Below are 57149 nucleotides of genomic sequence, written 5' to 3'. Positions count from 1 at the left end.
TTGCGCAGGAACAACAGTTGTCCGTCCTGGCGCACCAGTGCTCCCGCGAGCGCGGTGCCGGTCTTAAGGTTGATGATGATGTTAGAGGCAATGAGACGGCGGTAGGGGCGCATGATGGGCTTCCTGTCAGACGTAGAAGACGCCGTCGGTGTGCTCGTAGGCAGAGACCTGGGTGTCATGGGGGCTGGTGAGGTAGCCGACGGCGGCGACGGCGGCGATGAGTGGGGAGGCGTCTTCCGGGGAAGCCTTGCGGTCGATGACTCGGGTGTCGCCGAGGGTTTTCCAAGTGGCGGATCCTGCGGCGACGTCAAGAACAGGCTGAGGTAGGTGCGCGAGTCCGCTCTCCGTCTGGGCTTTGACTTGCTTGTCATCCGTCTGGCTGGCCGTGACCAGGTCGAAGAATCGGCCGTACCAGGCGCCGAGGTCATCGCCCTGCCACCGGACGACGTTGACACCATCGAGAGCCTCAAGGTCCGGAATGATCGAGGAGACCGGTGAACCTTTGCCCTGCGCTACCACAGTGATAGGGGAATCGATGTTAGCTCGCGCCTTGAACCAGTCCACTGTGAACTCGGTGCGTGGCAGGCGGGCCGCGATCTCAACTTGAGGGACGCCCCCGTTGTTGATGCCAGCAGCAGCGATATAGGAGGATGATCGATCCCAGGACACGTCCAGGCCGTAAACGATGGGCTGGTCCGGAGGAATGAACGTGTCTGTGCGCGTTCCTGCCTCCCAAGCCCCTTCAGGGAACGGAGGCTTGCGAGAAGAAGACAACCACTGGCACTGAACCTCGGTCATGAACTCAGCAGGCGGGTCCGTCGCCGCTGCCGCCGCGATGGTCTCCTCACGGATTCCGATCGATCCATCTGAGCGGCGGTGCCCCATAGAGGGGTTGGACAGTCCCCAGGTGTCACGATCCCACCGAGACGCTCCTGGAGGCGTAGACCACTCAAAAAGTCCTAGGGACTGGCCCAGCGCAGTCTCTTCACCGTCCTCGTCAGGTTCCTGAGGAACCGGTGTCGAGGCGTCGGAGAAGACTCCATCTGGGTCGCCTAGAGCCAGATGACCTAAGCGTCGCAGGTGACGCAGGACCACTGAGGCGTGGTCGCCAGCATTGGAGAGCGCCAGCACCATGCCCGAGTCCTGAGCCATGATCGTCTTCGACACCGCAGACCAGGAGGCGAAGTCGCCGTGTTCTCTGAGCTCATCAAGCACGACCAGCTGCACATGTTTGCCGCGTCCGCCTCGGCGAGTAGTGGCCTTGACCCGGTAGGTCGCGCCGTTCCATAGCGTCAGGCCCTTCTGGCCAGACCCGAGAGAGATTCTGCGAACCTCGTCGCCCAACTCGTCACAAAAGTCTGGGTCATCCTCATGCTCGGCTGGGTCAACCATCTTGACCGCCTCAGCCCAGAGTGCCTCAGAGGTCTCAAGGTCTTGAGCTGTGCCCAACACTGCCCAGCCTTTGGTGAACATGAAGAACAGGATGATCACCATGGCCACCGTAGACTTACCGTTCTGCCTGGCCACAAGCACCACCGCTGTGCGGAACCGCAGACGACCGTCGTCCAGGAGCTCAAGCAGATGGATGCAAAGCCACTTCTGCCAAGGCAGGAGGCTAATCCCCAGGACCTCGGCGAACTCCACACATGCAAACCCCAGTGATGTCTGAGGAGTAAGAGGGCGCAGAGGGGGCGTGTAGACCCTAGGGGCCTCGTTACCCTGCCGCACCCGTTATACCTCCTCGGATCGCCTGTAGCCTTCCGGCGCCGCGACGCTTGGGACGCCTCTCGACTTCAGGAACAGACGCCGGCGTGATCCGCAAGTCCGCGCATCCCCGCAGATACGCCGGGATCGCCCCAAAGGACGCCTTGCGCAACTCCTCAACACCGGCACGCTGCGCCTCATCAATCAGCCAAGCCAAAGTCTTGACCGCCTCGCAAGCTCCTCGGAACTGAGCATCCTTGAGATGCTCAGCAGCACTGATAGACGCCGTCGTAGCGTCATACATCGTCCCTCGACGCCGTTTCGGGGGGTGCGGACGAGCAAATTCTGTCCCCCACCGACGCACTTGCTCCTGCGCATCTCGAGCCGCCGCGAGCGCCGGGTTCTTGACCACTTGGCCCCGGTCATCCACCACTGTGAGGCCTTTGTCGGTGATCGCCTGGTGGGCTGCACGCAGAGTGGCCACAGCCAAGCAGAACGCCTCCAGGCGCATGGCGTCCAGTAACTCAGGGCGAGGATGGGCTGTGACGACCGAAGTCCAGACGCTGGCGGCGTCCTCAGCGAGATGAGCTGGAGGCAGGAGGCTGGCCATCAGTACAGACCTCCATATCCTGACGCTTGATCTGCTGGATGACGTGACGCAGGGTCCGCATGGAGCCGCGCCATCCGACCTGATAGGCGATGCCTGGAGCCTTCATGCGGGGATTGCGGGCGATGACCTGGCGAATCTGGGCCCCAATGTCGCCATCCACGAGCCGAGCGCGCTGATAGGTCACAGGGGCTGCAGGGTCCAGCGCCCTACGGACGGTGGCGGAGGTGGCACCGACAGACTGAGCAATTTCAGCCACCGACAGGCCGGCGGAGGCGGCTTCTCTGATTGCCACCCGATCGAACATTACTCCTCTACTTTCGTTGCCATTCCAACAAAAAGCGGGGATAGGGGGTCGTTTTCCCTGTGGGGAGAAGGAGCACTGCCGGCGGACAGCTCCGCTAACCCCGCCGCAGGGATTTGCACCCCCTCCCTCAGGGGGTCACCAGCGGCGCGACATCAGTCCGAGGCTAGGGCCGGCATCTGTGGCTCCGGCCTGCTTGTTGCACAGCTCGTGCTCAGGCTGCAAGTTGGCCGGGTCCAGCCGCTCGTCAGGATGGTCACGCCATGACAGCCGGTGGCCGACCTGGAAGGATCGCGGGTCACCGGGAGGCGCGGCGTAGTCGATCGGCTGCCCGCAGCGGGCACACGGCTGAAGTCGAGCCTGCCGCATCTTCCTGCGCAGGCTGCGCAGCCTGCGATGCCCGCGAGACTGAACCACAGAGTCCCCCTAAGCTCACGCCATGAACAATACAGATGGGCGGCGGCTCCGATCTTGGGAACGCGCCATGGAATGGCCTCTGGCCTCCGCAGCCTTGGTGTTCCTAGCGACCTACACCTGGGAGGTTCTCGCCGATCTTAGAGGAGAGGCCCGAGACAGCGTCGAGTTGATCCTCAGCGGAATCTGGGTGCTATTCACCGCCGACTACCTTATTCGGCTGTGGCTTGCTCCTGACCGCAAGGAATGGGCGCTAGGACATTTGCCAGAGGCAGCTGCCGTGATCTTGCCGATGCTGCGTCCGCTGCGTCTCCTCAGGTTGGTGACACTCATCGGCATCCTGCAAAGGAAGGCTGGCGCGGCGTTGCAAGGACGCATAGCGCTCTACACGGCAGCGAACGTCTCGCTTCTAGCATTCGTTGCCGCACTTGCTGCCCTTGATGCTGAACGGCACGCTCCCCACGCCACCATCACGTCATTTGGCGACGCCCTGTGGTGGGCAATCACAACCATCACGACTGTCGGCTATGGCGATCTTTCTCCAGTGACGACAGGCGGGCGGCTGGTAGCTGTGCTCCTGATGATCGGTGGAGTGGCGTTAATCGGCGTGGTCACCGCGACCCTCGCCTCTTGGATCGTCGCACTGGTCACCGAGGAGAACGACGAACAGGAAGCTGCCACCCGGATGCAGGTTGAGGAGCTGCGCGTGGAGGTGACGCGCCTGGCAAAACTAGTTGAGACACTCAGCCAGTCAGCAGACCCAAAACAGCCCTGAGCGGGGGCACACGCGTGCCACTGGCAGCAATGATGCAATTCATGCCCCAGGCCTGTCCAGCCCCGGCCTCTTAGCGGCGTGTCGGCCGCGTTTCCAGCCAGCAAGATGCGCGGCCGCCTCGATTTCCAAAACGTCCGGCCAGGCGACCCACACCTGCCGGCCAACCCTCCGATGCCGCACCATCTGCCGACGCCACCAGGACTGCAAAGTCCTGTACCCCAGGCCTGGGACCAGCTCGAGGCACTGCGTCGCGGTGACCCATTCGGTGCCTTCAGCGTCTGTCAAGATCACTGGCTGTGCTCCTGCCTGGCCGCAAGCACGGCCAGAGTGCGAGTAGTAGCCCAGTCCTCCTCAGCGAGCACCAGACCACAAGCAGCCTGGCAGCAGCGCACCGTCTCCTGCGCACCCTGCACCGCAGGCGGAGTCACCACCAAAGACCGCTGCCCACAACGGGGACAACGCACCGTCGTCACCCGCCGCTCCGGCTCAACGATAGGCCACCGAGCCCACGCCCTAGCCGACGCCGGCCCAAGATCCCCGAGCAGGTCACCAGCCCACGCCTGAGCCGAGACCCACTCCAAGTGAGGATCAAGCCACCCAACCAGTCGCCTGGTGCTGCCACGATCCAACGGGCCGAGCACCTCAGCAAGCCCAAACCGAGTCATGCGAGACACCTGCGGCACCTGACCCGCACCAGGGCACTCCTGAGCGACCTCAGCGCACCAGGTCGCCAACATCGCATGCAAGTCATCCGCCACAGCAAGAGCTTCCGCATAGAGCCCATGCTCACCTGGACGAGCCGCACGGCCACCATCACCGCGCCCCAGCGGACACGACACCGACGGCTCAGACATGTCAATCAGATGCTCCACAAGAGTCGGCAACGTCCGCACCAGAGACTGCAGTCGCCCCCAGCACCAAGAGCACAAGCACCCGTACTCAGCCTGGCGAGGCAAACAACCACGACACTCAACCACCTGACCACCGCGATCAAACGCACTGCCATCACAGTCGGTCAAATGCGAACCCCTGACGGTGCACCCACTCACGCATTCAGCCACCAGCTGCTCCCTCCTGTGCCTGTCTGTGCTTGGTCTTCTTGGCTCGGCGTCGGCGTCTTCGAGGAAGGCAATGCCCGTCAAGGTCTTCTGAGTGCCCAGCCATGTCATGCCCAGCCATGCCATGCCTTGCCATGCCATGCCATGCCAGGGCGCGTGCGCCCGTGAGAGCGGGCGCGCGTGGACGCGTGCGCCCGTGCGCGGCCGCACGCGCACGCGTGAGGGCGGGCGCGAGCAGCGTGAGCTGCTCCTCGGTCAGTGGTTGGCCGGTTTCGGCGGCTAGGGCGGCCACACCCAGGTCGTCTGGCAGCGGGGCACCAAGGGCGGTTTCCAGTGCTGCGAGAAGGGCTCCAGGGGCGCCACGAAGAGCCTGAACTCCCTGAGTCACCTGGGCATGCAGGTCTTCAATTGCGTGCCTTTCAGGGGCTGTTTCTGACCCTAAAAAGGGCAGACTTCTCCCTGGGCACCTCGGGGCAGGTTTTTGTCTGCCAGGCGGCTCCAAGGGGCGGCTAGCAGCCGCGGACGGTACCACCAGCTCAGGCGGGCTCTCCTGACAGGCAGACGCGGGCGGCCCTGCGTACCCCGTCGGGTGCGAGCCAGTCCCCTGCTCCCGTTCTGCGGACCCCGTCGGGTGCGAACTGGGAGTGTCTGCCAGCAGCAACCCATCTGGGTCCAGTGGCCACCGCTGCGGGTCCAGGAGTGAGCGCAGCCGCCCTGCGACCTCCGAGGAAGGCGAGCTTGCTACGCGCGCTTCTATCGCCGCACGGTGAGCACTAGTCAGATGGGCTGTGAGCCCGGCCTGGGCCGGGGTACGGTTCCCCTTGCTCCGGTTGCACTTGCGGTGCGTGATAGCAAGGTTCAGTGCTCCCAGAGCATCCGGGAGTAGGTGGTCCACCTCAGCGCCAAGGTCACCCTTGGTGACCTCGCGCGTAACTTCGCGCCGACAGTAGACGCACAGCGCGTGACCGGGCGAGTCGGGCAGTTGATCACGCTGCCACACCTCGGCCTTGAGACGAGGATCATTCCGCTCGGTCTGCAGTGCCCGAGCAGCCTTCTCCTCATCTCCGCTTCTTTTGTGCACGGCTCGCCAGTCATGAAAGACCCACGAGTCGGCAGGTGTGGGGTCGCAGCGGCCAGACGGGCAAACATGATGCTCGTCATGCCACAAGCCGACCCCGACCAGGACCTGCGCCAGGCGCAGAGCCACATCCTGGTCCGGAATCAGGGACAACAGGTCCCACCTCGCCAGGACGCCATCGCCGTACCCCGCTTTGATGCGAGATCCCGCCATGAGCCACAAGAGGCTCGCACCCCATGCGTCAGCATCACCGGCCGCACCGCGACGCATCAACTCCACGAACTTGAGGTTCTGGAACAACTGATCGTCGATCAAGAAATAGGACACGTAACCTCCTCTCGAGCTAGACGGACATGGACGACGGAAATTGGGGTGCTTGGGTATCTGGTGGAGAGCGCCCTGCTGCCAGGCAAACATAAATGCAATCCCACACTTGCAATGTCATACAAGACTGGGCTAGACTTGATGTCGCGAAGAGGACAGCAGTGATCAAGACCCTCCGCAAGGCGGCAAAAGCCCGTGGCTTAGACATGGAGGTCACAGAGCTGACTCGCCACACTGCGGTCAGGGTAGGGAATGTGTCTCGCACCCTGGGGCGCCACAACGAAGTCGACGAGGTCACCGTCGGCCAGTTCTTCGACCAATTCGCTGAGGTTCTCGGCGGGAAAGGATGGTGGAGATGACCAAGACATTCACCGTGACAGCGCAGAGAGGTAAGGGTGACTGGTGGGTCCTGGAAGTCCCTGAAGTCGGAGCTGTCTCCCAGGTAAAACGCCTGGACCAGGCCGCTGAAGAGATGAGAGAGGCTGTGGCCTACCTGTCTGGACTGGAGGCAGCCCAAGTGAACCTGCAAGTGATCCCCGTCCTCCCCGACGCATACCAGCGGCATGCTCTCGCCGCCGCTGAGGCGCGTAAGGCGGCTGCCGAAGCTACCAGCCTCGCCGCCGCTGAGGCTCGCACCGCTGCACGAGCACTGCGAGAAGCAGGGCTCACTCTGCGCGATGTCGGAACCATCATGGGCGTGTCTCACCAAAGAGCAGCCCAGCTCGCAGGCTAACCAACAGGCAGTCTGCGCTGCATCCCAGTATGGCAATGCTGGCATTACAGGGTCGCGTCCCAGATCCACAGGAGCGCGGCCGCCAGCACACTCAAAACCAGAGCAGCTAGGCCGACGGCGATCGTCATGCCAAGCGCGCGGCCGAGCCTCTCAGCGGCAGAATGGGACCTTCTCATAACAAAACTCCTCGTGCGGTGATGGTGAGGCGGGTAGGAGATGAGCTCAGAAAGGGGGCTCGTCTGGGAAGGGTCCACCCCAAGCTGCCTCTTCAGGGGCCCAGCCGTACCCCTGCCCCGGCGCCGTCGCGGGCGCGGCGGGCACGGGTTGCGGCTCACCCTGCGCAGGCGTGGGCGTGCCGGAGCCCTGGAAACCACCCACCTGGCCGCCCGAGTGGCCTTGCCCGCCGGGGGCGCTGGCGCGTGGGGTGCGGGTGACCTCAGCCTTGGCGTAGCGCAGCGAGGGGCCGACCTCGTCCACCAGCAGCTCGTAAACCGTGCGGCTGGCGCCCTCACGGGTCTGATAGGAACGCTGGGTCAGACGGCCCTGCACGATCACGCGCATACCCTTCTTCAAGGATGAGCACAGGCCTCGCCGTCGTCCCACTGGTTCGTCTGGCGGTTGAAGGACCTGGGCGTGGAGGCCACACGGAAGTTAGCGACGGCCGCCCCATTAGGGGTGAAGCGCACCTCCGGGTCCGCCACCAAGTTGCCGACAACGGTGATGATCGGCTCCCCACTCATCGGGCACCCTCCCCGGTCGCGGCGTAGTCGCGCAGCCTCCCCAGGTCAAAAACCCGGAAGGTGAACGTGGTCGTCGCCCTCCCGAACATGCGCTCAGAGCGGCGCTCCATGTCCGCATGCAAGTGCGGGCCCTCCAAATGGCGGGAATCGTCATCAGGCAGCAGGCCAGCATCCACAAAGCCGTCGATCAGAGGCTTGATGGTCGGCATGAAGTTGTGCGCATCCCGACGCCCCCGGGTGCTGAAAGCCAAGAACACCTCAATCCGGGCGCGCTCCAGGTGCGGAGCCACATTGCCAGTACGACGGGCCTCAGCCCAGCCCAAGCGCCGCAATTCCTTGGCCCGCGACGCCGTCGCCCACCGGTGACGGCGCCCGTTGAGGGACAGGACGTCACTGGCAAGCATCGTGAGCTCGCAAGTCCAAGCGGGAGTGCAACTCATCGCGCACCTCCGACCGAAGCGAGGCTGGACCTGCTGACAACCTGGGACGCCTGCTCCGGATGCAGGCGCTTCAGATGGGCCAGGGCGATAGGCTCATCAAACGTCCTAGGGGCAGCAATCTGCTCCCGGGCTCCTGGACACCAATCCGTCCCGACAAAGCCAGCAGCGTCAGTGCTGCCGAATTGACCACCCACGACCAAGAACGAGTGCCCAGTCGTCACGCGCAGAGGCCAGGAGCCAAGCGCGCGGGCCGTGGTCGCCCACCGTCCGACCACAGGCGGCGTCAGGTTCACAGTCGCGCTACCAGCCAGCGGCAGCGCCGCAGCAATGAGGATATCCTCAGCGACATCAGGCACCACGAGCCCCTCCTCTAGCCACGAGAGTGCGGGCACTCGCAGCGCACGGCCATCGAGGAGACCCGAGACGTCGGTGACCCACAAGCGACCCGACCATCCCAACGACAGCAATTGCTCATCCAGGCTCGTGGGCTTAGACGCAGCCAAGATCAGCTTCGCGACGGAGGCACTGAGCAAAACATCTAGCACAGGCTCAGAAGAGGCCCTAGTGTCCCTGATCGGCATCGAGGCCGCCACGGAGCCCCCACCGCTCGCGAGAGTCGTCACCAGGCCGAAGCGCGAGTCAATCACCAGACGGATGGCTTTTTGCGCCTCCTGGCAGTCGCCCGTGCCAACGTGCGGCAGCATAGCCGCCAGGGCCTGGCGCAGAGCATGACCAGACACGACAACTTCCAGGTCGCGTGAATCGAACGGGCTCATTTTGACTTCTCCTGTCTCGAGGCGGAGTGAGGGGCAGAAACGCCAGGCACGTGCACCAGGCGCAGGGCATAAGTCAGAGCGAGCTCGTCCGCACGGCGGACCCGCAGCACCGGAGGCAGACTCGGGACGGGGATTTGTTGCCAGGCAGTCACCTCAGAAGTCCCCAGACGCTTATGCGTGCGCGCGAACCAGCCGTCCTGACGCCACTGCCTGCCCACGTGGCGGCCAGCCCTGCACTCGACAACACTGCCCGCAGGCAGCAGATCCAGCTCCACCGCACTGAGCGGGCGAGCCAGGCTATACATCCCACGGATTCGGATCGCCATGTCCGGAGTTAGGCAGACGTCGCGGAACCCGGCCGGGGGCGGCGGATCAGCCACCAGCAAATGCGCCACCGTGTCCGCCAGGTCCACCAGCACCAGGGATGAGCAATCAATCAAGCACGAGCGCGCCGAATTGATCGTCTCTACGACATCATCTCGACTGCTGGACACCGTGGACACCACCACCGGACACACCCGCGCCACAGACGAATGCGCCGGACCGCCGCTGGTCGGCCGCATCGTCACAGTCACCTCAACCTCGACACGGTCACTCATGACGCCGCCTTCATCTGGCGGCGGGCCGCACGGGCAGCAGAGCTTTGTCGCTGCCACTGCCTCCGCGGCAACGGCCTGGTCCGAGGATCATCCAAGTCAGCGTCCTCCGCCCAGCCCAGAGGTGGTACCCACCCGTTAACGAGAGCCGCGCCACGCGCAGCCTGAGATCCACCACCAGGGACAGGCACCCAAGAAGCCTGCGCATAGAACTGCGCGATCGCGCGGGCAGTCGTTGAACGGATCAATGACTGCTTCAACAGCACCTTGGAGACCGCCTTTTGATGCACGCCCAGGCGAGCCGCCATGGCGCGCTGCGACCAGCCTAAGGCGCTCAGCGCCTGCAACCGCCTGCGCGACCCAAGCGCTGGCACAAACCGGTAACCGCCCACAACATGAGGGCCAGACGTCGGCTGGACCGCCAGCAGACGCTGCGCCTCCCCCCGCTTACAAACAGTGCAGCGGCAGCGGCAGTTCCTGTATGCGCCTGACGTGCCATGGACGTGTGGCCGCTGGTGAGTGCACCCCTCCACAAGATCACGACCCTGATCGCTCATGCCGCGTCACCACCGTCAGGCAGCTCAGCCAGCCACTGATCCACGATCTCCTGCTCAACCTCCGAAAGCGTGTACCCCGCTTTCTCCAGCGTCTTCAGGTACTCGCCGGTCTCCTCCACGCGGCTGTTGCCACACCTGATGGCCACCTCGAGGCGCGCGCACACCAGGGCGAACATCAGCCGATCTGTGCGCTTTGGGGTGGACACCCAGCGGCGCCAGGTCGCCGAAGGCACCCACTTCTCAACTTCTTGAGCCAAGGGGCGGCTGATGTAGAACGACGCGCACCTTTCCAAGAGCCAGTCTGTCACCCAACGCCATGCCGGGGCAGGCATAGGCGCCGACCCCCGAAGCCAACCACCAAGCCACTCTTGACGCACCCGGGTGGCAGCCTCGATCGCGGCTTCGCGACGCTCCTTGGCCTGGCGGCGCTCAAGAAGCTCCTGACGCTGCTCATCAGACAGGCGATGCTCACTGCGATGCGGGAACCGGAAACGGTGCCCAGATGTCTTCGGATCCATGCACCACTCGCTGGTGTCCACGCAAGACCAGATGCGATCGAATCGCACCACCAGCACTCGGTGCTCGCACGAAGCATGATCCTGCGCGCTCATGCACCCATGGGCGGTACCCTCGAGGCTCTCCAAGCTAGCCCACTGCTGCTCCCAGCCAGGAAACTTTTCATCGAGTTCGATCCCGGAGGCGACCCGCTGCCCCTCAGCTGTCAGGCGCTCCACCTCCTGACGGACCGCCCTAGCGTGCTCCACATCAAGCGCCGCCATCTTCAGGGTGTGCGCCGCAAGCTGTGGGGTTTTGCGGAGCGCTTCGATCAGCTCTTGGGTGTCACAGTGCCAATCCGGGTCATCGACGATCCGGACGACCTCAGCCGCCATCACAAGATCCAGCGCACCGTCCTCCAGCGCGGGACGCACAATCGTGGCTGCGCTGGAATCCCGCACAGCCTTAGCCTGCGCGACCTCCTTCGCGCTGGTCCCCAGTGCCCGGAGCCGATCCGACCGCAAAGACATGCCAGCCAGAAGCACTAGTTGCTCGGCGCGTTCAGCGCCGGTCAGGCCCCGACTGTTCTCGTTGAGCTCCATCTGCACCAGGCGCAGCTGATCCGCCTCCATCTGAGAGACCACCCTCGCGGGCACACTCCCTCGGTCTACCGCACGAGCCGCGGCAAGGCGACGATGCCCATCAACAAGCACCAACCCAGTCAGTGTGACCACCACCAGGACCGGCAGCAGCACACCACTGTGCCGCACAGACGCCTCGAGCTGGCCCATGTCCGGCAAAGCGCGGCGCACATTCGAGCCATCATCAATGGCATCCGTGTCGACCTGCACCATGTCACCAGGACGCAGATCAGAAACATCATCACCCGTGCGCACGCGCCGCACCTCAGCGACCCCACCCGGGAGCTGCACTACCTTCGCACCCATCTCAGGCAGCCTCATAGATCGCACTCAGCGTCTAGCTGCCCGGACGTCACCTCTTGGTCCTCCACCGACAGCAGCAACACAACACCACCCAAGATGAGAGCCACCCCTAGGACCGCCCACGACGTGAGCAAGACCGGAGGCTTCACCGGGTCAAACCAAACCCAGCTCACCACACCGTTAATCGCGGCACACGCGATGGCCGCAAGACACAGGACGATCCCCAAGCGCGCCCTGAGGGGCATCGCGTGGCCGGCCTGACGGGCCTCGATGTGCCGAGGCTGGCGCATCTGCACCCGAAGCGAGACCTGACGCAGGCCATGGTCCAAAGCGCTTAGTGCAGGACGCCGGGGGGCGATGTGACGCCCCCGACGACGCACAGGCGATGTAGAATTGGTTGCAGGCATTGGTTTCTCCTTTGTCTCCGCCCCTGCGTAAGTGATTGGACGTCGCGCAGGGGCACTTTTCTTCTGAAGTCGGTTGCGGTCAGACACGGCTCTCACGCCACATCAACCACTGATCAAGATCTGCAGGCCGCACCACTCGCAGCCGAGAATTAGCAGGGTCATCACCCGCAGGGATCGACGGCAGCTCACCCGTCGCAAGCGCCCGATTGACATGGTGACGCGGGATCCCAGTCAGCTCCACCACGCGAGACACGGACAACGCCCGCACCGGCTCCGCCACAACAGCCTTGCGCAGCAGCCCCTCAAGATCGCGCAGGCGCGCGTCCAAACTTTCAAGCGTCGCAGCCATCAGCGGACACCCCCACCAGGCTCGTCCAGCCACCGCAAGCCACCATCAGGCCGAGCCGCGCCCCTAGTCGGTGTCCGGTCGGGCGTGGCGGAGTCACAGACCACGCCCGACCGGCACCCGCACCTACACGCGCTCCCCACGCGTGCGGGCGCCTCCTCGGTAGGCTCCGAAGGGCAAACACTCGACGACGCCGGGTCCCCACCCGTGCCGTCACCACCTACCGAGGAGGAGTCACTATGGGGGGCCGCACCGAATACAGAGTCGTTACCTTCTGCACCACACCCGAGCACATCTTCGGCGCCGGTATCCCCGGAACCGCAGCCGCATCCACTGTGGACTTTGCGGGCTCCGTACCCGACCTCGCTGAAAACATGGACGGCTGGGAGGCCGTCAGCCACCAGGTCATCCCCGCTGAGGACAGAGTCTTCCTGTCCATCCTGCTGAGAACGAGCCTTGACGTCCCCGACACGCTCACCGGGGATGCCTCTAGTGGTGGTGGCCTCGCGCAGCCATAGGCCGCCATCGTCACCACGGACAACCGAGAGGCGGGTCTCTGTGACCTCCGTAGGGCGAATAACTGTGTGAGAAACCCGCAGCGGTCTCAGAGTCACAGCATCCGTGGGCGCGCACACCATCACGCCCCCTCCCGAGCAGAGTCCGCGAGCGCGGGAGCGGCAGCTGCATCCGGGCTGGCGCCCTCAGCACGAGCGACCAAGCTGGAGGCGCTGACCCCGAGCGCAGCAGCGATTGCGACAACCTCGGGAACCGTGAAGACGCTGTGTCCATTGATCTTGGTGGAAAGCGTCTGCCGGGCGATCCCAGCAGCTGCGGCTAGGTCTGCGAGGGGGATGCCCTGCTCCTGCGCTAGGGCCTTAATCTCAGATGCGATGGTCACTGTAGATTCCGTCCGATTCTGACTATTGTCCGAAAACTCGGACGCAAGCGCTATCATCGTCCGTAACAGCGGACATGTCAAGCAGAGATTTGCCCGCGCGTCCGTTTCGTCGGACACTGTTGCGTGTGGGTATACGCAAGATTCCAATCGACGATGTCGAGCAGGCTGTCGTCTCGGCGCTGAAGACCCACGCCCAAGATCAGGGACTGTCATTACGGTCTCTGGCGGATGCAACCGGGCTAGGCAAGTCTCGCCTGGGCGATCTCTTCAACGGCCTCACTTCCTGCACGATGACCGATCTGGAAAGGCTGTGCTCGGCTCTCGGGCTGAGACCGTCTTCTGTGCTGTCTGAGGCTGAGGGTGTGGTGGCTGCTCGTGTTCGTGAGGAGGAGCGTGAGCGGCTGCTGGCTGGTCTGGCGGCTGGGGTGCCGGTGGAGTCCCTGGGTCTAGCGGCCAAGCGGGACCTGTCCTGGGCGCGTGAGGCCGCGGAGCGGTCCGGGTGGCGCGAGGACCTGGGCGAGGAGCCCCAGGCAGGCCCGGCAGAGGAGGGCTGAGGCGTGGGGCGTAAGGAAAGGGCTCACCAGCCTGCGGGGGCGATAGACGTGCAGACGATGGGGTACCTGCTCAGTGAGGACTCCAGGGCGCGGACGGTGGGTGGCCTGTCCTGGGCGTCCCGCAAGCACAGGGACGTACGCGGCTGCGTCGACGTATGTCACTGGGTGCGTACTGCTCCAGGACGGGCTGCTGATGATGCAGTACAACGCTCCGCGCCCGTGGCAGGTCAGCCTCGCCTACCTCGGTATCCGCGACGGGGTCAGGACGCCCCCGATACGCCGGGTCTGCGTCCACGGCAACGGGCACGGCCTCGGGCGCGCCACTCATGTGCACACCTACCAGCAGGACGGAAGAGAGCTTTGCGCGCCGGTCGATGACACCTTCCCGCAGTGCCCTATATCCCCTAGCGTGTCCAACGAGGAGCGGTGCATGATGTTCATGGCGTTTGCCCGGCTGTGCCACGTAGACACCAGCGGGCTGGCATGGGTAGACCCGCCAGAGGGAACGAGGTGAGCGAGATGGACCCAAAGACACTCTCCAGCCTCTACTTCAGCGCCATGGACGAGGGCTTTGAGGTGGTCGAGACCTCCGAGGGGTTCGCCGTGTGGATGCCGGCCTACTACTCCGACGGAGACGGTGTCATCCTCTCGGTACGCCCAGCCCCCGGAGGCTGGTACGTCACCGATGACGGGCAGACCTTCTCCCACCTGGCCGGCCTGGGCGCTGCTGTCAGCGGCCCCGCCTTCACTACGGCGTGGGACACTATCGCGCGCCCAGCGGGCGCGTTCGTGCCAGGAGACAAGGACCCCATGGGGAGCTGCCAGGACGCAGAGATCCTCGCCTGGGCCACCGACGAGACGATCGGCCAGGTGCTGCGCGACATCTCGCACGCGGCGCTGCGCGCCGAAGGGCTCGCCTACACCCGCGAGCCCCGCACGGGAGGGCGTCCGTTCTCCATGCTCGTGCGAGACCGCGCCCGACGCCTGCTGACAGACCGCGCCTTTTCCTCGCGCGGTCTGGAGGCTGGAGACGGCAGCCTCCGGCTCACCTCCGGACGCACCAAGAAGGTCACCGAGACCATCACCCGCCACGGCAGCGTCGTCGCCGCCGTACAGGCCATGGGCGGAAAGACCCGCGAGACCCGCGAGCAGGCTCACGAGCACTGCTACACGATCTTCAGCCAGTCCGACCTGCCCATCGGCAACAGGCTCGCAGTCGTCAACGACGCCTGCGCCTGGGACGCTGGCGTGCTGCGCGAGGCCGAGCAGGTAGCCAACCTCGTACGTATCAACGACCTGGACGACCTGGAGCCCGCGCTTCTTCACCTAGCAGACCAGTTCAACGTCGTCGCCTGACCCGCACGCCCCAGCCTCGCAATACGATTGCCAGGTGACCCGTCCCGGCCTGGAGGCCCTGCTGCTCGAGTGCGCCACCATGGGCGTGGCCGTGGACTGGGCGCGCCTGCCGCAGGGACTGGCGGGCTGCTACCACCACGGCGCGCGCACAATCGTCCTGGACCACCGGCTGGAGGAGTGGCAGGCCGTCCCCGTACTCATGCACGAGACGGCCCACGCCGCCGCCGGGCACGACGGGCACCAGGCCCGCTGGGTGGAGGCCCGCATAGACCGGGCCGTGGCCACCACCCTCATAGACACCGCGTCCTACCGGCGCGCCGAGGCCCTGGCCGGCCCCCACCTAGGCGCGCTCGCCATGGAGCTGGAGGTTCCCATCTGGGTGATCCAGGCCTACCGGACGACGCTACGCACGATGCGATAGTAGGGCCGCCAGTGGTGCGAATCCTCCTGGCAGACTAATGTGCAGACCAGCCGCAATCCCCAGCGGCCACACTCCCCAACACATAGCCAGACCACCCCTGCCCGCGAGCGCAAGGGCTGGCCTGCGCTAGGAAGGCACTGCGATGATGGAGCCACTCACACCACCACCAGGTAGCCGCTGGAAGGGGCGCCGCCGCAAGCTTTGGGGCTATGTCCTCGCGGCGCTCGGCACTATCAGCGTCGTCGGAGGTCTTTTCGACCGATCGGGAAACGATCCAATCCCCGGAGGCCTGATGTGTGCTGCTGTGGGGGTCGGACTCATCTGGTGGGGGCGGCATCTGGAGTCGCAGAGGATCCCTATTCCGAACAAGCCTCAGGCTCCCGCTAAGCCCGCCCACGCGGCCGTGAACACTGGGCCGACCGTCATATGGAACATCAGCGAGCTACTGATGCGCGGCGACATGGATTTCGTGAGCGGAGGCAAGGTCAAGCTCTACACCATGGAGCAACATGAGCAGGCGGTCTACGAGCTCATCTCAGGTGCCGGGATGATGGCCGCTAGCCCGCTCGGAGAGCAGGTCGGCGCATTGGCTACCCTCGCCGACGTCGTGCCTGAGTCGACCAACAGCTACGACGCAGACGCCGTCGCCATCAAGGTCGGCGGAGCGACTGTCGCCTATCTGTCGCTGGGATGGAAGGGTGAGGCACACAACATGCTGAGACGTACTCAGGGGCGCCTTGTCCTGCCTGTAGTGCTGAGGTGGTGGGGTCACCGTGGCGCACACACCTGGGCGCTAGCGACACTACAGGAAGCAGAGGACTATGCGGCCTGGCTGCGCAAGAAGGACCGAGGGGCCTAGGCGAACCGCACCAGTCAAGATAAACGCGACGCCTAACTCCCCGCGAGTGCGGTCTCGACGCTGGTCAGGGCTCGCTCCTGGAACGCCAAGGAAGGGCGTTGATAGTGGGAGGTGGTCGCGGCCTGGGTGTGGCCGAGGATCTCCATGATGAGGCGCTGAGGCGCTCCCTCCTCTAGGAGGCGGGTCGCGACTGAAGCGCGGGCCGAGTGTAGGCGCACGTGCGGCAGGCCAGCGGCCCGCAGGCCTGCGGTCCACTCACCCCAATCCACGCGAGGATCGATAGGTGCACCAGGTGCGGCCTCAAACACGAAGCGGACCGGGCGCGTCTGAGCCAGGTGGGTGCGCAGAGCGTCGGCGAGCGTGGCAGGCAGGGCCACGTGGCGCCACGAGCCCACGGTTTTAGGGCGCAGCAGCCACAGGCCACCGTGGACACGCTCTGCCTCCAAGTGCTCCGGGACCGGGGCGTGCCGCTCTGGGCAATCTGCGCCACGCACGCGGCCGCAAGCGTGCTGCCGCCCCGTGTCAGTGGCGCCGCAGCCGTGGGCCCAGGTGACGCGCTTAACCTCCCACGCCAGCTCCACCGACGGCGTGGGAGCGTCGAGGTGCAGATGATCCAGAGTGATGCCGAGCACCTCCCCTTGGCGGGCCCCCAGCGTGAACGCCACGAGGCGGCGCACATAGTCCGGCTGATCCAGGCGGGAGCGCAGGTAGGTGTGGACCTGCTCCGCAGACAGCATCGGGGCTGGAGCCTGACGCAGGGGCGGCGGGGACACGAAGCGAGCCGGATTGCGCAGGATCAGGCCCTCACGCTCAGCGGCCGCCAGGCACGCGGCCAGTGCCCGGTGGACCCGGGACACGGTCGCGGCCGAGCGGCCCGCGCCAGCCACCGCCCGATGGACCTGGCGCACGTCTGTAGTGTCGAGCTGGTCTAGGCGCCGCCGCCCGATCGTCGGGATCACGTAGAGCCGCATTGAGCCCTCATAGTCGCGGGTAGTGGCGGGCTTGCGGCGAGGCGCGACGTCGCGCTCAAGCCAGGTGCGTGCCCACTGAGACATCATCAAAGAAGAGGCCGCGTGGACTCCTGGGGTCGCGAGCGAGGCTTGGGCTTGGCGGAGTTTGCGGATGACGTCAGCGCGGGTGCGGGCGCGGATGTACTTCCGCTTGGTTTTGCCGGTGGTGGGGTCTGGGGGGAGTGTCAGGGCGGCGGTCCAGCGGCCCTGAGAGTCTTTGTAGATGCTGCCCTCGCCGTTGCCGCGTCTGGCCATGGTGTCCTCCTGTCGTGAGGTGAGGTGCAGCAGCAAGTGCAGCAGTCCGTGTCACGTAATGGAGGATATAGGGCGATTTAGGGTGTAGCCAAGGCTTGGGCGCGGGAGCGATTTTCGCTTGGCAGTGCGCCGGAATGGCACGATTCGCGTGGTGCCCCCACCCGGACTCGAACCGGGAACCTGCGGATTAGAAGGCCGATGCTCTATCCATTGAGCTATGGAGGCGTGGCTGAGAGGCTTGGTGACCTCAGACCCCGGACAGCCTACGGCAATTCAGCCAGAACGCTGGGACTGCCGGTATTGTCTGGCTTGTGCCGTGGCGGCGCTCGGCGTCCGTCAGCTGTTGCGAAAGGACCGTTGTGCCTTCCTCCGCCCTTGCCGTGAGACTGCTCTCCTCCCCCGGCGCTATGGCGCCCACCACCTTCCGGAACGCCTTCACAGTGGGTCGCCTAGACCAATGCGATGTGGTGGTGCAGGCCCCGATTGTCTCCCGCCGCCATCTGGAGGTATCCCCCACAGCTGAGGGCTGGCGCGTCAACTGTCTGAGCAGCAACGGCATGCTGGTTGATGGGCAGCGTGCTCAAAGCACACTCATTACGCAGGGCACCCGGATCCAGCTGGGTGACGCCTCCGGTCCGGTGTTGGTGCTGACGCCGGTGGGTTATGAGGCTTCCGGCGCTTCTGCCCCCTCTGCGCCATCTGCAGCCACCACCTACGGCACCGCTGGTGTTGCCCCCCAGCAGCCAGCGCAGACCGGCTACCCGCAGGCTGGTGCGCCGAGCCCCACCCCCCAGGCCTCCGCGCCGCAGAGCCCGGCCGCTCCCCAGCAGGCAGCACAGACCGGCTACCCGCAGGCTGCTTACACCCAGGGCCAGAGCACCGGGCCTGCCAGATCAGGCCCGGTCTCCGCTGCTCCCGTTGCGGCCAGCACCGCCCAGGGCGGCACGCGGCGCACCACTTTGCAGGCCTTCCGCATCACGTCCTCGGGCACGATTGGTCGTGCGGCTGACAACACGCTGGTGCTCAAGGACGATCCGCTGGTCTCCGCGCACCATGCCCGCATTGACCTGACGCAGCAGGGCATCGTGGTCACGGACCTGGGCTCCACCAATGGCGTATGGGTTGGTAACCAGCGCATGCGTTCAGTGCTGGTGGATCGACCGCTGGTCATGGCAATGGGCGCCACGCTGATCGCGATCAACCCCGACGGCGTATGCCAGGTGCAAACGGCCATCGAGGGTGAGGAGGGTCTGGTTGCCAAGGACCTGGTCTTTACAGTGGATCACGGCAAGCGGCTGTTGGATCAGATTTCCTTCTCCTTGCCCGGTGGTGAGCTGTTGGCCGTGGTGGGTCCCTCGGGTGCTGGTAAGTCCACGTTGCTTAAGGCCCTTACCGGTGAACAGAAGGCTCAAAGTGGTCAGGTGCTGTTCAACGGCTTCGACGTTTATGAGCAGTACGCCGTCATGCGCAATTCCATCGGTGTGGTGCCGCAGAACGACGTCGTCCACTCGGCGCTGACCGTACGCCAGACCCTCCATTACGCTGCTGAGCTGCGCCTGGCTGCTGACTTGACCAAAGCCGAGCGGGCCCAGCGGATCCGGGAGGTCCTGGAGGATCTGGACCTGACCGAGCATGTGGACAAGCGTGTCAAGAAGCTCTCAGGTGGTCAGCGCAAGCGCGTATCCACTGCAATTGAGCTGCTAACCAAACCCAAGCTGCTGTTCCTGGACGAGCCGACCTCAGGCCTGGACCCCCAGCTGGACCGCGACGTCATGGACCTGCTGGCCACGCTGGCACACGGCACCCGCCCGGGGGACACGGGCCGCACCGTCATGGTGGTGACCCACAACGAGAACCACATCGACCGTGCAGACAAGGTGCTGATCCTGGCTGCCGGAGGTAAGCCGGTGTACTTCGGTTCTCCACGCGAGGTAATCCCCTACTTCCGGGCCCGCCACGCCGAGCTGGCTCGCGCCGGGCAGCTGCTGCTGCACGCCCCCAAGGGCGGTTTTGCCGACCCGGGCGTGATCGACGGCTACGCGGATGTGTACGCCCTGATCCGCAACCACACGGAGCCGCTGCGTGGGCACCTGGAGCAGGCAGTGCCTTCCACCCGGCGCGGCGCCACCCAGGCGCAGTCGGCCTCCCGGCCCGCGCCTACTTCCGCCCCACGTAAGCAGGCAGCTCTGCGGCAGATTTCCACCCTGGTGCGCCGCCATTTGCGGATCATTGCAGCGGACCCGTCATACCTGGCTTTCATGCTGGTGTTGCCCTTGGTCATGGGACTGTTGACTAAGGCCATCAAGGGTGACTCTGGCTTCGGCATACCGGTGTATGCGGCGCCAACTCCGGATAATCCTTGCCCGCGGATTTCCACGCAGGCACTGGAGTTGCTGGTCATCATGATTACGGGTGGTGCGTTTGCGGGCATGTCCGTGACGATCCGTGAACTGATCGGCGAGCGGGACGTGTTCTTGCGGGAGAAAGCCGTGGGCTTGCGTTCTGGGGCCTATATGTTTGGCAAGGCCTTGGTGCTGGCCCTGATCGTCACGGTCCAGACAGCATTGATGGCTGGCACCGCCCTAGCTCTTAACGATGCCCCCGACGCCGCAATACTGCTTGGCTCCCCCGGTTTGGAACTCGCGGTGGCCTGCTGGGCCGTGGCTTTTGTTTCGGGTCTGTTGGGCCTGGCGATATCGTCCTTTGTGTCGTCCTCTGAGCAGGTAATGCCGGTGTTGGTGGTCTCGATCATGGGCCAGTTGGTGCTTTCGGGTGGCTTGATCCCGGTGGCTGGGCGGGCTGTGTTTGAACAGCTTTCTTGGCTGATGCCCGCGCGTTGGGGTTACGCCATGGCTGGGGCGACGGTGGAACTCAACAAGATCGTGCCGCACCGCCATGATGCCCTGTGGGAGCACAGCAGTGGGCAGTGGCTGTGGGATCTGGGAATGCTCGCCTTGGTTGGCTGTGCCAGCCTTTGCTTGTGTTTCGTGGGGCTGGCTCGCCGAGGTCAGCGCTGAGGCTTCAGCCTGGCGGCATTCCGGCGGTCCTGGCGACTGCTTGGGCGCTGCGGGGCTAGACTCGCGCAGCGTGAGCCGACAAATGACCACCTCAGATCCACTGGTGTGGATCGACTGCGAGATGACGGGCCTCGACCTTGAGGCGGATGCCCTAGTGGAGGTGGCCGTAGTCGTGACCGACTACGAGTTGCGCCCCTTAGCCAAGGGCCTTGACGTGCTGATTAAGCCGCCCGCCAAGGCGCTTGAGCAGATGGGGGACTACGTGCGGCAGATGCACACCTCCTCGGGGTTGCTTAAGGAGCTGGAGGGGGGCCTGAGCCTGGAGGAGGCCACCAAGGTGGTGCTCGACTACCTCAAGGAGTTGGTGCCTACGCCGCGCACCGCTCAGCTGGCGGGCAACTCTGTGGGCACGGATAAGGCTTTCCTGGCTCGGGATATGCCGGAGTTGATTGACCACCTGCACTACCGGGTGGTGGATGTCTCTTCTGTGAAGGAATTGGCTAAGCGCTGGTATCCGCGCAGCTTCTTCCACTCCCCCGAGAAGCGCGGTGGGCACCGGGCGCTGGCGGACATTCTGGAGTCCATTGACGAGCTGCGCTACTACCGGGAGGTGCTGTTCCCGGCTGGTGAGGGGCCGACGTCGGAGGAGTGCAAGGAGGTTGCCGCGCGGGTGGCCGCCTCCCCCACCCGGGACGCCATCTGAGCGCTGGTGGGTTCTGGCGGACCGGGTCCAGTCGGGACGTGACCGAGCCCACCGCCAGCGGATTGGTGCCGCCAGCGGTGGAGCCGATAAAGTACCGGTCGTTGCATCAATAGGTGTACATGGTGGCTGTAGCTCAGTCGGCAGAGCGCCTGGTTGTGGTCCAGGAGGTCGCGGGTTCAAACCCCGTCAGCCACCCCGCTGGTTCCCCCCGGTATCCCAACGGATTCCGGGGGTTCTTGCTGTGCGTGACGGCGCACGCCGCCCGGAGGCGGCCCACCACGGCTGGACGGCAGCCGTGGCGTGCAGGGTTCCGGAGGGCGTACGGTTTCAGGAGGCAGCCAGCTGGGAGACGCGCTGGGGCGAGATGCCCATGAGCGTGGCAACGTCACGCACAGGCAGGCCAGCAGATCTCAGCTGTGTGACTGCGGCTCGTGAGGCGGTCTGAGCCGCCTCGGCGGCTTCCTTGGCTGTGCGGGCCGCGGCACGGTAGTCGTTGACGACCTTGAGATAGTCAGGGACGAGCACGTTCACAGAAACAACAAAGGTATCCTCGCTGCGGTCAGTCATGAGTGCGGCAGCATCCTTGACCATAGCCTCGACCTGGTCGAGGCGTCGCGCCTGGGTCCCGTACTCGTGACCGTCGACGGTGAAGCTGACGGCCCACCACTTACCGTCCCGCTGTGCGCTGGCGTGGATAGTAGTCATGTCTCAATCCTCCTCAAGCGCCTTTCGGGCGCGCTTGACGATGATGCAGGCCAGCATCTCACTAACCTCATTGTGCCGAGGCATGGGCTCAGACCAGCTGCCGATAGTGGCTTTGGCGTGGTTGCCACCCGTCACGCGCCGCATCGTGGCCTGGCTCCAGCAGCAGGCTATCAGCCACGGGCTCAGGGGGGGATGCGGGCTGTCGGCCCTGCGGCTTCGTTGCAGACGGAGGCATGGCGCCTAGTCGGTACCCGCACCTGGCCACGGAGCCGCAAGGCGCAGACGGTGCCGCCGCTCTCCTCTACTGGGTAGCACTTCACGGCCTGCGCCTGCAAGGTAGGGGCTGCTCTAGGCCGTTCGGGAGGCGGTCTCCTGGGGCAGCGGCACGGGTGAGGGCCCCACCGGTCGCCGGTTGCGGAGGTTTCCACCAAGGCGTGCTCGTGAAACCGTTGGGAGGAGGCCGTTTCGGCTGGGCCTATGCGGCCTGCCCCGCCCCGTTCTTGCGGATTCACCACAGGACCATGCGGCCAGCAACAGCTCTATTGCTTCCATCTCACTGATAACCTTCTTAGGTCAATGGTGACCGCGGGTAGTTTTGCTTGCGGCGGCAAGCCTCTGGCCTGCGGCACTGCTTGCGAGTGTTGTGGGGGGTCTTATGCCAGCAGCTGCTGTTTCTTATGGGGGTCGTACGCCTACGCCAGCGGAGCTGGATCGGCGTCTGCCTTTGGACAGTCGTGCGCTTCTTGTGGATGCGGTCGTGTGGGGGGCTTGTGTGGTTGGGGCCTTTGGGGTGCGCACCTTGGCCCCGGGGCCGCACGGTGGTTCTTTGCTGATGCCGGTTGTGGTGGTGGTGTGGGCGCTGGCGCTGCAGGTGGTCGCTTGTGTGGTTGCCTCTCGTTACTGGCCTTGGGCGGCCAAGGAGTCTGTGCGCTTTGCGGCTGCGGCGGCGGCTGGCTTTGCTGTGGGGGTTGCGCTGCTGGGTCTGGTCTCCGGCACGGGTGTGCTGCCGTGGCCGGGGGCGGCTGCTTGTGCGGTTGTTGCCTTGGCAGCTCAGTGTGGCTTGCGCTGGTTCTGGCTGCGGCGGGCGCGTGCGCGTTGGGTCAGGGACGTCTGGGGGTAGTCCGCTAGATCTGCCGGGAGGTGGCCTGTGGTAATCGTGTCCCGGACAGGGGCTTCTGGGGCGGCGCACTTGCCCCGCCTGCGCCGTGCTGGTGCTGCAGCCCCGGGGGTACGGCTGCTGATCCGGTGGTCTCCGGCTGGGGGGTTGGCCGCGTGGTGCTGGCCAGGCCTGGATGGGCCTGGTTTGGTTAGTTGACCACACTGGGCAGTAGTGTGGCTGCTCCTGGGTTGTCTTGTAGGTACTTGTAGCCTTTGCCTTCTGCGAGTGCTTTGAAGATCGGGGCGTCTGCGGCCTGGTCGAGCAGCACGATGGACTGGCCGTCGGCGCTGGTGCCGGTGCCGGCGGTGGGTGCGGTGAAGAAGGTGATCCCGGAGCCGACGTTCTTCAGGGACTCCCCTAGGGCTTGCATCTGTTCCAGGGAGAAGCCGTCGTCCACGGACACGCTGGCTGAGGCGACTTTGAGGAAGGAGTAGAGGGCTGTGGGGCTCTTGAGAGTGCCGTTCTGTCCGATCTGCCGGACGATGGCTCGCATCCAGGATTGTTGGCGGCGGACGCGATCGAAGTCTCCTTCTGGCAGGGAGTAGCGTTCGCGCACGTAGGCTAGGGCTTGCTTGCCGGTGAGGAGTTGGGCGCCTTCGTGGAAGCTTTTGCCTGCCAGAGTTTGTGGCTGTTTGAGGTTGATGGTGACTCCGCCGAGTTCGTCTGTCATGGTGGCGAAGGACTCGAAGTCCGCTATGACGAAGTGGTCCAGGTGGATACCGGTGAGTGCCTCGACGGTCTGGATAGCAAGGGTGGGACCGCCGTAGGAGTAGGCGGCATTGATTTTTGCTTGGCCGTGTCCGGGGATGTCTACCCATGAGTCTCGTGGTATGGACATCACGGTGACGGATTTCCTGTCACCTGCGATCTGCATGATCATCATGGCGTCGGTGCGTTGTGCACCTGCCTGCCACTTGGAGGGGTCTCCGGCGCTGATGCGGGAATCCGTTCCGAGGACCAGAATGTTGACGGCGGGGTCCTCACCTTTGGGTACTGATTGCGTAGGAGCCCGGGTCGGAAGGTGTGCGAAGGGGTCAGCGATGGTCTCCAGGTTCTTGGTGAGTGAGGACTTGAGCCAGTATCCGGCGGCAACTGCACCTCCACCCAGTACCAAAACGACTGTCAGGAGTGAGAGCATGACAGCCTTCCAGCCGCGGATCCGACGCCGCCTGTCGCCTTCCTCCGAATGCCGAGGGCCTCGTCGCCCCGAAGCGGGACGCGTAGGTGTGTCTCCGCTATCGTGGCCACTGGCTTGCGTACCTACGGGGAGGAACGGGGAAGAGTCGCTCATGCACACATCTCACCACAAACAGCCCACCAGCGCGACGGGGCAAAGAACACACCTTCGAAACTATCACAGCACAAGCCACCAAAAGGCGCCCTCTTCCTTAACTACAGCCTCCACCTACGAAAATACCTTCTGCGCAAAACGCCCCCAGATGCGCGCAGCCCGGTCCCGATGCCACCACAGAAAAATACCGTAACCTACGGCGCAGCCAAGGAAGACCTCCAAACCTTTCCGCGTAGAGACCATTAGCAGGTAGAAAAACACAAACGCTACATCTTCCACACCTGCATGCCAGTCGCCCGCACCTACCCACCGCCCAACCATGCGCTCAGCGACAAGCGCCCTCACCACAAAAGCAACCACTCCCGATATGACTACCCAACGAGGACCCCGCCCCCACATCACCCCGATCCCCACCAGAGATGACGCTACTACTAGCGACAAGACATTAAGCCACAACAGCACCCGGGTGCGCCCAAAAACCTTCATAAACGTCACACCAAGCAAGTTAGCCCTACCATCAAACACACAAAGAGGCACCATTAACAGAAAATAATTCAACGCAGGCCCATAATCAGGCAACCACTTCCCAACTAACCAAGCCGCAGGAATTGACAAACAGTATGCAACAGGCATCAGCAGCACTAACCCATCCCGCATAACAGAAAACAGGTGTCGTCGTTCAACTACACCAACACCCCTCAGCGTAGGAAACAACACCATAGACACCTGCCCAACAAACAACAACACAAAAGCGACCAGCGTCAACCCAAACGACACCTGACCAAAAGTCTCAATACCCCACCTCCTATCGACCACAATTCGCACTATGCCCAACACCAGCATTCCGGCCAGATTTGCCACCATCAATTGCACCCCAATGACTATCGGCCTCAGGCATCGCTTAAATCCGTGAAGCACCTCACCGGACAGACCAACGAAAAGGAGTCTACCTTTGATGAGGCAATAGATCAAGGAAAACACCTTCGCCCCGACCATAACGTAAACAAAAAAACGATAGTCTTCAATTCCAAGCGCCAACCCACCCAAAAGTCCAGCACCGAAAATCACCCTATCCACAAGTGTAGAAAACGAAAACACCTTAGTTTCGCTCAAAGCCTGAAACAGCATCCCCAAAAAAGACGCAGAGTTAGCTATCACCATGTACAGTAAAGCCATGGACACAACAAAACTGCGCTCCTCATAGCCTATTATTAGGTGTACCGCAATCAGGCCCCCCAACGCCAAAGCGGACTCAACTATCACGCTAGCAACGAACTGTGACCCAACTCGCGGCCAATCCAGGTCGTCGACGGAACGGCCTCCTTCAATCAAATAGACACCATCATTCAATCCAAAATGAAAAAAACCCACATAAGAGGAATAAAACAAAAATAACTGCCAATACGCAAATGCGCTTACCCCCAGAAGTTTGGGAACTAAAAGGGAAACGCAAGTACTAACCAGCAGGCTAACTCCCTGCGCAAAAAAAGCCATGGAAAGACTACTGAGCAACCGCCGATGATCCACTACGTTCTCCCTGACCTACATAACCAGCTATCGGAAACGGCGTTCACACTCCCAGCCTTATCCGCCTACATTCCTATACTCAGTGACCATTAGTGGCCCCTTCATAGCCACACCCAAAACAATACCGCCAAGCATAACTACCCATAGATTCGTGCTCCGCATATGCCACATAAAGAATGACAAGTAAAGGCAAACTAGAAACACCGTCGACACCACGGCAGCGATTATATTCGAGGGCCTCTCCTCGAACCGCCTATAACTACAGCCAAGCACTACCCCAAACAAACCTAACGCTATCGGCGCAAAGCCGCCAAAATCCATGACAACCTCCGTTATGTATGTTCCTACATTACAGGGCATAGGAACAAAACGAAACGGTAACGAAGGCTCGACATTAAAACTCGCGTCAACTTTAGATAACTGCTTATATATAAAATGAAATGTATTAGAACCGAAACGATAGTCTGGGTCCATCAAAAAGCCGTTAAGATAGGCTATAGGCTCGGTGAAATATAGTACCGTACGATATGTTGAATACTCCACCTCGACCAACCTTTGCATCAATAAGGAAATACCCTCAGGAACCACCGTTGCCCTCGCCCGCTGACCATTAATCGCAAAAAAAGCGACAACAAATGGGAACGAAACAACAATTGCCCGGACCGCTCCCACCGAACTACGACACCCTAGTGCGCGACCGACAATGACATATGGGACTAATAAAAACAGTACTGCATACATCACATTGTTCCGGCCGCCGAACGTAAACGCATTACAAAGGCCTAGCGCAATCACAAGAAGATGGCGCCGCCTAATTCCCCATGCCCTGCCCCTAACCCCCAGAAGCATTAAACTAAGATAAATCAATGGCGAAAAATAGCCAAGCAAGCCGATCTCGCCATTCTCGCGATCAGAATATACCTCTGCGACATCAGAGACGATAGCCCCTAAACCATACCTCCCAAAGACAGCAATTGTATTTGGAACAATTGCGGCTGCAGCCACCACTGCGGTAGCAGCAATATACCTATCGAACACATCAACAGCATGATCAGACAGCCCATCCCAGCCTGCTCGTTCACCGGAGCGCCTAATACCATAGCCCAGACCGACTCCTATTGTGGTAGCAATTTCGCAAAGCAAAACCAGCGTAAGTGTTTTCACGCTAAGGTCATCATACAGAATAAGACGACTAGAATACAGAACCAGAGAGCCAAGCCAAACCATATAGTAGGGTGTCAAAATATTTACCCATCGGCCAAAAATCCATCTGGATATGCAGGCAAGTATTACGGAGCAAATCCAAACTGACAGTATCATCAGACTGGCCACCTACCCCGCACCCTGAAAGCCAGCAGTCTAATTAGCGAACGCGTCTGTTCTTTTGTAGTGAACCTGAAGCGCTCTTCCCTGTTAGGTCTAGCGGACCGAGTCGCGCGATCTTCCAGATGACAAACGCCTAACGAACTCAACATGCCAGTCTTGTATCCCGCCGCCCTCGCATAATCGAAAAGAATGTCTTCTTCTGCATACATAAATGTTCCAGGAACAAACGCAACACTCTCGTTCACTATCCATAATTGAGTGTAAATAATGCAAGCTCCGTGAAGAACAACATCCTTGTAGTCTTTCCCTGTGACAGCACCATGATCTATCACCTGTCGCCTCGAGATCCTGAGATCACGCTTATCTAGTACCCATTTTCCAACCAAAGGTATTCTCGAAGCACCAAGCCAACAAACGTTCTTGAAAACCGCTTTGACAACACCTAGATTACTCAAAGGGGTCATACGCAGCGGATTTTGCGGCCTCCCACTCAAATCGGCGATTCTCGGACCTACTAAGGCGTAAGGACAAGACCCCACTATGTCGCACAAAGATGCTGCTGATACAGATGGTTCAACGAGTACGTCGTTGTTCATGACTAGAATGAGGTTTGCCTTCAACTGCTCCTTTGCGTAACGGTAGCCAACATTGTTTCCAGCGGCAAATCCAAGATTCTCTTGAGTCTCTATAATAATAACCCGATGTTCGTCAGCATATTTTAGTCGAAGCGAATCACAGGAACCATTCTTTGAGCCGTTGTCAACAACCACGATCCAATAATCGGCCTCCCCGTTTACATCTCGAATCGCTTCAACACACTGTATGGTTACGTCACTATCCAGGTAGTGGAGGATACTGTAGGCAACAGTTACGCATCCCGCAAGCATTCTTATCGGCTCCTATACAGCATTCGTCTACGTAAATCGTGCCAGCCGATAGGATTGAAGAGGGTCGGTACGACACACTTAAACATTGGCCACCACTTCCTCTCCTTGGCTGCGACAAAGGCTAACTCAAACCGATGCGCAGCATAAATACGCCGCTTTCGCAGCCAACCTAGATTGCGTAATGTCGGCCTCTCTATCTCAAAAAATTTTGCCTTAATTTTTACTAGATCATTGAAGCATGGAGCGTTGATGGTAGAATCGCAGTGAGATACTACCAGCACTTCATTTAGCGGTTCAATCGCCGCGTGACTCATGAAGTCCGCGAAGAGTTGCAGGTCCTGATGCCTTTCTAAGGCTTCGTTGAATCCACCCATCGCCTCAAACAGTGACTTTCTGCATAGAAATGTAGGGGTAAATAGCGACACTTCTCGAAGTAGAATACGAAATTGTAGATCATTACTGTCGTAAGGGTGACACTCCCTTACAGTCAAACCGTTCTTTTTGACAACGTAAAGGCACGTTACGCCGCCAACCATTGGGTCTGCACATAACTTCGCTACCTGTAACTCAACCTTTCTCTCCAGCCACTCATCGTCGTCGTCCAGAAAAGCAATGAATTCACCGTTGGCCGCTGCAACCCCCGCATTCCTTGCTGCAGCACCATTGATATGCTTACGCTGCGTGATTAACTTCACAACACGGTCGCAACTAGCATACGAATCAACAATCTGCGCAACAGTCGCAGAGAAACTACTACCACAAGGATTATCGTCAACTACCAGGATCTCAAGATGTGGGTATGTCTGCTTTACTGCAGATGCAATCGCACGCGATAAGGTTTCCGTACGCCTGTAGGTCGGGATAATGCAAGAAACAAGCGGCGATATAAAAGCCATCTCTTTATGCCCCTTTCAATGTGCCAAACTTACCCAAGTCAACCTGATACAGACGCCTACGCCCCTCGAATGCTCCATCGAAACAAATGGCTCCGCCGTCTCTCCTCCATCGAGGATGCAAATCGCATCTCACGTCATTATCGTACCGAAAAGGAGCGTACACCCTAGCAATTGTTTCCCTGATCGACCCAGCCTCATTAAATATCTTGATCGAAGATAGTCTTCGTCGATCAGGATAACTATCAAATAAAACGTACTCTCCAGACGGAGAGTAACTTGGGTGACCGTCATTCTCAATATCGGGCCAAAGGCGTGATGCTTTGGTAGTACCGTCCTCAAGTAAGAAGTAGCCGTTGAATGCCTGTCGACGAGCAAAGGCTAACACTGTCGAATCGTTTTTCCAAAAACAATGGGAAACCATTCCTTCGTCGCTTAGATTCCAAATATCTTTACCGTCCACTCCGCAGGTAACCAGTCTTGTGTACTTTCTACCCTTAACATACCAACGGTGCAGCACCATGAATCGCTCATCAGAAGGATTCAGCATAAGATGATTGACTTTATGCTCAGCACCTTCCATATCATCTCGGTGGTCTAAAGATAATAGTTCGCTGAACTCCAGGACCCTGGACACTTCTCCCGTGCGTAAATCGATTTTACTCACGGCCGCCCCATCCGGCACAAGCTGACCATCCGTAGCATCAGGCACATTTGAATAGCCATACCCTGGCCGCAATCTATGCAACCGCGCAAAATCTAGCGTAAGCGCAAATGAACCATCTGAACTCACGGAATAGACAGGACTCGGAATTATCCTTTCCTGCCGGGTATGAATATCCACTATAACTGAGCAAAACAGCCCGGAACGAAAGTCATTAAAAATGATCTTACTTCCATAATCCGGCCCGAGCCACTGAGCCATACATCCCTGTTGCACATTCCATGATCGAGATTCCGCAACCTTCAAGACCTGTCTATTATCATGCATGTCTAAGACGAGCAGATCTAAAACATCCTTTGGTGCAACAGCACTAACAGTGTCCTTTGCGGACATGCACAGTACCTTAGTCCCGCTTGCGTCCCATGGCGACTTATCGTAGTATCCGAAAAAGTACTCGCGATCGTCATTTGGGGAAATTACTTCTACATTACCAACCATCTGCTTGCCGGGCGCTCCTATGGCAAACGCTGTCTGATATCCTCTCTTCAGAAGACGCTTCACTCGAGGATACTGGCTCAAACGGTGATTGATAGTTTGCTCAAGACTCATTCTGGCATCCCTGGTACCAAGAGATCGTTTCACGGATCCCATCCTTGAACATCATAGAGGGCTCATAGCCAAGAGCAGTTTTCGCAAGGCTAATATCAGCATGAGAATGTCGCACGTCACCTGGTCTAGCAGGGCCAAACTTTGGCTGCACGTGTACCCCAAGTAGACCGGATATGGTTTTATACAACTCGTTCAAGGTAGTTCTTGCTCCACATGCGATGTTATATGCGCAACCGGCTGCTGAAGATGGCGCCAGACACGCGAGCAAGTTTGCGCAAACTACATTGTCGATATAGGTAAAATCTCGCGACTGCTCGCCATCGCCATTTATCAACGGGCATTCCCCATTGCTAAGCGCCAGAACAAAACGTGGAATCACTGCAGCATACGCACCTTGCGGGTCCTGTCGTCTACCGAAAACGTTAAAATACCGCAGACCATATGTGTCCAGTCCGTATGTCCGATAGTACAAGTGCCCATACTCCTCATTGACTCGCTTCGTCAAAGCATACGGTGAAAGTGGCATACCGATACGACATTCAACTTTCGGCAACGAAGATTCATCACCATAAACTGAACTGGAGGAAGCATAAACAAACTTGCGAACATCGTTCAGTCTTGCCGCTTCCATCATGTTGACCGTGCCGCCGATATTAATCATTTCATAAGTAACTGGCATCTCCATGCTACGCGGAACAGAGCCCCAGGCAGCTTGATGAAGTACGTAATCCACACCTTGTGTGGCTTCCATGCAAGTCTTCATATCTCGTATGTCGCCCTCAATTAAGGAGAATCGCGTATCGTCATACAGCCCCATCAAGTTAGCCTTACGCCCAGTCGAAAAATCGTCGAGGCACCTAACTTTGCAATCCATGCCTACCAAGCTATGACACAGGTTCGATCCGATAAAACCGGCGCCCCCGGTCACAAGTACTGTTACACCATGGGGAAAACCTGAAAGTGACGCCTGCATATTAAAGCCTTCCGTAATCAAACCCAGCACTTAGCATAGTCTCGCGATCAAGTAAGCCTTTTACATCAAAAATAATCGGGACATTGCCCGGATCAGAGTAACATTTCCGGAGCGCTTCAGTGCTAAGTGATTTGAACTCAGGGTGAGGTGTCGCAATCACGATCGCATCCACCCCACGTATAGCCTCCATGTCGCACAACTGAATCTCATAGTGACTGAACACATCTACTGGATCTGCCAGGGGATCAGACACAACAGGAAGAATACCGTAGTCCTTAAACTCATCTATGATATCGACAACCTTAGTATTTCGCGTGTCTGGACACCCTTCTTTAAAGGTAAGTCCGAGAACCGCTACAACAGCTCCTTTAATCTGCACTCCGTTTGCGATCATCTTCTTTATGACTTTATGAGCAATATATGCGCCCATAGAGTCGTTAATTTCCCGGCCGGCTAAAACGATCTGGCTCTTATACCCTAACTGTTCCGCCCTGTATGTTAAATAGTAAGGGTCGACACCTATACAATGGCCGCCAACTAAGCCTGGAGTAAACTTCAGGAAATTCCATTTCGTACCGGCCGCTCTCAGTACTTCTTGCGTATCTATGCTCATCCTATCAAAGATCAAGGAAAGCTCATTCATAAAAGCAATATTGATGTCGCGTTGAGCGTTTTCAATAACCTTAGCTGCTTCGGCAACTTTGATAGACTGGGCCCTAAACACGCCGACGTCAATCACCAGGTTATAAACCTCGGCTACCTCGTCTAGGGTGTTCTGATCCATACCTGAAACAATCTTAACTATGTTCGCCAAACGATGCTCACTATCACCTGGATTAATGCGCTCGGGAGAATAGCCCACAGCAAAATCAGAACCGCATATAAGCCCCGATTCAGTCTCAAGAATCGGAACACAGATATCCTCCGTCACACCGGGATACACTGTTGACTCGAATACTACAATTGCTCCCCGACGCAAGTTCTGCCCAACAACTTTGCACGCTGATCGCACCGGCCCCAAGTCAGGCCTTCGGTCACTACTAACAGGTGTCGGAACCGCGACAATCACAAATTCTGCCTCAGCCAGCCTCTTCGCATCAGCAGTAAACTCTACGGAGCACGCACGAATCTGTTCAGCACCGACTTCCTGTGTTGGATCCATGCCTCGATTGTAATCATCTATCTTTTTTTCATTACAGTCGAAGCCAATTACGTTCACCTTCCGAGAGAAAGCAACAGCAATCGGCAATCCAACATAGCCCAAACCAACAACGGCAAGGGAACCCGTGCGTTGAAGAAGCCGTTGACAATAGCTGGAACCACGTGTAACAGCAACGTCTGCGATAGCCATTTTTCAAGAAGTCCTTTCCAGACTAGATTGCGCGAAGCAGACCAACAATCGACCCGATACCGTATGACGAATGAAAAACAAAGTAGCCAAGCATAGTCAAGCCAACCACCGAGGCATTCCTGCTCATCCGAAGCGCTGATATGCAAGCAAGCGTACCATACACCGCTAACACTCCCACTAGCCCCCAAAATACTGGTAGATACATCGCCCCAATTATAACACTCAGGCTCAGCGCTAGAACGAACAGCAAAGGGACGACATGACGAATAGCGAGCCCGCTTCCAGATCTTCTAAGTAGGACCATATTCCAATAGCCATTACCAAAGGCCTGGCGAGTCAAGCCAGTCAGCGTGCTACGCGGAAAATAGGTCGCAGTAATACGTGGATCAAAATAGAATCGGCCTCCCGCATTGGTAATTCGCAAGTGAAACTCCAAGTCCTGGCTGCGCTGGAGAGATTCGTCGAATCCTCCCACTGAATCAAACCATTTTCGATCATATAGCCCGTAAACAACGGTATCCACGTAACCAGGACGGTTAGAAACGCGGAAAGTCGAATTCCCTACCCCAAACCGCGACGACACGACATTCCGCATCGCGATTCCCATTTGTGTCGAAGCCACAGTCTCAAGTCTACCGCCCACCGCTGCACAAGGATGTTCCTTCATAGAACGTACAGCTGTCGAAAGAAAGTCGATTCCTACGGTAGAATGAGCGTCAATACGAACGACATACCGACCTTTCGCTTGCTCAAATCCTCGGTTCCAGCCAGCAGCTAAGGTCCTGTTCGGATTCTCCAAGAAACGGATTTGAGGATACGCCACATTATTATGTATATAGTTATCCACTGTGCTTTTCGCAACCTCGACCGTGGAGTCTTCGGAACGACCGTCAATGACTATAATTTCGTACATGTCAGTGGGATAGTCCTGGCAAAGAAGCGAACTGAGCGCTTCACTAACATGCTGTGCTTCGTTATACGTGACCAACAGGGCTGTCACAAAGGGGTATTCTTCTAAAGAGGCACTTCTAGAGGCCTGAACTATCACTGAACTGTTTTTCCAATCTCATAGCGAGCGCTTCTGGGCCCAAATACCGCAAGTACTGTGCTCGCGAGGATACGACAGTCCCGTTTTATACTGAATAGTCGGACATCCTCCAGGTTAAACTGCATCTTGCGTGGAAGAACTCTCTCTATGTATGCACTGTCAACGTCACTTGCACCTTCGAGTAACTGATCTTCATTCCTAAAAGCGACACTTGCACTCGAAGTGATCCCAGCCGGAACCATCAGCGTTGCCAGTTCCTCGCCAGAGAATGTTTCAACATAACGCACAACTTCAGGCCGAGGCCCTACGAAACTCATTCTTCCCAACAAAACATCAAACAACTGAGGCAACTCGTCCAAACGCTTTCCTCTAATAAAACTCCCCACTTTGGTAATTCGTCGATCTCCCTTAACCGTGATCTCCAAACTACTGCCCTCTGCAAAAATAACCATTGTGCGAAATTTAAAAATGCGAAACTGCCGCCCATACTGAGTCACTCGAACCTGACGAAAAAAAACTGGACCAGACGACTCTAGTCTAATCGCGAGCGCAATTAGCAACATCAACCATGACAACAGTAACAGCAACACAACCGAGACGCTAACGTCGAAAGCACGCTTAAAAAGCATCGATCCGCGCTTGTTCCTAAGAACTTCATAATAGGGTCTGACTGCCGAATTACGAAACTGGGGAGGCAGAGAGTCCCATTCCACCCAATTCACCTTCCTGCTCCCTCCTGAATTGCAGAGTATAGGGCCGAAGCAACATATTCGATATCATCATCGCTGAGGAGATTATGCAGCGGCAAAGACAGAGCATTTTCATACAACTTGAGTGCGTTAGGAAAACTATCGATACTAAAGCCTAGACGCCTGTATCCTGACATTAGAGGAAGTGGCTTGTAGTGTACGTTGCATACTACACCCTGTTCTGCCATCGCTTCGATGATCGCATTTCTCTGTTTAAGAGAAGCACTTTCTACTCGCACCAGGTAAAGATGACAAGACGAAAAAGATCCCTCAGCAAAATGATCCAGACTGTTCACCATAGTTCCAGTAAGCAGTCGGTCATACTTTCTCACGACGTCCTGCCTACGTTTAAGCACCGCACCATAACGCTTGCACTGACTAACACCCAGCGCGGCTGCAATATCGGTCATGTTGCACTTATAACCGATCCTCGAAACATCATATTCCCAGGAGCCCATTTCGCTCTTTGCAAGTGCATCTTTGTTCTGTCCGTGCAACGATAGCAACATGATCTCTTGATATAACTCGTCATCGTCAAAGGGCAGTCCGCACTTCCATGTCAGAGCCCCCCCCTCTCCTGTTGTTAGGTTCTTTACTGCGTGAAAACTAAATGTTGTGAAGTCTGCTGCTGCACCTGACTTTATACCGTATTTCATAGCACCAAAACTATGAGCGCCATCGGCAATGACCGCGATCCTTCCCAATGCTGCCTGACGATCAGAGTTGGCAACAAAACACTCCTTCATTTCGTTCACAATGGCCAGCAACTTCGGGTAGTCACACATTCTGCCTGCGATGTCTACAGCAATGATTGCTTTCGTTCGTTCAGTTACCGCTGCCCTTACTGCAGCCAGGTTGATGCCATAATCGTCTTCATTAGCGTCAATCATCACAGGGGTTGCGCCAAGGTGCACTACCGGAGATACTGAAGCAGTGTAGGTATATGCAGGAACAATCACTTCGTCCCCGGCCCCTATGCCAAGCAAGCGCAGTGCAATTTCAAGCGCTGCAGTAGCTGAATTCAAACAGGCAGCACGCGCAGCCCCTGCCCATTGACATATTAGTTGTTCAAACTCCTTAGTCTTTGGGCCGGTCGTGATCCAACCTGACCTTAGAACAGCGCTCACTGCGGCAATATCTTCTTCCGTCAGCGCAGGAGGAGAAAACGGTATCAGTCTGCCTGTTGGCATTACTCAAGTCTTTCTCTAGACAGTCGTTGGCTGAAAGGTAGGTACCGCATCCATTAGAACCCGGACTAGTTCCTCCCGGCCCGAGTCAAGCGATGCCTCCAGATCTCTCAAATGCAGCTCAGTGGCCTCCGGAGAAGGAAGATCACCTATCGCAACACTAATCTTACGGTCTTCCGTGGAACGTACGCTCTCAGATTGCATAGAGAGTTCTTCATATAGCTTCTCTCCTGGCCTAAGCCCCGTAATCTCAATTTGAACATCTCGTTCAACCTTCAGCCCTGATAGTTTGATAAGGTTCGCCGCCAAATCATAGATCCTGACCGGTTCCCCCATATTGAGCACATAGATTTCCCCCCCAGAAGCTAACGCACCCGCAGTGATCACGAGTCGTGCAGCTTCAGGGATGGTCATAAAGTAGCGAGTAATATCCCGATGTGTCAACGTAATGGGCCCCCCCTGTTTCAGTTGGCGCTGGAACAGGGGGACAACAGACCCATGACTTCCCAACACGTTGCCAAATCGAACAGCAGCGAAGACCGTTGAGGACCGGTTTGCCATAGATTGAATGACCATCTCACACATTCGCTTTGTAGCACCCATGACATTTGTTGGATTGACAGCCTTGTCCGTAGATATAAGAACGAAATGGCTGCACCGGTAGTCGATGGCCAGCTGTGCAACATTTCTAGTACCGAAAACGTTATTATAAACAGCTTCTCTGGGATTATGCTCCATAAGAGGTACATGTTTATGCGCCGCGGCATGGAACACTACATCAGGATGATGCTGAGCAAAACAGTTTCGGACCGCCACAGTGTCTATTATAGACCCAATTTCCACAACTAGTTCTACTGTTGCAAGTTCTGACGAAGAGTTAAGTTCATGCAATAGTTCGTAAGCCGTGTTTTCGTAAACATCGAAGATCACGATCTTCCTAGGCCTAACCGTAATGAGCTGACGCACAAGTTCCGCTCCAATCGAACCCCCCCCCGCCCGTTACCAGCACTATTTTCCCGGTCACATAACCCATTCTACTCAAGTCAAGAAGAGTTTCCTCCCGGCCAAGTAGATCCTTTACATCTACTTCCTGAAGAACAAGCCGCCCCTTCTCATCAATAGGAATGTCGCGCACGTTCGGGAGCGTCAAAACACGCAGCCCTGTTTGTAGGCAGGTATCAAGTACCTTCTTTTTCTGCGCTGCCGTGGCGGAAGGCATGGCGATCACGATCTGGTCCACCTGACAGTCCTGGGCAACTTTCACGATATCGGCACAGTTACCCTTGACCTTAACTCCATGAACTCGCTGCCCAACCTTTGCTGGATCATCGTCAACAACACCAACTGGGTTACCTACAATGTCCTTATCCCCTGAGAGCATGCGTTTAATCGTCAGCGACCCTGTTTGGCCGGCACCGACAATCAGTGTCCGTGGGCGGCCACGTCCTTCATCAGTTAGCAGAAGTTTCAGCGACCTCCCGCCGAGAACCGCTCGTATCGTCATTCGCGAGCCTGCGACAAGTATCAACGTTACAGCCCAAGCTGTACCGTACTCCCGCAGAGAGAAACCACCTTCAAAAAATACAGCCAAAATTCCCGACGTCACGCATGAAGCCAAGACAGAAGCCATCGTAATGCGAGTCGCCTCCGATATGGAGGCATAACGCCAAAGGCTATCGTACATGTGAAATGAAGCAAAGATGACTACGTTTACAATTGCAAGTATGCCTATTGTGCAAAAGGGGCCTAACGGGGACATGGTTCGATCCCAGCTAGTTCTTCCCCATGCGGCAACATATATCGCGACGTACGTCGCCGTGACGTCACCAACAATTAGGGATAAAGGCTCGACACGCTTTAGCAACATGCGAGATGACTCTACCCATCCCGCCCCAGCCCTCCAGGCGAGATTCGAGGTCTCATTCATCCTGTGGTTTTCACCTTCTATGGTATTATGGAACAACATGTTTGGGTATCTTCAGCGCAGGCAAGTCAATGCATTTCTGATTCTAGACAGTTAATGAGCGCGCTCATACTGTGCACACAACGCCAAATGCGCTCCCCTACCTCCAAGTACTTGGTTCGCGAGCACCGATAAGGGTCACTTATCCAATCGTCCCCTGCGACCGCCATCTTCGACTGTCGGGTTACAACCGCTTCGATCAACTCTCCCCAAATCCTGCGTTCACTCATAGGAACAAGTTCTGCCACATTGACAAAACGTTGAAGCGAAACCACCTTCTGGATCTGTTCTGGATAGTTTGCTAGGATCCATGCGTTGTGCTCCGGGCCGAAAGTCAGAATCAGATCTACGGTTTTGAGATGTCGCCCTGTTAACTGCTTAGAAACGTGATCTTCTGTCGACACATCGAGACTAGCTGCGATTGCACCCATAACGGGATCAATTGGGCTTCCCTCGAGCGCACCTATACCAGCAGATGCAACACTGATTTGACTGCCATCTACCATCTTTCTCAACGCACAGGCCGCAAAAGCAGATCGACATATGTTTCCAGTGCACACAAAGAGAATATGAGGAGCTTGGTGAGTCTCGTACTTCATACTTGAGATCGCCCTGGAGACATTCAACCAGCCCGGCAACTCTGAAACTGTTATAGTCCCAGTTCTTTGAGACGTCCAGTCCGGGAATGCTGCAGGCGGGTTCACCCCCTGCCTGACCATGTAGTACCCTCCTTTATGGCGTCATTCTCAAGCATATTCACAAAGTCCGCTGTACTGCTGCCCTTGCCTACAGTCGACGCGCCTGGCTTCGGTGTGACCTGTTCGGCCTGATAGGGAACCATTTCTGGATCCTGTTTCGTGCTTTTACTGCGGCGCCGCCTGCGCTCATTGCGGTCCTTGTTGTCCACCTGATACGCCACCGATGTGTAAGCATACTCTGTCTCACCGTATCGCAAGCGTCCCAGGCCAGAGACCGGCACCTGATTCAGGACAACGCCAAGCACTGTGCCACCACCACGTTCAATAGTATCCTTAGTCAACTTCAGCTGATCCGTGGTGGTCTTCTTTGCCCTGGCAACTAGAACAACTCCATCCATGCGCTCAGACACTGCGACAGCGTCAGTCACCGGGAGTACCGGTGGAGCGTCAATGATCACCAAGCGATCAGTAGCCAGGTAATCGACAAGTTGACTCAACCGTTCTGACCCAAGCAGTTCGGAAGGGTTAGGCGGCGTATCACCTGCAGGAATTACGTGCAGGCCAGGAACCTTTGTTTGCACCATAGCCTGGTCCAGAGTCGTGGCCCCTACCAGCAACTGCGAAAGACCTGGCTGATGGCCAGGCAAGTTGAACCTCTCTTTAAAGACAGGCCGCCGCATATCTCCTTCAATAAGGACAACTTCCTCTCCCGCCAGAGCCATAACTCGCGCTAAGTTAGTGGAGACCGTGGACTTACCTTCACCCTGAACAGAGGAAGTCACGATCAACTTATGCAGCCCCTGATCCACACGCGCATAACGCAGGTTAGTGCGAAGCTTGCGCAGAGACTCCTCCACCCGGTAATCGTGCTCCTGCTCCTCCGGCCCTTGAGCAAGTACTTCGGAAGTCGGCACCAAACCAATTACAGGCTCATCCATCACTGAAGAAACATCTTCAGAAGTACGAATTCGCTTGTCCAGCAGCGCACGCAACAAAGCCAGAACGTATCCAATCACCAATCCACCTACGACACCAGCACCCATGTACTTGGTAACGGAAGGATTTTTTACAGTGCTCGACAGCGTCGATGAAGACATCAGCACGATCTCCACCGGCGAGTTCTCCCCTTCGAGCCGTTTCACCTGCTGCTGTGCCTGGTGCACGGTCTCGTCTGCGATCACCTGAGCCCGACGGGGCGTCTCTCCCGTGGCCGTGACATTAATAGTCAGCGAGTTAGCCTGGTTGCTAGCCTTGATACTACCGGCCAAAGCTGAGGCTGTAGTATCCAATCCCAGTGTGTCAATAACCCCCTGCGCCACTGCCTGGGAAGAGAAAACCGACACAAAGGCCTTAACCTTTTGATTAGCCAGCTGAGAGGCACTGTAGTACGCACCAGCCCCACCAGCACCTGCATCCTCAGGCATAGTCACCCGCACGTAGGCGATAGCCGAGGCTGAGTAGCTGACAGGTGTCGTAAAGATCAGACCAGCCGCGCCAGCTAGCCCAAGGACTAGGCCCAACACGATCAGGCCGAACTGTTGCCGAGTAACCTTCAGCAAGTCTTCAAGTGTCATCTCAATCCATCGTTATACTCATGCGCACGCTAACGAGGCGCGGGGCAGCCATCACTCCCAAGCGCTTCGTAGCCACACGTAGACATGTGACAGGCCAGACTGCAGTGGCACTGCCTCTTGGCACCTCAGCATCTCGACTGGATATCAAGCAGCTGCACCTCTGCCTAGCCGGATGATTATGGGAACGATCGGGCTGCAACGGGGACGTTTGCTTACAACTTGGGACGATACCACCGCCCTAGGTAACAAGCTAGGGTAGGTTTCTTCTCAGTCCCTGTCCTGGCAAGCTGACTCCAGTTGTGTTATATGACGCCACCTCACAACTCATGCCAGCCGGTACATCCACCCGTAGGGGTCCTCGGCTTGGCCGTACTGAATCGAGGTCAAACGCTCGTACACCTGCTTGGTGACTTCCGCACCTCGCAACTCCAGATCAAAGCCCTCCCCCACCAGGCGTCCAAGCGGCACCACCACAGCGGCAGTTCCGCAGGCGAAGACCTCCGTGACCTCGCCGGAGGAAATCCCCTCCAGCAAGGCCGTCAGAGCAATGGTCTCCTCGCGTACCTCCCGGCCCTCATCAGCCAGCAGCCGCAGGATCGCGGAGCGAGTATTGCCCTCCAGGATCGTCCCTGTGAGCCTAGGCGTGCTCACAAAACCATCGGCATGAACCACCATCAGGTTCATGCCGCCCAGCTCCTCCAGATTGGACTCAGTCACATCGTCCAGGAAACAGACCTGATCACAACCCCGCTCGGCAGCCTGCTGCTGCGGCAAAAGGGAGGCGGCGTAGTTGCCGCCGGTCTTGGCGTAACCAGTGCCACCACGACCCGCCCGGTGGTAGTCCTGAGACACCCAGATGCTGATCGGCTTAAGACCATTAGGGAAATACGCCCCCGCCGGGGACGCGATCACGTAGTAGTCGACCGTCCTGCTCGGACGCACGCCCAGGAACGCCTCCGAGGAGAAGGCAAAAGGCCGCAGGTACAGGGACTCTCCCGCACCAGAGGGCACCCACTCCACGTCAGCCCGCACCAAATCCACCAGTGAGGCCACAAAGTCCTCCTCCGGCAGCTCAGGCACAGCCATCCGCCCAGCAGACAGGTTCAGGCGGGCCGCGTTGTAGCGAGGCCGGAAGGTCCACACAGAGCCGTCCGCGTGCCGGTAGGCCTTGATCCCCTCAAAGATCTCCTGCCCGTAGTGGAGCACGCTCGCCGCCGGAGACAGGCTCAGCTCCTGGAAAGGAACCACGGCCCGCTGCCCCCAGCCCTGCCCGTGCACCCAGCGGGCGTGCGCCATGTGATCCGTGAACACCGTCCCAAAATGCAGGTCCGCCAGAGCCGACGCCCTGTCCTGCACGCTGGCAGGCGCAGGGTTCGGGCTCAAAGGGAAACGGCCAGCCAGACGGTCCGCTGCCGGAAGTGGCACAGCCGCCGCCCGGGACAGAGGCGTGTCAAAGGAGCTGGTAGGAGACGAGAGCCGCGTGTGCATACGGTCACCCTACGCCTCGCCGTCTGCCACCAGGCTCCTCTCTCAGCATGTGGCAGATCCCAGGCAAGAGGAACACTTCACTATCCCAGCCACACGCTTACCGAGCAGGTTAGAGTGTGCTCATGCCCCAGTTTCCAAGGAAACCTATTGTCCGTGCGTGCCTGTCAAGCACCGCTGCCGCCTTGCTGCTCAGCGGCTGCTCTGTCCTCGGAGGTGGTGGCGGCACCAGCGCGGCAAGCCCCACAGCTGATTTCACGGTCCCCGCCGGCATGACCATGCCCACCCCCCTGCCCACCGCGCAGCCAACCGCCCTGCCTGACGTCAAGATCGGCATGCCCAAGGTAACCGGGTACCGGCAGGTTCCCAGGGCCACCGACACCCCGACCGCTATGGCCTCCATGAGCCCCGGCTCCGAGGTCACCACACGCACCTGGGCCTCAGCCGACCCCTTGTGCACGATCCAGGTAGACATCACGCGCTCCACCAGCCTGCTACTCGCTGGCGGAGACGACCGGCATCTCAGCGCTGCCTGGAACGAAGGTCTGCAGAAGAAGCTGCAGGGCTACCAGGAGACTGCTAGCGGGTCCCGAGTGGTGGACAACGGCAACAGCCCCTTCACCGGTATATCCACCGACTTCACTGCAACCATCCAGGACACCAAGGTGGTAGGCCGGTCCTTTGTCCGAGTCTTCTCCAAGAGCGGCACCCAGGTATCCGTCACCCACACCTGCTCCGCAGAGCAGATCGACCAGGACGCCTGGAACCAGGTCCTCGGCGGCCTGACCATCAGCCCGGCAGACGACACCAGCTGGCCCGGGGCCACCACTGCTGCCACGCCGACAGCCACGCCCTCCCGCAGCTTCTACACCCCCACGCCCGCAGCCCCCTAGAGCCATAGCAGGTCTCGTGCACAGGCTCTGAGGCGCCCAAGGCCTGGGTGCTTTGGAAACCGCAAAGGCTTGGGCTCGGCCCCATCCGGGGGCCGAGCCCAAGCTACCTGGTCATGGCTGCCGAGGAGCCTCCCCACCCCCCGGCTGAGGATTCGGCTGCGCCGGGTTGCCGCCATTGTCCCCGTCGTTGCCGCCGTTGCCATTGCCTCCCTGGTCCCCTCCGGGGTCCGCTGGGGCAGGCTGGTTGTTATTCCCGCCGCCATCGGCAGGCGGGTTAGGCTGATTGTCCGGAGGCTGCTGACCACCTTGCCCGGGGACCAGCTGTCCGCCTCCCTGGTCAGTCCCTCCGCCCGGGTTCTCCTGCGGCCTGTCCTGGCCGGTACCATGAGTGTTGTCAGCACCACTCCCGCCATCGTCCGCCCTGCCGCCCCCGGCCTGGCCGTTGTTACCAGCCTCGCTCCGGCGCGTAGCACCACCGGAGCCAGAGCCCTCTTGCCCCGAGTCCTCCCGCGGGTCCTCAACAGTGGTGCGTGAGCCGTCACTGCTGCTGTCCGCCCCAGGGCTCTCCCGCTGGCTGACAGCGTTCTCCACAGAGGCCACGGTCTCGTTGAGCGCCGCCAGCGAGTCAGTGATCGCCTGCTTGTCTGTGCCTCTCAACGCCTCTGTCGCCTTGCGCAAAGCCGCCTGGATCCTGGTGTACTCCTCCGTGAGGGTCCGCCCAGACAGGGCGTCTATACGCGAGCGCAGCCCAGAGAGCGTCACCTCACCATCAGCCTTGACCTGGGTGATGTCTGTGGAGCTCACCTCCGCACCGCGCGCCTTCGTAAGCGCGTCACGCTGGGCGCTGGCAGCGGCAGCCACTGCCGCGTACCCGGCATTGTCCGCGAGCATCGCCGCCGTGTCAGACTGCAGCAGGAACTCCTTGACCTCGGCGTCCGTCATAGGCATCTTCGCAACCGTGGCCGACGAGCCGCAGGCAGTCACGCTCGCACAGAGCGCGCCAGCAGCAATCACCTCCAGGCTGTTACGGAGCAGTAGACGATGGTTCACACGCATGTGTACACGCTAGCGCACAGACGCCCGCTCCGCCCTAGGACCACCACCACAGAAACGGCTTCACACCACCAGGGCAGCCCGCACCGCGTCTCCGACCTCCCTAGTGCTGCGCACCAGCGGCGCACCGGCAGCATTGGCGCGAGCCCGGGCAGCCATGTCAGCCTCCACCGCCGCGCGCACGCGGGCTGCGGCGTCGACCTGACCAATGTGCTCCAAAAGCATGGCCACAGCGCTGATGGTGGCGGTGGGATCCGCCTGGCCCTGTCCTGCGATGTCCGGGGCGGAGCCGTGCACCGGCTCAAACATGGAGGGGTACTGCCCTGACGGGTTGAGGTTACCGGAGGCGGACAGGCCGATCCCACCCGTGACCGCCCCCGCCTCGTCGGTAATGATGTCCCCAAAGAGGTTGTCCGTGACAATCACGTCAAAGCGCCCTGGGTCAGTGACCAGGTAGATCGTGGCCGCGTCCACGTGGCAGTAGTCGGTCCTAACCTCCGGGAAGCCTGCGCCAACCGCCTCCACGGTGCGGCGCCACAGGTGGCCGGCGTTGACCAGCACATTGTGCTTGTGGACCAGTGTCAGGTGCTGGCGCCGGGAGCGAGCCTGCTCAAAAGCGAAACGCACCACCCGCTCCACGCCATAAGCGGTGTTCACACTCACCTCCGTGGCCACCTCCTGCGGCGTTCCCGCACGCACCGCTCCCCCATTGCCGCAATACAGCCCTTCCGTGCCCTCCCGCACCACCACCAGGTCAATCTCACCCGGGTCCGCCAGCGGGGTGGGCACCCCCGGGTAGTACCTGGAGGGCCGCAGGTTCACATAGTGGTCCAGGGCAAAGCGCAAGCGCAGCAGCAGACCACGCTCCAGCACGCCGGAGGGGACGGAGGGGTCGCCCACGGCGCCGAGCAAGATGGCGTCATGGGCCTTGATAGCCTCCAGGTCCGTGTCTGTGAGGGTCTCACCAGTACGGTGCCAGCGCGCGGCACCCAGGTCAAAGGTGGTGGTCTCCACGACGACGTCGCTGCCCTGCAAGGCCGCCCGCAGGACCTTCAGGCCCTCCGGCACAACCTCCTTGCCGATACCGTCGCCAGGGATCACCGCGAGCTTGATGGTCTGCGTCATGCCGTGAGCATAGGCAGCACCAGCGGCCTGTGGGCACAGCGTCTCAGTGACTGGCAGCCTGCCCGCAGCGCCCCGTGGTCCCGTTACCCCCGTGGCCCCGGCATCCTTCAGTCGCGGCAGAAGAGGTCCCGGGTGCAGGCCCCTCTCACCCTCGCTCTGTGACCTCCCTGCTGCCCCCGGACGCTGTCACGCAGGGCCAGCCGACAGAGGCAGGCCTACACAGCACCCCACTCGGAGTGGTCCAGGTACGGGCGCACCCGGCACATTGCCTCCTTCACCTCGCTACACAGCCTCTTCCAGGCCTCAAGGCGCCGTACCGGCCCCTCCACCGATATGCCCTCCAGGACCTCCGCCCGTTCTGCCGCAAAACGACTCGGTGTCAGCAGGCCTGCCTGGTCACGGCTAAGGTACTCTCGCAACAGCCCCTTTGGGTTCGCACAGGTCTCAATACTATCGAACCCAAGCCCCTTGCCAGACCACCAGTCCCGAAAGTCCTGCTCAGCATAAAGGTCAGCCAGCACCCATGCCTCTGTCATTCTTACGGGCACCACCGGGACGACTCGCTCGTCCCGGCACGCCAAGCACTCGGCGATCCTCTTCTCTATCTTTATTTTCTCAGTACTGTCCGCATCGCGATGGGCGAAGACTATGTCGTAAGGCTCATCCTTCAGTGCTCGGATTTTGCTCTTAACAGAGCGGTCAGACTGAGGCGTTACCCATTCATGGGTCGCAACCGCAAAGTCATCTCCAGGTCGCAGGCTCATGAGGAGCCGTTCAAGAACAGGGACCAGCCTCTCGTCCGACGAGCCCTCACCAACGAAACCGCACTGCCAGTACTCACTCATCCTGGTCTGCCTCGACCAGTGAGTTGGACAGGAAGGAGACCAGACGAGAGGCCGACACCGGAGCCGAGGAGCGTGGACGATCCTTAGAACGCTCCCAGTGCAGCGCTCGCCACGTGCCCGGGAGCGGGTTGAAAGTGACGGACTCACTGGTGCGACCGTTCGGCTCCCGGCGCCTCCACCTCACTGCGCACAGGAGGTCATCGGCGCGCTCCTCCATCACATCCTGGACCAGGTACGGCGAGTGGGTATTGATGACGACCTGGCGCGGTACGCCATCACGGGGCTCGGCCATGCGCCTGAGCAGGGTAAGAAGATAGTGGAGAAGGCCCGGATGCACACCGTTCTCTGGCTCCTCGATGAAAACAGCACCGGAGTACTGCGAGTCATTAGCCAGCGCACCGAGAGCCAGCATCCGCAGAGTGCCGTCGGACAGAGCCCGGGCCGGCAAGTCAGGAGCCTCACCTACCTGCGCCCGTAGCTCAAGGAAGTCACCGTTGGGGCGCACTCGCAGGCTGCGCAAGTCCAGGAGGCTCGACAGCGCCAGGCGCAGGTCCTTGTACACCTGCTCCCCACGCTCCTCCACCTGTGACGTTAAAAAGGCGGGCAAGTGCGCCCCGGAACCAGCGAGCCGCGGCTCCTCATCCTTGTCATCAGCGGCACGCATAAGACTCGGCTCGAGCGCCACAAACCGCCAGGAGCGCATCTCCTCAGCAACGGCATGCGGCAGCGTGCCATTCACTGCAACACTGAGAGCCGTCTGCTCCTGCTCCTTCGTAACCGCGCGGACATCCGCAAGGATTACCCGATCATCCCCTGGAGAGGCAGCCCCGAGCCCCTGCCCATAGAGCAGGACAACATCCTCCGTGCCAGCCTCATTTCCGTCCTCGTCAAAGAAGCCCGGGAACGTATCGGTCTCAATATATATGACTTGACCGCCCGGATGCCCCTCACTCGGCACAGGCTCACGAGGGGACCTGCTGCACGACATGAGGCTCTCTGAGACCAGCCGAATCGGTCTGGCCCTAGTTCCCTTGTAGCCCGTATCAACAGCGAGCTCGACCTCGTACCGCAGGTACCTGTCATTCAACGGCTTGCTCTCACCAGGACCGATCTGCAGCCGCAGTCCTGGGCGGAGGAGCACCTCAGCCGCCAGCCTCAGGTTCTCCTCCCCCGCAAGAACTGCCTCGCTTAGCACCGACTCCTGCGTGGCGCGCTGCCCCGCAGCCGGACGGACCGCGGCAATGGCCTCGCGAAATGTCCCGCTAGCCAGGTGGGACATGAGCTGGACGGCGTCGAGCAGGTTCGACTTTCCCACACCGTTCTGGCCAGCGACGCAAGTGAAGGACCCGAAGTCCACCGCCACGTCACGCAGGTTCTTGAAGCCAGAGACCTCGAAGCGCGTGAGCACCGGCATCCTCCTTCGACTCGCTGCCGTCCTAGCCCCAACTCTACAGGCGGAGCCAGGACGCGTGTGGGGCCCGCCGAAAGGGGCGGCGGACCCCACAGGGCCAGCGTGGACCAGTCTGGTCGCTGACTCCGACCGGTCTCAGCTAGGTGACCACAGCCCTCAGCGGGCCACGGAGCCCTCGGTGTAGTCCTTGTCCACCTCAGCGCGCCAGGCAAACATGGAACGCACCTCCCGGCCCGTCCTCTCAATCGGGTGAGCCTCCCCCTGGGCACGCAACTGCTTGAACTCGGGCGCCCCAGCAGCCTGGTCATCCATGAAACGCTTGGCAAAGGCCCCGCTCTGGATGTCCGCCAGCACCTCCTGCATATGCACCTTGACATCCGGGGTGATCACGCGCGGCCCAGAGACATAGTCGCCGTACTCAGCAGTGTCGGAGCAAGACCAGCGCTGCTTGGACAAGCCACCCTCATTGATAAGGTCCACAATCAGCTTGAGCTCGTGGCACACCTCGAAGTAGGCCATCTCTGGCTGGTAACCGGCCTCCACCAGCGTCTCAAAGCCATATTCGATCAGTTTGGAGACGCCACCGCACAGCACGGTCTGCTCCCCAAACAGGTCAGTCTCAGTCTCCTCACGGAAGGTCGTCTTGATGGCACCCGCCCGGGTACCACCTACCGCCTTGGCGTAAGACAGCACAAGCGGCCAGGCCTGCCCGGTGGCGTCCTGCTCCACACAGACGAGCACCGGCACGCCCCGCCCCTCCTCGAACTGGCGGCGCACCGTGTGGCCCGGCCCCTTAGGCGCCACCATGACCACGTCGATCCCGGCAGCGGGCTTGATGTAGCCGAAGTGAATGTTGAAGCCGTGGGAGAACAGCAGGGCGGCCCCGGGCCTGATACTGGGCTCGATCTCATCCTGGTACAGCCTGGCCTGCACCTGGTCAGGGGCCAGCACCACCACCACGTCGGCCCAAGCCACGGCCTCGGCCACGGGCTTGACGGGCAGGCCCGCCTCCTCGGCCTTGGCTACGGAGCTGGAGCCCTCACGCAGGCCCACAACCACCTCCACCCCGGAGTCACGCAGGTTGAGGGCGTGGGCGTGCCCCTGTGAGCCGTAGCCAATGACGGCTACCTTCTTGCCCTGAATGATGGACAGGTCGGCGTCGGCGTCGTAGAACTTTTCTGCTGCCATTTGTTTTCACTTCTCCTTGAGCTGGTCGGTGATGGACCTGGGGCCGCGCGTAATGGCCACGGCACCTGACTGGACGATTTCTTTAACTCCGTGTGGCTGGAGCGCCGTGAGCAGCGCCCGCACTTTGGATTCGGAGCCTACGGTCTCAATGACCACGGAGCTGGGGGCCACGTCGACCACATGCGCCCGGAACAGGTCAACGATCTGCAGCACGGCCGTCCGGTTGGTGTCGTCGGCTTTGACCTTGATGAGGTAAAGCTCGCGCTCCACGCAGGACTCGGGCTCCAACTCCACGATTTTGAGGACGTTCACCAGCTTGTTGAGCTGTTTGGTGACCTGCTCCATGGCGGGCCCCTCAGCGTCTGCGATCACCGTGATGCGGGAGATGTCCTCATGCTCGGTGGGGCCTACTGCCAGGGAGTGAATGTTGAAGCCGCGGCGGGTGAACAGGGCAGATACGCGCGTGAGCACGCCGGGCTTGTTCTCCACCAGGACTGAAAGCGTGTGTTTGCTCATCGGCTCACTCCTCTTCCCATTGGGGGCTCATGCCCCGGGCGTGCTGAATGGCGTCGTTGGAAACCCCGGCGGCAACCATTGGCCAGACTTGGGCGTCAGCGGAGACGGTGAAGTCGATAACGACGGGGCGGTCGTTGATGGCATTGGCCTGGGCGATGACGTCGTCGACCTCCTCTAGGCGCTCGCAGCGCAGGCCGACGGCGCCGTAGGCCTCAGCCAGCTTGACGAAGTCGGGTACGCGGACGGTGCCGTGGCCGGTGTCCAGGTCAGTGTTGGAGTAGCGCTGCCCGTAGAAGAGGGTCTGCCACTGGCGCACCATGCCCAGGGAGGAGTTGTTGATGATGGCGACTTTGATGGGCACCTCGTTGAGCGTGCAGGTGGCTAGTTCCTGGTTGGTCATTTGGAAGCAGCCGTCGCCGTCGATGAGCCACACGGGCCGCTCCGGCGCCGCCACCTTGGCGCCCATAGCCGCCGGTATGCCGTAGCCCATGGTCCCGGCCCCGCCAGAGGTCAGCCAGGAGCGGTGTCGCAGGTGTGGGAGGAATTGGGCGGCCCACATCTGGTGCTGCCCGACGCCGGTGACCCAGATGGTGTCCTCGCTGGCAGCCCGGCCCAGGTGGGAGATGACCTCCTGGGGCTGGAGCTGGCCGTCGTCCGTGTCCGTCCACTGCGTAGGGTAGACCGCGCGCATATGGGCGACCTCAGTGAACCAGGGGTCAGTGTCGGTGCGGCCCTCCGCCGCCACCACCTGCTTGAAGGCGGAGCTCAGGGCGGGCAGCACGTCAGCCAGCTCACCAACGATAGGCACGTCCGCAGCCCGGATCTTGGAGATCTCCGCCGGGTCGATGTCCACGTGGATGACGGCGGCGCGTTGGGCAAAGGAGTCCAGTTTGCCGGTGACGCGGTCGTCGAAGCGGGCCCCCAGCGCGATGATCAGGTCGGCGCGTTGGAGGGCTCCGACGGCGGCCACGGTGCCGTGCATACCGGGCATGCCGAGGGCTTGCGGGTGGTCGGAGGGCAGCACGCCCAGGGCCATGAGGGTGGTGGTGAAGGGGGCACCAACCAGCTCAACGAGTTCGCGCAACTGGGCGGGGTCTAGCTCGGAGCGGGCTAGGCCACCGCCGAGCATGAACACGGGTCGTTCGGCGTGGGCGATGGCTTCAGCGGCCTGGGTAACGCGGCGTTGGTTGGGCTTGCCGGGCAGCTGGAAGCCGGGCAGCTCCATGACGGGGGGCCAAGAGAAGGTGGTCAGGCCGTTCTGCGCGTCCTTGGTGAAGTCGATTAGGACGGGGCCGGGGCGACCGGTGGAGGCCAAGTGGAAGGCCTCGGCCACCCGGGCGGGAACCTCGTCTGGGTCGGTTACCAGGAAGGAGTGCTTTACGAAGGGCATGGTGGCGCCGACGATGTCAGCTTCCTGGAAGGCGTCGGTACCGATTAGTCCGGCGCCGACCTGCCCGGTGATGGCCACCATGGGGATGGAGTCCATATGGGCGTCACCGATGGCGGTGATGAGGTTGGTGGCCCCGGGTCCGGAGGTGGCCACGCAGACGCCAGGTTTGCCGGTGACGACGGCGTAACCTTCAGCGGCGTGGCCGGCGCCCTGCTCGTGGCGCACCAGGATGTGACGGATTTTCTTGGAGGCTAGCAGCGGGTCGTAGAAGGGCAGGATGGCGCCGCCCGGCATCCCGAAGATATGGGTAACGCCAACCGCCTCCAGGGAGCGGACCAGCGACTCGGCGCCGGTTACCTGCTCGGGCTGCTGCGGCGAGTTATGGCTCGTCGCGGCGGCTGTTGCGGCCTCGGCCTCGGCGGCCGACGGGACTGCCGTCGGTGCGTCTTGACCAGTCATCTGCGCCCTCCTGCCTTGAGCGCCGCCCTTGCGGCTGTTGCTGGGCCGGAAGGCCCGTGAGATGACCCTAGGCCCTATGGGGGCGTGAGTCACAACCGAAGCCTACTGTTTCACATTGTGGAATCACGGCTCAAATTGTGGAAAGCCTAGCCTGGGTAAATACCGCGTTGCACACACTCCCCGGCCTTCCGGCCTTAGGTCCAGCCTGAGCACACCAACTAAGTGAAAGGATGCTCTTGTCAACGATCCATCGCCCCACTCATCACGACTCTGGGGCCTGTTCGGAAAGCTAGCAGCACAAAGTGGCACTGACCTTCCTCAACCACCTGGCAGCCAATCCAGTCCTGGTTTTGTTCTTACTAATTGGCATCGGCATGCTCTTTGGGCATATCAAGGTCAAGGGGATCTCCCTGGGCGCTGCCGCAGTGCTGTTCGCTGGAATTGCCTTGGCAGCCTGGGCAACAGCGGAGGGAGCCAAACTGGAGGTGCCCGGACACTTCGGCATCTTGGGCTTGGCGATCTTCACCTTTGCCATCGGTGTCAGCTCCGGCCCGAACTTCTTCCACGTAATCAAGACCGCGCTGGGGCCGATTGCCGTCATGGTGCTGGCTTTCGTGGTGGCTGCCGGCGCGGCCGTGGGAGTTGGTCGCGCTCTGGGCATGTCTCCGGCGCTGGTCGCAGGTACCTTCGCTGGCGCCGTTACTAACACCCCGGCGCTGGCGGCAGCCGGTCAGGCAGCCGAGATGCACGGCGACCCGCAGGGCGCAGCTATTGCCACCGTTGGTTACGCCGTCGCCTACCTCTTTGGTGTGATCGGCATGCTGTTCTTCTGCCTGCTGGCTTTGGGCTACCGCAAGACCGACCGTGACGCGCCTTCCCCACTGGTCAACCGCACCATTCGGGTGGAGCGCGAGGACTCGCCGCGTATTTCTGATATTGCGGAGAAGATCAGTGGCGAGCTCAAGTTCTCCCGCCTGCGTCGCGGTGAGACCGGGCCGATCATGCCGATCACTAAGCAGCACTTCAACGAGCGCATGCACAAGGATGACCTGGTGACCGTGGTGGGCACGCAGGAGGCCGTAAATCAGGTTATTCAGGCCATTGGCCACGGTTCTTCCCACTCGTTGCTGGCTGACCGCAAGTACTTGGACTTCCGGCGTATTACCGTGTCTGACCCCAAGCTTGCGGGTCGCACAATCGCTGATCTGGATATTGATGGCCGCTTTGAGGCCACGATCTCGCGTGTGCGCCGTGGCGACACGGATATGGTGGGCACCCCTGATCTGGTGCTGCAGCAGGGCGACCGGGTCCGCGTGGTGGCTCCTACCGGTCGCATGAAAGACATTTCTAAGTTCTTTGGTGACTCCTCGCGTGGCCTGTCCTCCATTAACCCGGTAGCCCTGGGGCTAGGCATGGCCTTGGGTATCTTCATTGGTGAGTGGAAGTTCCATCTGCCGGATGGGGGTAGTTTTGCGATCGGCTCAGCGGCCGGCACCCTGTTGGTGGGTTTGGTCTTCGGCCGTATTGGCCGGATTGGCAAGTTCGTGACAGCGCTGCCCTTCACGGCCACGGCTGTGCTCTCAGAGTTTGGTCTGTTGGTGTTCTTGGCGCAGGCGGGCACTAAGGCCGGTGGGCAGATTGCTAATGCCTTCTCAGGGGGCGACTGGTGGAAGATTCTGCTGGTCGGCTGCCTGGTTACCAGCATTGTGGGCATGGGCCTGTATGCGGGTATGCGCTGGGGCATCAAGATGGGTGGTACCCGCCTGTCTGGTCTGCTTGGTGGCGCCCAGACTCAGCCGGCGGTGCTGGCTTTCGCTAACGAGCGCACTGGGGCCGACCCGCGTGTGGCCCTGGGCTACGCGATGGTCTACCCGGTGGCCATGATCGCCAAGATCTTCGTGGCGCAGATCCTCGGCGGCCTGTAGGCCCCTCCCCGGGTAGACACCGAAACAAAAAGGCGCCGTGTGCGGAGCTGCTAGTTGCAGAACCGCACGCGGCGCCTTTGTATCTGCCCTGGTAGAGACGACGACGTCGGGCCGCGCTCAACAGCCCAGGAGAGAAATTAGGGAAAATAAGCAGTAGGAGGAAGAGCGATGACGACGACGATTCACGCCACCGCGGAACGTGGGAACGACTGGTGGGTGAGTACAAGGATCGGGCTAAGGAAGCCGCGGCTGCCGAAGCTAAGGCCGCCAGCGCGTCACGTATAGCTGTTGCTGTGTTGCGTCAGGATGGTTTGCCGGTGCGGGATGTGGCGTTGTTGATGGGTATTTCGCCCCAGCGGGTGTCTCAGCTCGCGCGCATTTGAGGTTTTGGCCCGCACTAGTTATTGGACCGGTCTTTGAATGTGGGGAGGCCCCCAACCTGTGGTTGGGGGCCTCGACCCTGGGTGTGTGCTCGGCGGTGTCCTACTCTCCCACACCCTGGCGGGTGCAGTACCATTGGCGCTGGGAGTCTTAGCTTCCGGGTTCGGAATGGGTCCGGGCGTTGCCTTCCCGCTGTGACCACCGAGACGTTTATGTGGGGCCCAGTGCGTGTGTTGGGCCGTATTGTGTGTTGTGTTTGTGTTGTGTGTTTGGTGTGTGGGTTGGTGGTGGACCGTATAGTGGACGCTTGCGTGTTTGGTTCTTGTTCCCCACCTATGTGGTGGGGGTGTTGTTTGTGTTTGGCCTATTAGTACCGGTCAGCTTCAACCCTTACGGGTTTTGTACTTCCGGCCTATCTACCCAGTGGTCTGCTGGGGGCCTTCCACCCCACGAGGGGGTGTGGATACCTTATCTTGAAGCTGGTTTCCCGCTTAGATGCTTTCAGCGGTTATCCTTGCCGAACGTAGCTAACCAGCCGTGCCCCGGGCGGGACAACTGGCACACCAGAGGTTCGTCCGTCCCGGTCCTCTCGTACTAGGGACAGGTCTTCTCAAGTATCCTGCGCGCGCAGAGGATAGGGACCGAACTGTCTCACGACGTTCTAAACCCAGCTCGCGTACCGCTTTAATGGGCGAACAGCCCAACCCTTGGGACCTGCTCCAGCCCCAGGATGCGACGAGCCGACATCGAGGTGCCAAACCATGCCGTCGATATGGACTCTTGGGCAGGATCAGCCTGTTATCCCCGGGGTACCTTTTATCCGTTGAGCGACGACCCACCCACTCGGGATCGCCGGATCACTAGTTCCTGCTTTCGCACCTGCTTGACCTGTCGGTCTCGCAGTCAAGCTCCCTTGTGCACTTGCACTCAACACCTGGTTGCCGACCAGGCTGAGGGAACCTTTGAGCGCCTCCGTTACTTTTTAGGAGGCAACCGCCCCAGTTAAACTACCCACCAGGCACTGTCCCTAACCCGGATCACGGGCCGAGGTTCAGGCGCACGCTATGGCCAGAGTGGTATTTCAACGATGACTCCACAATCACTGGCGTGACTGCTTCACGGTCTCCCACCTATCCTGCACAAGCCACAGCGGGCGCCAATACCAAGCTATAGTAAAGGTCCCGGGGTCTTTCCGTCCTTCTGCGCGTAACGAGCATCTTTACTCGTAATGCAATTTCGCCGAGTTCATGGTGGAGACAGTAGAGAAGTCGTTACGCCATTCGTGCAGGTCGGAACTTACCCGACAAGGAATTTCGCTACCTTAGGATGGTTATAGTTACCACCGCCGTTTACTGGGGCTTAAATTCACCGCTTCACCCCCAATGGGGGTTGACAGCTCCTCTTAACCTTCCAGCACCGGGCAGGCGTCAGTCCGTATACATCGCCTTGCGGCTTCGCACGGACCTGTGTTTTTAGTAAACAGTCGCTTCTCCCTGGTCTCTGCGGCCCTCACCCCTAGCCCGCGTGGGGCTTCAAGGCTCGGGCCCCCCTTCTCCCGAAGTTACGGGGGCATTTTGCCGAGTTCCTTCACCATGATTATCTCGTGCGCCTAGGCATACTCTGCCCGACCACCTGTGTCGGTTTAGGGTACGGGCGGCTGGCACCATCGCGTCGAGGCTTTTCTAGGCACCACAGGATCACCCTGATATCCCCCACTGAAAAGCAGGGCCACCATCACGCCTCACCCCCGTCATCGAAGACAGCCCCCCGGATTTACCTGGAGGACGGGCCGCGCGCTTGAACAGTCCAAGCCATTAGGACCGCCGGGCTACCACTGTGCGTCACCCCTGTTAATACGCTTGCCTACCTGCACGGAGGATCCCCAGACCCAAACCCACCACACCACAAGTGTCCCCCGAAAGAGACACCAGGGCATGACTGTGAGCCCAGGCGTGGGTTAGCACCCGCGCGTCAGCATGGGCGGTGCTTCGCCGGTACGGGAATATCAACCCGTTGCCCATCGACTACGCCTGTCGGCCTCGCCTTAGGACCCGACTCACCCAGGGCGGACTAGCCTAGCCCTGGAACCCTTGGTCATTCGGCGCTAGGGTTTCTCACCCTAGTATCGCTACTCATGCCTGCATTCTCACTCCCACACCATCCACCCCTAGGTCACCCCGAGGCTTCACCCGGTGCAGGACGCTCCCCTACCACCCACCACCCCTGCCAAACCCCTCAAAAATAGGGGGTAAGGAAGAAAAAAATTGTGGTGGGTCCGCGGCTTCGGCGGTGTGCTTGAGCCCCGCTACATTGTCGGCGCACGATCACTTGACCAGTGAGCTATTACGCACTCTTTCAAGGATGGCTGCTTCTAAGCCAACCTCCTGGTTGTCTGCGCGACCGCACATCCTTTCCCACTTAGCACACGCTTAGGGGCCTTAGCCGGCGATCTGGGCTGTTTCCCTCTCGACCACGGAGCTTATCCCCCGCGGTCTCACTGCCCCGCTACAACCCGACGGCATTCGGAGTTTGGTTGACGTCAGTAACCCTGTGGGGCCCATCAGCCACCCAGTAGCTCTACCTCCGCCGGGCAACACGAGACGCTGCACCTAAATGCATTTCGGGGAGAACCAGCTATCACGGAGTTTGATTGGCCTTTCACCCCTACCCACAGCTCATCCCCTCCATTTTCAACTGAAGTGGGTTCGGTCCTCCACACGCTCTTACACGTGCTTCAACCTGGCCATGGGTAGATCACCCCGCTTCGGGGTCCAGACCGTGCCACTAAAACGCCCTTTCAGACTCGCTTTCGCTACGACTCCCCAACACGGGTTAACCTCGCGACACAGCACTGACTCGCAGGCTCATTCTTCAAAAGGCACGCCATCACCCCGAAGGGCCCTGACGGCTTGTAAGCGCCCGGTTTCAGGTACTATTTCACTCCCCTCCCGGGGTACTTTTCACCATTCCCTCACGGTACTAATCCGCTATCGGTCATCAGGAAGTATTCAGGCAACCAAGTGGTCTTGGCAGATTCACACAGGATTCCACGAGCCCCGTGCTACTCGGGAACACACCCACACGGCCCAGACAGTTTAACCTACGGGGCTCTCACCCACTACGGCTCCCCTTCCCAGGAGATTCGGCTACCAACCAGGTTTATCACCGCGCCTACCACCGGCAGATGGCAGAAAAGCATGCCCCACAACCCCACAACCGCAACCCCTGCCGAGTAATCACACGATCATGGTTTAACCATCATCCGCTTTCGCTCGCCACTACTAACGGAATATCTTCTCCTGCGGGTACTGAGATGTTTCACTTCCCCGCGTCACCCCCCACACCCTATGAATTCAAGTGCAGGTGACACGACATAACTCGTGCCGGGTCCCCCCATTCGGACACCCTCGGATCACAGCCCGCTAGCCAGCTCCCCGAGGCTTATCGCAGGCCACCACGTCCTTCATCGGCCCCTGATGCCAAGGCATCCACCGAACGCTCATAAAAACAAACAAAACAAAACACCACCAACAAACGTTGATGGCAGCAAAGAACAAAGATGCTCGCGTCCACTATACAGTTCACAACCAACCCACCCACACCCCCCAAAACCACCCACCCCCAAAACAAGGGAGGCAGACAACCAAGAAGGAGCCAGGCACCAAAACAGGGCGTATTACCCCAGGCCCCGACAGCATGCCACCCCCAACCCAACCCCCACACCAAAAGCACGAGGATCAGGTCAGGGCACCCAAACCAACCAGTATTTAACTAACTGGTATTCGGGTGGTTTTCTATACCAAAAGTTCCGAAAAACACAGCACCCAACCCCATAGCACCAAACCCCCCACCACCCAAAACGGGCAGTAAAAACAAAAAGACAGGCCCAGCCAAGGTCAGGCAAACAATAGTGCTCCTTAGAAAGGAGGTGATCCAGCCGCACCTTCCGGTACGGCTACCTTGTTACGACTTCGTCCCAATCACCAGCCCCACCTTCGACCGCTCCCATAAGGCCACGGGCTTCGGGTGTTGCCAGCTTTCATGACGTGACGGGCGGTGTGTACAAGGCCCGAGAACGTATTCACCGCAGCGTTGCTGATCTGCGATTACTAGCGACTCCAACTTCACGGTGTCGAGTTGCAGACACCGATCCGAACTGAGACTGGCTTTAAGGGATTCGCTCCGCCTCACGACATCGCAACCCTCTGTACCAGCCATTGTAGCATGCGTGAAGCCCAAGACATAAGGGGCATGATGATTTGACGTCATCCCCACCTTCCTCCGAGTTAACCCCGGCAGTCTCCCGCGAGTCCCCACCACAACGTGCTGGCAACACGGGACAAGGGTTGCGCTCGTTGCGGGACTTAACCCAACATCTCACGACACGAGCTGACGACAACCATGCACCACCTGTGAAGGCGCTCCGAAGAGAAACCACGTCTCCGTGATCAACACCCACATGTCAGCCTTGGTAAGGTTCTTCGCGTTGCATCGAATTAATCC

At 60.0% G+C, this 57149-nt stretch carries 55 protein-coding genes, 2 tRNA genes, 3 rRNA genes and 1 pseudogene (1 of these 61 running past the window's edge); 15 read left to right on the top strand and 46 right to left on the bottom strand.

Features of this window, described 5'->3' with window-relative positions; all coding sequences use genetic code 11:
* From DR039_RS07255 to DR039_RS11785, 5 genes are all read right to left on the bottom strand, one after another.
* Positions 1-113, bottom strand: partial view of a hypothetical protein gene (locus DR039_RS07255; protein WP_111836733.1) — the 5' portion only. 112 nt of this gene lie to the left of the window's left edge; 113 of the gene's 225 nt are visible here — the first part of the coding sequence; its start codon is at positions 111-113; its stop codon lies off the left edge, out of view.
* Positions 114-126: 13 nt separating this feature from the next.
* The gene (locus DR039_RS07250; RefSeq protein ID WP_111836732.1) at positions 127-1644 is read right to left on the bottom strand and encodes a terminase; all 1518 of its coding nucleotides are present in this window, start codon (positions 1642-1644) and stop codon (positions 127-129) included.
* 70 nt (positions 1645-1714) lie between these two features.
* Positions 1715-2314, bottom strand: a complete 600-nt coding sequence (locus tag DR039_RS07245) for a P27 family phage terminase small subunit (RefSeq protein WP_111836731.1) — start codon at positions 2312-2314, stop codon at positions 1715-1717.
* Positions 2280-2618 carry a hypothetical protein gene (locus DR039_RS07240; protein WP_111836730.1) on the bottom strand — a complete coding sequence of 113 codons (339 nt, stop codon included), beginning with the start codon at positions 2616-2618 and terminating at the stop codon, positions 2280-2282. Before DR039_RS07240 ends, DR039_RS07245 begins: the two co-directional genes overlap by 35 nt.
* Before the next feature lie 135 nt (positions 2619-2753).
* Entirely contained in the window at positions 2754-2984 is a 231-nt protein-coding gene (locus DR039_RS11785) for an HNH endonuclease (protein WP_407641281.1), read from the bottom strand.
* A 70-nt stretch (positions 2985-3054) separates the two neighbouring features.
* Here DR039_RS11785 and DR039_RS07235 point away from each other — a divergent pair, with 70 nt between their 5' ends.
* The gene (locus tag DR039_RS07235) at positions 3055-3804 is read left to right on the top strand and encodes a potassium channel family protein (protein WP_111836729.1); all 750 of its coding nucleotides are present in this window, start codon (positions 3055-3057) and stop codon (positions 3802-3804) included.
* Positions 3805-4091: 287 nt separating this feature from the next.
* Here DR039_RS07235 and DR039_RS11300 read toward each other — a convergent pair whose 3' ends face one another.
* Complete coding sequence (locus DR039_RS11300; RefSeq protein ID WP_170166870.1) at positions 4092-4232, bottom strand: hypothetical protein; 141 nt, start codon at positions 4230-4232, stop codon at positions 4092-4094.
* Positions 4233-6425: 2193 nt separating this feature from the next.
* Between DR039_RS11300 and DR039_RS07215 the strand changes: the two genes are divergently transcribed.
* Together DR039_RS07215 and DR039_RS07210 are read left to right on the top strand one after the other, a co-directional pair.
* On the top strand, positions 6426-6623 hold the full coding sequence (locus DR039_RS07215) for a ribonuclease PH (protein ID WP_126622213.1): 198 nt from the start codon (positions 6426-6428) through the stop codon (positions 6621-6623).
* The gene (locus DR039_RS07210) at positions 6620-6997 is read left to right on the top strand and encodes a hypothetical protein (protein ID WP_111836724.1); all 378 of its coding nucleotides are present in this window, start codon (positions 6620-6622) and stop codon (positions 6995-6997) included. The genes DR039_RS07215 and DR039_RS07210 overlap by 4 nt, the downstream gene beginning before the upstream one ends.
* 44 nt (positions 6998-7041) lie before the next feature.
* Here the strand turns inward: DR039_RS07210 and DR039_RS11660 are convergent, their stop codons facing one another.
* From DR039_RS11660 to DR039_RS07170, 9 genes and pseudogenes are all read right to left on the bottom strand, one after another.
* Positions 7042-7173 carry a hypothetical protein gene (locus DR039_RS11660; protein ID WP_267489830.1) on the bottom strand — a complete coding sequence of 44 codons (132 nt, stop codon included), beginning with the start codon at positions 7171-7173 and terminating at the stop codon, positions 7042-7044.
* Positions 7174-7219: 46 nt separating this feature from the next.
* Positions 7220-7737, bottom strand: a pseudogene (locus tag DR039_RS11780) (single-stranded DNA-binding protein).
* Positions 7734-8177: a hypothetical protein gene (locus tag DR039_RS07200; protein ID WP_126622211.1), complete on the bottom strand. Its 444-nt coding sequence runs from the start codon at positions 8175-8177 to the stop codon at positions 7734-7736. The pseudogene DR039_RS11780 and the gene DR039_RS07200 overlap by 4 nt, the downstream one beginning before the upstream one ends.
* On the bottom strand, positions 8174-8953 hold the full coding sequence (locus DR039_RS07195) for a hypothetical protein (protein ID WP_111836722.1): 780 nt from the start codon (positions 8951-8953) through the stop codon (positions 8174-8176). Before DR039_RS07195 ends, DR039_RS07200 begins: the two co-directional genes overlap by 4 nt.
* Positions 8950-9552 (bottom strand): hypothetical protein, encoded by a 603-nt coding sequence (locus tag DR039_RS07190; RefSeq protein WP_111836721.1) that lies wholly within the window; start codon positions 9550-9552, stop codon positions 8950-8952. Before DR039_RS07190 ends, DR039_RS07195 begins: the two co-directional genes overlap by 4 nt.
* Positions 9549-10106, bottom strand: coding sequence for a helix-turn-helix domain-containing protein (locus DR039_RS11775; protein ID WP_111836720.1), 558 nt, complete (start codon positions 10104-10106; stop codon positions 9549-9551). Before DR039_RS11775 ends, DR039_RS07190 begins: the two co-directional genes overlap by 4 nt.
* On the bottom strand, positions 10103-11548 hold the full coding sequence (locus DR039_RS07180) for a ParB N-terminal domain-containing protein (protein ID WP_172458373.1): 1446 nt from the start codon (positions 11546-11548) through the stop codon (positions 10103-10105). The genes DR039_RS11775 and DR039_RS07180 overlap by 4 nt, the downstream gene beginning before the upstream one ends.
* An 11-nt stretch (positions 11549-11559) precedes the next feature.
* Positions 11560-11952 (bottom strand): hypothetical protein, encoded by a 393-nt coding sequence (locus DR039_RS07175; protein ID WP_126622209.1) that lies wholly within the window; start codon positions 11950-11952, stop codon positions 11560-11562.
* A 79-nt stretch (positions 11953-12031) separates the two neighbouring features.
* Positions 12032-12301, bottom strand: coding sequence for a hypothetical protein (locus tag DR039_RS07170; RefSeq protein WP_111836717.1), 270 nt, complete (start codon positions 12299-12301; stop codon positions 12032-12034).
* Positions 12302-12537: 236 nt separating this feature from the next.
* Here DR039_RS07170 and DR039_RS07165 point away from each other — a divergent pair, with 236 nt between their 5' ends.
* Positions 12538-12816: a hypothetical protein gene (locus DR039_RS07165; RefSeq protein ID WP_111836716.1), complete on the top strand. Its 279-nt coding sequence runs from the start codon at positions 12538-12540 to the stop codon at positions 12814-12816.
* 119 nt (positions 12817-12935) lie between these two features.
* Here DR039_RS07165 and DR039_RS11290 read toward each other — a convergent pair whose 3' ends face one another.
* Positions 12936-13196 carry a helix-turn-helix domain-containing protein gene (locus DR039_RS11290; RefSeq protein WP_170166867.1) on the bottom strand — a complete coding sequence of 87 codons (261 nt, stop codon included), beginning with the start codon at positions 13194-13196 and terminating at the stop codon, positions 12936-12938.
* 125 nt (positions 13197-13321) lie between these two features.
* Here DR039_RS11290 and DR039_RS07155 point away from each other — a divergent pair, with 125 nt between their 5' ends.
* From DR039_RS07155 to DR039_RS11100, 4 genes are all read left to right on the top strand, one after another.
* Positions 13322-13750 (top strand): helix-turn-helix domain-containing protein, encoded by a 429-nt coding sequence (locus tag DR039_RS07155; RefSeq protein ID WP_170166866.1) that lies wholly within the window; start codon positions 13322-13324, stop codon positions 13748-13750.
* 519 nt (positions 13751-14269) lie between these two features.
* The gene (locus tag DR039_RS07145; RefSeq protein ID WP_111836074.1) at positions 14270-15106 is read left to right on the top strand and encodes a hypothetical protein; all 837 of its coding nucleotides are present in this window, start codon (positions 14270-14272) and stop codon (positions 15104-15106) included.
* 34 nt (positions 15107-15140) lie between these two features.
* A complete protein-coding gene (locus tag DR039_RS07140) occupies positions 15141-15527 on the top strand; it encodes a hypothetical protein (RefSeq protein WP_111836075.1) in 387 nt (128 codons plus the stop codon).
* Between the two features lie 469 nt (positions 15528-15996).
* Positions 15997-16386: a hypothetical protein gene (locus DR039_RS11100; protein WP_126622207.1), complete on the top strand. Its 390-nt coding sequence runs from the start codon at positions 15997-15999 to the stop codon at positions 16384-16386.
* Positions 16387-16418: 32 nt separating this feature from the next.
* Here the strand turns inward: DR039_RS11100 and DR039_RS07130 are convergent, their stop codons facing one another.
* Both DR039_RS07130 and DR039_RS07125 read right to left on the bottom strand, forming a co-directional pair.
* Positions 16419-17651 carry a tyrosine-type recombinase/integrase gene (locus DR039_RS07130; RefSeq protein ID WP_111836077.1) on the bottom strand — a complete coding sequence of 411 codons (1233 nt, stop codon included), beginning with the start codon at positions 17649-17651 and terminating at the stop codon, positions 16419-16421.
* 149 nt (positions 17652-17800) lie between these two features.
* Positions 17801-17876: transfer RNA gene (locus DR039_RS07125), tRNA-Arg, on the bottom strand.
* Between the two features lie 134 nt (positions 17877-18010).
* Here DR039_RS07125 and DR039_RS07120 point away from each other — a divergent pair.
* The 3 genes from DR039_RS07120 (at position 18011) to DR039_RS07110 (ending at position 21566) form a co-directional block, all read left to right on the top strand.
* Positions 18011-20668, top strand: a complete 2658-nt coding sequence (locus tag DR039_RS07120; RefSeq protein ID WP_229116875.1) for an ATP-binding cassette domain-containing protein — start codon at positions 18011-18013, stop codon at positions 20666-20668.
* 82 nt (positions 20669-20750) lie between these two features.
* On the top strand, positions 20751-21371 hold the full coding sequence (gene orn / locus DR039_RS07115) for an oligoribonuclease (RefSeq protein ID WP_111836715.1): 621 nt from the start codon (positions 20751-20753) through the stop codon (positions 21369-21371).
* A gap of 122 nt (positions 21372-21493) precedes the next feature.
* Positions 21494-21566, top strand: a tRNA-His gene (locus tag DR039_RS07110).
* 132 nt (positions 21567-21698) lie between these two features.
* Here DR039_RS07110 and DR039_RS07105 read toward each other — a convergent pair.
* The gene (locus DR039_RS07105; RefSeq protein ID WP_111836714.1) at positions 21699-22076 is read right to left on the bottom strand and encodes a hypothetical protein; all 378 of its coding nucleotides are present in this window, start codon (positions 22074-22076) and stop codon (positions 21699-21701) included.
* Between the two features lie 3 nt (positions 22077-22079).
* The gene (locus DR039_RS11655) at positions 22080-22211 is read right to left on the bottom strand and encodes a hypothetical protein (RefSeq protein WP_267489829.1); all 132 of its coding nucleotides are present in this window, start codon (positions 22209-22211) and stop codon (positions 22080-22082) included.
* A 520-nt stretch (positions 22212-22731) separates the two neighbouring features.
* Between DR039_RS11655 and DR039_RS07100 the strand changes: the two genes are divergently transcribed.
* On the top strand, positions 22732-23196 hold the full coding sequence (locus DR039_RS07100) for a hypothetical protein (protein ID WP_126622205.1): 465 nt from the start codon (positions 22732-22734) through the stop codon (positions 23194-23196).
* A 187-nt stretch (positions 23197-23383) separates the two neighbouring features.
* Here the strand turns inward: DR039_RS07100 and DR039_RS07095 are convergent, their stop codons facing one another.
* From DR039_RS07095 to DR039_RS07025, 16 genes are all read right to left on the bottom strand, one after another.
* Positions 23384-24373 (bottom strand): LCP family protein, encoded by a 990-nt coding sequence (locus tag DR039_RS07095; protein WP_229116874.1) that lies wholly within the window; start codon positions 24371-24373, stop codon positions 23384-23386.
* 267 nt (positions 24374-24640) lie between these two features.
* Positions 24641-26053: a lipopolysaccharide biosynthesis protein gene (locus DR039_RS07090; RefSeq protein WP_126622203.1), complete on the bottom strand. Its 1413-nt coding sequence runs from the start codon at positions 26051-26053 to the stop codon at positions 24641-24643.
* Positions 26054-26110: 57 nt separating this feature from the next.
* Positions 26111-27280 carry an O-antigen polymerase gene (locus tag DR039_RS07085; protein ID WP_172458372.1) on the bottom strand — a complete coding sequence of 390 codons (1170 nt, stop codon included), beginning with the start codon at positions 27278-27280 and terminating at the stop codon, positions 26111-26113.
* A 92-nt stretch (positions 27281-27372) separates the two neighbouring features.
* Positions 27373-28266, bottom strand: coding sequence for a glycosyltransferase (locus DR039_RS07080; protein WP_111836709.1), 894 nt, complete (start codon positions 28264-28266; stop codon positions 27373-27375).
* Positions 28267-28268: 2 nt separating this feature from the next.
* The gene (locus DR039_RS07075; protein WP_111836708.1) at positions 28269-29162 is read right to left on the bottom strand and encodes a glycosyltransferase family 2 protein; all 894 of its coding nucleotides are present in this window, start codon (positions 29160-29162) and stop codon (positions 28269-28271) included.
* 4 nt (positions 29163-29166) lie between these two features.
* Positions 29167-30432, bottom strand: coding sequence for a TolB-like translocation protein (locus tag DR039_RS07070; protein WP_111836707.1), 1266 nt, complete (start codon positions 30430-30432; stop codon positions 29167-29169).
* Complete coding sequence (locus tag DR039_RS07065) at positions 30422-31435, bottom strand: SDR family oxidoreductase (protein WP_229116872.1); 1014 nt, start codon at positions 31433-31435, stop codon at positions 30422-30424. The genes DR039_RS07070 and DR039_RS07065 overlap by 11 nt, the downstream gene beginning before the upstream one ends.
* The gene (locus tag DR039_RS07060) at positions 31407-32756 is read right to left on the bottom strand and encodes a nucleotide sugar dehydrogenase (RefSeq protein ID WP_111836705.1); all 1350 of its coding nucleotides are present in this window, start codon (positions 32754-32756) and stop codon (positions 31407-31409) included. Before DR039_RS07060 ends, DR039_RS07065 begins: the two co-directional genes overlap by 29 nt.
* Before the next feature lie 22 nt (positions 32757-32778).
* The gene (locus tag DR039_RS07055) at positions 32779-33756 is read right to left on the bottom strand and encodes a glycosyltransferase family 2 protein (RefSeq protein ID WP_170166863.1); all 978 of its coding nucleotides are present in this window, start codon (positions 33754-33756) and stop codon (positions 32779-32781) included.
* A 44-nt stretch (positions 33757-33800) separates the two neighbouring features.
* Positions 33801-34433, bottom strand: coding sequence for a sugar transferase (locus DR039_RS07050; protein ID WP_111836703.1), 633 nt, complete (start codon positions 34431-34433; stop codon positions 33801-33803).
* A gap of 89 nt (positions 34434-34522) precedes the next feature.
* A complete protein-coding gene (locus DR039_RS07045) occupies positions 34523-35743 on the bottom strand; it encodes a DegT/DnrJ/EryC1/StrS family aminotransferase (RefSeq protein ID WP_111836702.1) in 1221 nt (406 codons plus the stop codon).
* A gap of 15 nt (positions 35744-35758) precedes the next feature.
* A complete protein-coding gene (locus DR039_RS11535) occupies positions 35759-36706 on the bottom strand; it encodes a UDP-N-acetylglucosamine 4,6-dehydratase family protein (protein ID WP_229116871.1) in 948 nt (315 codons plus the stop codon).
* Positions 36684-37370, bottom strand: coding sequence for a nucleoside-diphosphate sugar epimerase/dehydratase (locus DR039_RS11530; protein WP_229116870.1), 687 nt, complete (start codon positions 37368-37370; stop codon positions 36684-36686). Before DR039_RS11530 ends, DR039_RS11535 begins: the two co-directional genes overlap by 23 nt.
* Positions 37371-37732: 362 nt before the next feature.
* Positions 37733-38302, bottom strand: coding sequence for an arsenate reductase/protein-tyrosine-phosphatase family protein (locus DR039_RS07035; protein WP_170166862.1), 570 nt, complete (start codon positions 38300-38302; stop codon positions 37733-37735).
* Between the two features lie 101 nt (positions 38303-38403).
* A complete protein-coding gene (locus DR039_RS07030) occupies positions 38404-39975 on the bottom strand; it encodes a polysaccharide biosynthesis tyrosine autokinase (RefSeq protein WP_111836701.1) in 1572 nt (523 codons plus the stop codon).
* A 324-nt stretch (positions 39976-40299) separates the two neighbouring features.
* A complete protein-coding gene (locus DR039_RS07025; RefSeq protein ID WP_111836700.1) occupies positions 40300-41463 on the bottom strand; it encodes a branched-chain amino acid aminotransferase in 1164 nt (387 codons plus the stop codon).
* A gap of 122 nt (positions 41464-41585) precedes the next feature.
* On the opposite strand from DR039_RS07025, the gene DR039_RS07020 reads away from it, so the two are divergent.
* Positions 41586-42353, top strand: coding sequence for a hypothetical protein (locus DR039_RS07020; protein WP_126622199.1), 768 nt, complete (start codon positions 41586-41588; stop codon positions 42351-42353).
* Between the two features lie 111 nt (positions 42354-42464).
* Here DR039_RS07020 and DR039_RS07015 read toward each other — a convergent pair whose 3' ends face one another.
* The 7 genes from DR039_RS07015 to DR039_RS06985 all read right to left on the bottom strand — a co-directional run bounded on the left by DR039_RS07015 (position 42465) and on the right by DR039_RS06985 (position 50340).
* A complete protein-coding gene (locus tag DR039_RS07015; protein WP_126622197.1) occupies positions 42465-43409 on the bottom strand; it encodes a hypothetical protein in 945 nt (314 codons plus the stop codon).
* Between the two features lie 60 nt (positions 43410-43469).
* Positions 43470-44531 carry a 3-isopropylmalate dehydrogenase gene (locus tag DR039_RS07010; protein WP_111836697.1) on the bottom strand — a complete coding sequence of 354 codons (1062 nt, stop codon included), beginning with the start codon at positions 44529-44531 and terminating at the stop codon, positions 43470-43472.
* A 215-nt stretch (positions 44532-44746) separates the two neighbouring features.
* Positions 44747-45376: a DUF4276 family protein gene (locus DR039_RS07005; protein ID WP_111836696.1), complete on the bottom strand. Its 630-nt coding sequence runs from the start codon at positions 45374-45376 to the stop codon at positions 44747-44749.
* Positions 45369-46784 carry an AAA family ATPase gene (locus tag DR039_RS07000; protein WP_170166861.1) on the bottom strand — a complete coding sequence of 472 codons (1416 nt, stop codon included), beginning with the start codon at positions 46782-46784 and terminating at the stop codon, positions 45369-45371. Before DR039_RS07000 ends, DR039_RS07005 begins: the two co-directional genes overlap by 8 nt.
* 159 nt (positions 46785-46943) lie before the next feature.
* Complete coding sequence (gene ilvC, locus DR039_RS06995; protein ID WP_111836694.1) at positions 46944-47975, bottom strand: ketol-acid reductoisomerase; 1032 nt, start codon at positions 47973-47975, stop codon at positions 46944-46946.
* A gap of 6 nt (positions 47976-47981) precedes the next feature.
* Complete coding sequence (gene ilvN / locus DR039_RS06990) at positions 47982-48491, bottom strand: acetolactate synthase small subunit (RefSeq protein WP_111836693.1); 510 nt, start codon at positions 48489-48491, stop codon at positions 47982-47984.
* Positions 48492-48495: 4 nt separating this feature from the next.
* Positions 48496-50340, bottom strand: a complete 1845-nt coding sequence (locus DR039_RS06985) for an acetolactate synthase large subunit (protein ID WP_111836692.1) — start codon at positions 50338-50340, stop codon at positions 48496-48498.
* 302 nt (positions 50341-50642) lie between these two features.
* Between DR039_RS06985 and DR039_RS06980 the strand changes: the two genes are divergently transcribed.
* Complete coding sequence (locus tag DR039_RS06980; RefSeq protein WP_111836691.1) at positions 50643-52265, top strand: aspartate:alanine exchanger family transporter; 1623 nt, start codon at positions 50643-50645, stop codon at positions 52263-52265.
* A 212-nt stretch (positions 52266-52477) separates the two neighbouring features.
* Positions 52478-52648 (top strand): hypothetical protein, encoded by a 171-nt coding sequence (locus DR039_RS11285; protein WP_170166860.1) that lies wholly within the window; start codon positions 52478-52480, stop codon positions 52646-52648.
* An 87-nt stretch (positions 52649-52735) separates the two neighbouring features.
* On the opposite strand, the gene rrf is transcribed toward DR039_RS11285, so the two are convergent.
* The 3 genes from rrf to DR039_RS06965 form a co-directional block, all read right to left on the bottom strand.
* Positions 52736-52852: ribosomal RNA gene (gene rrf / locus DR039_RS06975) — 5S ribosomal RNA — on the bottom strand.
* Between the two features lie 141 nt (positions 52853-52993).
* Positions 52994-56161 (bottom strand): 23S ribosomal RNA (locus DR039_RS06970).
* Between the two features lie 406 nt (positions 56162-56567).
* Positions 56568-57149: ribosomal RNA gene (locus tag DR039_RS06965) — 16S ribosomal RNA — on the bottom strand; the annotation flags it as partial.

This window comes from Actinomyces bovis, from assembly GCF_900444995.1.
In the GTDB taxonomy this organism is placed as follows: Bacteria; Actinomycetota; Actinomycetes; order Actinomycetales; family Actinomycetaceae; genus Actinomyces; species Actinomyces bovis.
Note: the sequence above shows the minus strand (reverse complement) of the source record. Positions and strands in the feature narration are given on the sequence as shown.

What these genes read in the sequence shown, in the direction of transcription:
- DR039_RS07030 (WP_111836701.1), bottom strand. Translation starts at nt 39,975, where the DNA reads ATGACACTTGAAGACTTGCTGAAGGTTACTCGGCAACAGTTCGGCCTG.
- DR039_RS07080 (WP_111836709.1), bottom strand. Translation starts at nt 28,266, where the DNA reads ATGCTTGCGGGATGCGTAACTGTTGCCTACAGTATCCTCCACTACCTG.
- DR039_RS07145 (WP_111836074.1), top strand. Translation starts at nt 14,270, where the DNA reads ATGGACCCAAAGACACTCTCCAGCCTCTACTTCAGCGCCATGGACGAG.
- DR039_RS07015 (WP_126622197.1), bottom strand. Translation starts at nt 43,409, where the DNA reads ATGCGTGTGAACCATCGTCTACTGCTCCGTAACAGCCTGGAGGTGATT.
- DR039_RS07170 (WP_111836717.1), bottom strand. Translation starts at nt 12,301, where the DNA reads ATGGCTGCGACGCTTGAAAGTTTGGACGCGCGCCTGCGCGATCTTGAG.
- DR039_RS07180 (WP_172458373.1), bottom strand. Translation starts at nt 11,548, where the DNA reads ATGGGTGCGAAGGTAGTGCAGCTCCCGGGTGGGGTCGCTGAGGTGCGG.
- DR039_RS07200 (WP_126622211.1), bottom strand. Translation starts at nt 8,177, where the DNA reads ATGAGTTGCACTCCCGCTTGGACTTGCGAGCTCACGATGCTTGCCAGT.
- ilvN (WP_111836693.1), bottom strand. Translation starts at nt 48,491, where the DNA reads ATGAGCAAACACACGCTTTCAGTCCTGGTGGAGAACAAGCCCGGCGTG.
- DR039_RS07210 (WP_111836724.1), top strand. Translation starts at nt 6,620, where the DNA reads ATGACCAAGACATTCACCGTGACAGCGCAGAGAGGTAAGGGTGACTGG.
- DR039_RS11660 (WP_267489830.1), bottom strand. Translation starts at nt 7,173, where the DNA reads ATGAGAAGGTCCCATTCTGCCGCTGAGAGGCTCGGCCGCGCGCTTGGC.
- DR039_RS07010 (WP_111836697.1), bottom strand. Translation starts at nt 44,531, where the DNA reads ATGACGCAGACCATCAAGCTCGCGGTGATCCCTGGCGACGGTATCGGC.
- DR039_RS07095 (WP_229116874.1), bottom strand. Translation starts at nt 24,373, where the DNA reads ATGCTCTCACTCCTGACAGTCGTTTTGGTACTGGGTGGAGGTGCAGTT.
- DR039_RS07165 (WP_111836716.1), top strand. Translation starts at nt 12,538, where the DNA reads ATGGGGGGCCGCACCGAATACAGAGTCGTTACCTTCTGCACCACACCC.
- DR039_RS07060 (WP_111836705.1), bottom strand. Translation starts at nt 32,756, where the DNA reads ATGGCTATCGCAGACGTTGCTGTTACACGTGGTTCCAGCTATTGTCAA.
- orn (WP_111836715.1), top strand. Translation starts at nt 20,751, where the DNA reads ATGACCACCTCAGATCCACTGGTGTGGATCGACTGCGAGATGACGGGC.
- DR039_RS07130 (WP_111836077.1), bottom strand. Translation starts at nt 17,651, where the DNA reads ATGGCCAGACGCGGCAACGGCGAGGGCAGCATCTACAAAGACTCTCAG.
- DR039_RS07195 (WP_111836722.1), bottom strand. Translation starts at nt 8,953, where the DNA reads ATGAGCCCGTTCGATTCACGCGACCTGGAAGTTGTCGTGTCTGGTCAT.
- DR039_RS11785 (WP_407641281.1), bottom strand. Translation starts at nt 2,984, where the DNA reads ATGCGGCAGGCTCGACTTCAGCCGTGTGCCCGCTGCGGGCAGCCGATC.
- DR039_RS11775 (WP_111836720.1), bottom strand. Translation starts at nt 10,106, where the DNA reads ATGAGCGATCAGGGTCGTGATCTTGTGGAGGGGTGCACTCACCAGCGG.
- DR039_RS07245 (WP_111836731.1), bottom strand. Translation starts at nt 2,314, where the DNA reads ATGGCCAGCCTCCTGCCTCCAGCTCATCTCGCTGAGGACGCCGCCAGC.
- DR039_RS07175 (WP_126622209.1), bottom strand. Translation starts at nt 11,952, where the DNA reads ATGCCTGCAACCAATTCTACATCGCCTGTGCGTCGTCGGGGGCGTCAC.
- DR039_RS07085 (WP_172458372.1), bottom strand. Translation starts at nt 27,280, where the DNA reads ATGGTTTGGCTTGGCTCTCTGGTTCTGTATTCTAGTCGTCTTATTCTG.
- DR039_RS07075 (WP_111836708.1), bottom strand. Translation starts at nt 29,162, where the DNA reads ATGGCTTTTATATCGCCGCTTGTTTCTTGCATTATCCCGACCTACAGG.
- DR039_RS11530 (WP_229116870.1), bottom strand. Translation starts at nt 37,370, where the DNA reads ATGGCTTCTGTCTTGGCTTCATGCGTGACGTCGGGAATTTTGGCTGTA.
- DR039_RS07050 (WP_111836703.1), bottom strand. Translation starts at nt 34,433, where the DNA reads ATGCTTTTTAAGCGTGCTTTCGACGTTAGCGTCTCGGTTGTGTTGCTG.
- DR039_RS07235 (WP_111836729.1), top strand. Translation starts at nt 3,055, where the DNA reads ATGAACAATACAGATGGGCGGCGGCTCCGATCTTGGGAACGCGCCATG.
- ilvC (WP_111836694.1), bottom strand. Translation starts at nt 47,975, where the DNA reads ATGGCAGCAGAAAAGTTCTACGACGCCGACGCCGACCTGTCCATCATT.
- DR039_RS07020 (WP_126622199.1), top strand. Translation starts at nt 41,586, where the DNA reads ATGCCCCAGTTTCCAAGGAAACCTATTGTCCGTGCGTGCCTGTCAAGC.
- DR039_RS07045 (WP_111836702.1), bottom strand. Translation starts at nt 35,743, where the DNA reads ATGCCAACAGGCAGACTGATACCGTTTTCTCCTCCTGCGCTGACGGAA.
- DR039_RS07240 (WP_111836730.1), bottom strand. Translation starts at nt 2,618, where the DNA reads ATGTTCGATCGGGTGGCAATCAGAGAAGCCGCCTCCGCCGGCCTGTCG.
- DR039_RS07070 (WP_111836707.1), bottom strand. Translation starts at nt 30,432, where the DNA reads ATGAGTCTTGAGCAAACTATCAATCACCGTTTGAGCCAGTATCCTCGA.
- DR039_RS07025 (WP_111836700.1), bottom strand. Translation starts at nt 41,463, where the DNA reads ATGCACACGCGGCTCTCGTCTCCTACCAGCTCCTTTGACACGCCTCTG.
- DR039_RS06985 (WP_111836692.1), bottom strand. Translation starts at nt 50,340, where the DNA reads ATGACTGGTCAAGACGCACCGACGGCAGTCCCGTCGGCCGCCGAGGCC.
- DR039_RS07100 (WP_126622205.1), top strand. Translation starts at nt 22,732, where the DNA reads ATGCCAGCAGCTGCTGTTTCTTATGGGGGTCGTACGCCTACGCCAGCG.
- DR039_RS07005 (WP_111836696.1), bottom strand. Translation starts at nt 45,376, where the DNA reads ATGAGTGAGTACTGGCAGTGCGGTTTCGTTGGTGAGGGCTCGTCGGAC.
- DR039_RS07035 (WP_170166862.1), bottom strand. Translation starts at nt 38,302, where the DNA reads ATGAAGTACGAGACTCACCAAGCTCCTCATATTCTCTTTGTGTGCACT.
- DR039_RS07190 (WP_111836721.1), bottom strand. Translation starts at nt 9,552, where the DNA reads ATGAGTGACCGTGTCGAGGTTGAGGTGACTGTGACGATGCGGCCGACC.
- DR039_RS07105 (WP_111836714.1), bottom strand. Translation starts at nt 22,076, where the DNA reads ATGACTACTATCCACGCCAGCGCACAGCGGGACGGTAAGTGGTGGGCC.